Origin of the sequence: Micrococcus lylae NBRC 15355, from assembly GCF_001570885.1 — a bacterium.
GTDB classification, from domain to species: Bacteria; Actinomycetota; Actinomycetes; order Actinomycetales; family Micrococcaceae; genus Micrococcus; species Micrococcus lylae.
This window is the reverse complement of the sequence record NZ_BCSN01000022.1, coordinates 1-41,625: the sequence shown is the minus strand read 5'-3', so window position 1 is coordinate 41,625 and position 41,625 is coordinate 1. Positions and strand designations below refer to the sequence as shown.

Annotated in this window: 30 protein-coding genes and 2 tRNA genes; 11 read left to right on the top strand and 21 right to left on the bottom strand. The window is 72.7% G+C overall.

The features are described from left to right. Positions 1-2,554, bottom strand: a 2,554-nt coding sequence (locus MLY01S_RS06300) for a S8 family peptidase (protein ID WP_067190364.1), incomplete at its 3' end; no start/stop codon positions are given. 181 nt (positions 2,555-2,735) lie between these two features. On the opposite strand from MLY01S_RS06300, the gene MLY01S_RS06295 reads away from it, so the two are divergent. After that, a complete protein-coding gene (locus MLY01S_RS06295) occupies positions 2,736-3,710 on the top strand; it encodes a helix-turn-helix transcriptional regulator (RefSeq protein WP_245232157.1) in 975 nt (324 codons plus the stop codon). 61 nt (positions 3,711-3,771) lie between these two features. On the opposite strand, the gene MLY01S_RS06290 is transcribed toward MLY01S_RS06295, so the two are convergent. The 6 genes from MLY01S_RS06290 to MLY01S_RS06265 all read right to left on the bottom strand — a co-directional run bounded on the left by MLY01S_RS06290 (position 3,772) and on the right by MLY01S_RS06265 (position 10,459). After that, entirely contained in the window at positions 3,772-4,539 is a 768-nt protein-coding gene (locus MLY01S_RS06290; protein ID WP_070638078.1) for a glutamine amidotransferase, read from the bottom strand. A gap of 252 nt (positions 4,540-4,791) precedes the next feature. Continuing rightward, positions 4,792-6,249, bottom strand: a complete 1,458-nt coding sequence (locus MLY01S_RS06285; protein WP_067190360.1) for a glycerate kinase family protein — start codon at positions 6,247-6,249, stop codon at positions 4,792-4,794. A gap of 195 nt (positions 6,250-6,444) precedes the next feature. Further along, positions 6,445-7,461, bottom strand: coding sequence for a DUF559 domain-containing protein (locus MLY01S_RS12080; RefSeq protein ID WP_082739790.1), 1,017 nt, complete (start codon positions 7,459-7,461; stop codon positions 6,445-6,447). Positions 7,462-7,780: 319 nt separating this feature from the next. Then, positions 7,781-8,668 (bottom strand): DUF6707 family protein, encoded by an 888-nt coding sequence (locus tag MLY01S_RS06275; RefSeq protein ID WP_067190356.1) that lies wholly within the window; start codon positions 8,666-8,668, stop codon positions 7,781-7,783. A 1-nt stretch (position 8,669) separates the two neighbouring features. Further along, positions 8,670-9,212: an NUDIX hydrolase family protein gene (locus MLY01S_RS06270; RefSeq protein WP_067190354.1), complete on the bottom strand. Its 543-nt coding sequence runs from the start codon at positions 9,210-9,212 to the stop codon at positions 8,670-8,672. A 134-nt stretch (positions 9,213-9,346) separates the two neighbouring features. Beyond that, complete coding sequence (locus tag MLY01S_RS06265; RefSeq protein ID WP_067190352.1) at positions 9,347-10,459, bottom strand: NADH:flavin oxidoreductase/NADH oxidase; 1,113 nt, start codon at positions 10,457-10,459, stop codon at positions 9,347-9,349. Positions 10,460-10,526: 67 nt separating this feature from the next. On the opposite strand from MLY01S_RS06265, the gene MLY01S_RS06260 reads away from it, so the two are divergent. After that, positions 10,527-10,835, top strand: coding sequence for a hypothetical protein (locus MLY01S_RS06260; RefSeq protein ID WP_067190350.1), 309 nt, complete (start codon positions 10,527-10,529; stop codon positions 10,833-10,835). 126 nt (positions 10,836-10,961) lie between these two features. Here MLY01S_RS06260 and MLY01S_RS06255 read toward each other — a convergent pair whose 3' ends face one another. The 6 genes from MLY01S_RS06255 to MLY01S_RS06230 form a co-directional block, all read right to left on the bottom strand. Beyond that, positions 10,962-14,009, bottom strand: a complete 3,048-nt coding sequence (locus tag MLY01S_RS06255; protein ID WP_067190348.1) for a TspO-related membrane protein — start codon at positions 14,007-14,009, stop codon at positions 10,962-10,964. A 2-nt stretch (positions 14,010-14,011) separates the two neighbouring features. Then, a complete protein-coding gene (locus tag MLY01S_RS06250; protein WP_067190346.1) occupies positions 14,012-14,608 on the bottom strand; it encodes a DedA family protein in 597 nt (198 codons plus the stop codon). Continuing rightward, the gene (locus MLY01S_RS06245; protein WP_067190344.1) at positions 14,605-15,714 is read right to left on the bottom strand and encodes a pseudouridine synthase; all 1,110 of its coding nucleotides are present in this window, start codon (positions 15,712-15,714) and stop codon (positions 14,605-14,607) included. The genes MLY01S_RS06250 and MLY01S_RS06245 overlap by 4 nt, the downstream gene beginning before the upstream one ends. 55 nt (positions 15,715-15,769) lie before the next feature. Next, positions 15,770-16,696, bottom strand: a complete 927-nt coding sequence (locus MLY01S_RS06240) for a DNA-formamidopyrimidine glycosylase family protein (RefSeq protein ID WP_067190342.1) — start codon at positions 16,694-16,696, stop codon at positions 15,770-15,772. Positions 16,697-17,020: 324 nt separating this feature from the next. Next, entirely contained in the window at positions 17,021-22,447 is a 5,427-nt protein-coding gene (locus MLY01S_RS06235) for an Lhr family ATP-dependent helicase (RefSeq protein WP_067190340.1), read from the bottom strand. Further along, a complete protein-coding gene (locus MLY01S_RS06230; RefSeq protein WP_174520640.1) occupies positions 22,440-22,898 on the bottom strand; it encodes a 23S rRNA (pseudouridine(1915)-N(3))-methyltransferase RlmH in 459 nt (152 codons plus the stop codon). The genes MLY01S_RS06235 and MLY01S_RS06230 overlap by 8 nt, the downstream gene beginning before the upstream one ends. 92 nt (positions 22,899-22,990) lie before the next feature. Here MLY01S_RS06230 and MLY01S_RS06225 point away from each other — a divergent pair, with 92 nt between their 5' ends. Beyond that, the gene (locus tag MLY01S_RS06225) at positions 22,991-23,755 is read left to right on the top strand and encodes an enoyl-CoA hydratase/isomerase family protein (RefSeq protein WP_067190338.1); all 765 of its coding nucleotides are present in this window, start codon (positions 22,991-22,993) and stop codon (positions 23,753-23,755) included. 56 nt (positions 23,756-23,811) lie between these two features. Further along, positions 23,812-24,987, top strand: a complete 1,176-nt coding sequence (locus tag MLY01S_RS06220; protein ID WP_067190336.1) for an alpha/beta hydrolase — start codon at positions 23,812-23,814, stop codon at positions 24,985-24,987. A 62-nt stretch (positions 24,988-25,049) separates the two neighbouring features. Here MLY01S_RS06220 and MLY01S_RS06215 read toward each other — a convergent pair. Together MLY01S_RS06215 and tadA are read right to left on the bottom strand one after the other, a co-directional pair. After that, positions 25,050-25,137, bottom strand: a tRNA-Ser gene (locus MLY01S_RS06215). 67 nt (positions 25,138-25,204) lie between these two features. Next, entirely contained in the window at positions 25,205-25,708 is a 504-nt protein-coding gene (gene tadA, locus MLY01S_RS06210; RefSeq protein WP_280642907.1) for a tRNA adenosine(34) deaminase TadA, read from the bottom strand. A 72-nt stretch (positions 25,709-25,780) separates the two neighbouring features. Between tadA and upp the strand changes: the two genes are divergently transcribed. The 3 genes from upp (at position 25,781) to MLY01S_RS06195 (ending at position 28,188) form a co-directional block, all read left to right on the top strand. After that, positions 25,781-26,416, top strand: coding sequence for a uracil phosphoribosyltransferase (upp, locus tag MLY01S_RS06205; protein ID WP_067190334.1), 636 nt, complete (start codon positions 25,781-25,783; stop codon positions 26,414-26,416). Between the two features lie 400 nt (positions 26,417-26,816). Further along, entirely contained in the window at positions 26,817-27,587 is a 771-nt protein-coding gene (locus tag MLY01S_RS06200; RefSeq protein ID WP_067190333.1) for a winged helix-turn-helix domain-containing protein, read from the top strand. Between the two features lie 82 nt (positions 27,588-27,669). Beyond that, positions 27,670-28,188: a SixA phosphatase family protein gene (locus MLY01S_RS06195; protein WP_067190331.1), complete on the top strand. Its 519-nt coding sequence runs from the start codon at positions 27,670-27,672 to the stop codon at positions 28,186-28,188. Between the two features lie 115 nt (positions 28,189-28,303). Here the strand turns inward: MLY01S_RS06195 and MLY01S_RS06190 are convergent. Continuing rightward, a tRNA-Arg gene (locus MLY01S_RS06190) sits at positions 28,304-28,380 on the bottom strand. 234 nt (positions 28,381-28,614) lie between these two features. Between MLY01S_RS06190 and MLY01S_RS06185 the strand changes: the two genes are divergently transcribed. Then, complete coding sequence (locus tag MLY01S_RS06185) at positions 28,615-30,456, top strand: phosphoenolpyruvate carboxykinase (GTP) (RefSeq protein WP_067190329.1); 1,842 nt, start codon at positions 28,615-28,617, stop codon at positions 30,454-30,456. 153 nt (positions 30,457-30,609) lie between these two features. On the opposite strand, the gene MLY01S_RS06180 is transcribed toward MLY01S_RS06185, so the two are convergent. Both MLY01S_RS06180 and MLY01S_RS06175 read right to left on the bottom strand, forming a co-directional pair. Further along, positions 30,610-31,803, bottom strand: a complete 1,194-nt coding sequence (locus MLY01S_RS06180; protein WP_067190327.1) for a globin domain-containing protein — start codon at positions 31,801-31,803, stop codon at positions 30,610-30,612. Positions 31,804-31,961: 158 nt separating this feature from the next. After that, a complete protein-coding gene (locus tag MLY01S_RS06175; RefSeq protein ID WP_067190325.1) occupies positions 31,962-32,408 on the bottom strand; it encodes an RrF2 family transcriptional regulator in 447 nt (148 codons plus the stop codon). Positions 32,409-32,519: 111 nt separating this feature from the next. Here MLY01S_RS06175 and MLY01S_RS06170 point away from each other — a divergent pair, with 111 nt between their 5' ends. Then, positions 32,520-34,679 (top strand): RecQ family ATP-dependent DNA helicase, encoded by a 2,160-nt coding sequence (locus MLY01S_RS06170; RefSeq protein ID WP_067190323.1) that lies wholly within the window; start codon positions 32,520-32,522, stop codon positions 34,677-34,679. 84 nt (positions 34,680-34,763) lie between these two features. Here the strand turns inward: MLY01S_RS06170 and MLY01S_RS06165 are convergent, their stop codons facing one another. Further along, positions 34,764-36,182: a phosphomannomutase/phosphoglucomutase gene (locus tag MLY01S_RS06165; protein WP_067190321.1), complete on the bottom strand. Its 1,419-nt coding sequence runs from the start codon at positions 36,180-36,182 to the stop codon at positions 34,764-34,766. A gap of 41 nt (positions 36,183-36,223) precedes the next feature. Here MLY01S_RS06165 and MLY01S_RS06160 point away from each other — a divergent pair, with 41 nt between their 5' ends. Continuing rightward, a complete protein-coding gene (locus MLY01S_RS06160; protein WP_082739787.1) occupies positions 36,224-37,456 on the top strand; it encodes an MFS transporter in 1,233 nt (410 codons plus the stop codon). 2 nt (positions 37,457-37,458) lie between these two features. On the opposite strand, the gene MLY01S_RS06155 is transcribed toward MLY01S_RS06160, so the two are convergent. Then, positions 37,459-38,817 (bottom strand): polysaccharide deacetylase family protein, encoded by a 1,359-nt coding sequence (locus MLY01S_RS06155; RefSeq protein ID WP_067190319.1) that lies wholly within the window; start codon positions 38,815-38,817, stop codon positions 37,459-37,461. 229 nt (positions 38,818-39,046) lie between these two features. Continuing rightward, entirely contained in the window at positions 39,047-40,528 is a 1,482-nt protein-coding gene (locus MLY01S_RS06150) for a polysaccharide deacetylase family protein (protein ID WP_067190317.1), read from the bottom strand. Positions 40,529-40,727: 199 nt separating this feature from the next. Here MLY01S_RS06150 and MLY01S_RS06145 point away from each other — a divergent pair, with 199 nt between their 5' ends. After that, a complete protein-coding gene (locus MLY01S_RS06145; RefSeq protein ID WP_067190315.1) occupies positions 40,728-41,591 on the top strand; it encodes a hypothetical protein in 864 nt (287 codons plus the stop codon). The last annotated feature ends 34 nt before the right edge of the window (positions 41,592-41,625 follow it).

Sequence of the window (41,625 nt, the reverse complement as noted above, 5' to 3'; positions counted from 1 at the left end):
CGTGGGCGTCGAACAGGGCCTGCTCAGGTGCCTCGCCGGTGCTCTCGTCCACGCGGACCAGGCCGCGCACGCGGGTCTCGAGGGTACCGTTGACGCCGGAGAGGACCGGCAGGTCCAGGGTCTCGTCGGTGGTGTGGCCCTCGATGAGGTCCGGTGCGTCGGCGACGCCCGGCTGCGCGACGACCGGCATGCGTACGGTCTGGCCGTCCGAGCTGGTCCACACGATGCGGGCGGCGGCCCACTTGCCGGGGGCGGCGGAGCCGGCGGCGACGGTGACCTGTACGTCCTGCGCTTGGGCGTTGGCCACGGTGAAGGAGGCCGGGGACACGGACACGTCCAGGCCGGAGGCGCCCTCGACGCTCGCGGTCCAGGTGCCGCCGCCGTCGACGGCGGTCAGGGTGCGCTTGACCGTCTGGGTGCCGAAGAGTTCACCGATGGCAAGGGACGGGACGTTCAGGTCCGAGGCGTCGATCGGGGTGTCGGAGACCGGGTTGCCGGTGTCTGAGTAGACGACGCCCTGGCCGGCCAGGAAGTCGTACCAGTCGCCGCGGTCTGAGTCGAAGGTCAGGCCCGGGTTCATCATGCGGGTCGGATCCACGAAGCCGGCGCCCTCGGCGAACGGCGAGGTCTCCTCAGCGTGGTCGCCCGCGGTTGTCATCATCGCGGACTTGATCTGCATGGGGCTGAAGTCTGGCCGCCCCTGCTTCACCAGCGCGGCGAGGCCGGCGATGTGCGGGGAGGACATGGAGGTGCCGGAGGAGTAGGCGAAGTCCTCGCCGCCCCGGTTCGGGGAGTACGCGGCGAGCACGTCCACGCCCGGAGCGGAGATGTCCGGCTTCAGCAGATCTGACTCGGCTGCCAGAGACGGGCCGCGCGAGGAGAAGGCGGCGACCAGCGGGGTCTGGGTGGCGGAGCCGGTGTTGGTGCCCAGGATCCTGCCGGTGGCGCCCTCGGAAGAGGCGTAGGCCACCACGGCCTCGCGATCGGAGGACGGCAGGTGAACGGTCGGGATGGCGTGGACGTCCGCGTTCAGGCCCTCGGCCTCGGAGACGTTCACCAGCACCATGCCGACGCCGCCGGCGGCCTCGACCACGAAGGACTTCTCGGCGCGGCCGCTCTCGCCGCGGTCACAGACCACGAGCTTGCCCTCGGTCTTGGCGGGGTCCAGGGTGTCCGCGATGCAGAGCGCAGCCTTGGCCGGGTCGGCGCCGGCGGCGACGAGGTCCCGGGCGTACGCCATGGGGGTCTCCTCTTCCAGCGGACGCATGATCGAGGCGCCGATGTAGCGCTCGCCGTCGCCGGTGACGAGGGTCTGCTCGTAGACGGCGTGGGTGGAGGCGGCCACGGTGGTGATCCACGGCGAGGCGTGGGCGGTGGTGGACGCGGTCGGTCCGGAGTTGCCGGAGGAGGCCGCCACGAAGACACCGGCGGAGGCGGCGTTCAAGAAGGCGAGCTCGACCGGGTCCATGATCTCGGTGCGGGAGCCGGAGATGGAGTAGTTGATGACGTCCACGCCGTCGGCCACGGCCGCGTCGATGGCGGCGACGGTGTCGATGGTGGAGCAGCCGCCGGAAGTCAGGCCCTCCCAGCAGGCCTTGTAGGCGGCCACGTGGGCGCCCGGGGCCATGCCGGAGATCTCGCCGCGTTCGATGCCGTCGACCGTGGCGGTCACGCCGTGGTTGCCGGCGGCGGTGGAGGCGGTGTGGGTGCCGTGTCCGCCCGCGTCGTACGGAGAGAGCGACTCGTCGTCCGCCAGGCGGGTGGAACCGAAGCCGTTGACGAAGTACTTCGCGCCGATGAGCTTGTCGTTGCAGCTGTCCGCTGGGAACATCTCCGCGTCGGCGGTCTGGCAGGAGCCCTTCCAGTCGGCGGGCGGGGCCTGGTGGCCAGCGTCGGTGAAGGACGGGCTGTCCGGGATGATGCCGGAGTCGACGATGCCGACCACGACGCCCTTGCCGATCTCGGCCGGGTCGCCGTCAGCGCCGACGAGGCCCTCCCAGACGCCGCCCGGGCCGCGCAGGCCCAGGACGTCCGGGGAGGAGACGGTGTCCAACTGGCGGATCTCGTTCGGCACCACGGCCAGCACGTTCGGGTCGGTGGCGAGTGCGGCCGCCTCGCGGCCGGTGAAGGTGCCGGCGAAGCCGTTGAGCGCTGTGGTGTAGCGGGTGTGGACCTTGCTGGTCGGCAGGCCGGCACGCTGCATGGTGGAGTTCTGGGCCGCGGTCAGGTGCTGGGCGTACTTCTTGGCGGCTGGGCTGGCGGCGTCCAGCTTCTGGGCGGAGCCCGCGGCCGGCTTGGTGGCTGCGAGGCCCGGCAGGCCGCCGGTGTAGGAGGCGACCGGGTCCTGGGCCAGGACGACGATGTATGCGCCGTCCTCGAAGGAGGCGGGCGTGGTGCGCTCGGCGGGGGTGCCGGTCACGTGGTGGACCGCCTGCTCGGTGGCCGAGGGGGCGTTGCCGGGGGCGGCGCCTGCCGCGGTGGCGCCGGACAGGGCGAGCGCGACCGCGGTGGTCACGCCGAGCAGCCTGCGGCGACGTTGCATGGGGTGGGACATGGAATTCCTTCATCGAACGGTGCGAGGCGGCGTCCGGACACCGTGGGGTGACACGGGCGGAGGCGCCGTGACACCCACTTCAGCATGTTGTGACGATCACCACATAGGATTCACGGTGACGCGATGGCGTCATGGCATGCATGCGCCAGACAGGGCGCCGAGCACGAGAGGAACTGAAGACGTGACAGAGCCGCAGGCGCACCACCAGTTGGACGGGCCCGTCCCGGACCTGTCCGCTCTCGGGCTCGAGACGTGGGACGTGGTCGCCTACCGCCGTCTGCTCGCCGAGTCGTCCGTGCCGGTGGAGGAGCACGACGACGGCACTCTCGTCCGCCTGATCGACGCCGGCCTCGTCCGGGTCAGGGAGGGGCGGGTGCATCCGCTCTCGCCGCGCCATCCGCTGCAGGCCGAGGCCGGCCGCCGTCAGCGTGAGGTGGATCGGCTGCGTGCGGCCGCCGAGATGCTGGTCTCCGAGTACCGGGACAGGCCGGGCGCGACCGCAGAGTCCCTGCAGGTGCTCGTGGGGGCGGCCGAAGTCACCCGGGCCGCGGTGGCCCTGGTCGGGGAGGCACAACGGGTGGTGCGGGGCTTGGACCGGGGGCCGTACTTCAGCGCCGGTCCGCTTCCGGAGTCTGCCCAGCACCGTTCGGAGGGGCGCGGTGTGCTCTGGCGTGTGATCTACGAGGGCGAATCCGTGCGCCGTGACGAGACGGGGCGGCCGGACATCGGCGAATCGCCGGGGGAGGAGTCGCGCATGCTTCCGCGGCTGCCGTTCAAGATGATCGTGATCGACGACCTCGCTGCGCTGATCGCCCTGCCGCCGGACGGCATGGCACTCGGACCGGAGACGGATGTGCGGTCCGGCGGCGAGGGGCTGCTGGTGCGGGGCTCGCTGCTGGTGGGCGCGCTGATCCGGCTGTTCGAGCAGCAGTGGAACCTCGCCGTGCCGGTGGGGCAGGGTGCTGCGGAGCTCGACCAGGCCGACCGCCGCCTGCTCGCCCTGCTGTCTGTGGGGCTGACGGACGAGGCGATGGCCCGGCACATCGGGCTGTCCCGCCGCACGGTGCAGCGGCGTCTGGCGGAGCTGTCCAAGTCCGTGGGTGCGGAGAGCCGCTTCCAGCTGGGGGTGGAGGCCTCTCGCCGCGGCTGGGTGTGAGGCGTGGCGCCCCGGCCCGGCCGGGCAGTCATATGAGTGGGTCGGAGGGCGCGAGCCCGGCTCAGCCGTAGATGCGGCGGAAGTTCGCCAGGATCCGCGGGGGCAACGGGGCCTGCTGGGCGCGGATGCGCGCGAACACGTCCTCGGCCTCGTGGGGCTCCATGTAGCCGTGGTGCGCGTAGATCCTCAGGCGCTCGAGCAGCCCGTCCTGGTCCAGTTCAGGGTGGAACTGGGTGGCGTACTGGTGCCGGCCCAGGCGGAACATCTGAATGGGGCACCTCTGCCCGGTCGCCAGGACCACGGCGCCCTCCGGGGGGACGGTCAGGCCCTCCTTGTGGCCTACGTAGGCGAAGAACTGCTCCGGCAGGCCCTCGAGCAGCGGGTCGGCGGCGCCTGCCTCGGTCAGGGTGACGGTGACGGGGCCGGGCTTCTCCCCGTAGGCGGTGTCCACCGTGCCGCCGGCGTGCCTGCCGAGCGTGCCGACCCCGTAGCAGCAGCCCAGGAACGGGACCTCGTCACGGCGCAGCACCTCGAGCATCCGCACCAGCTCCGTCTCCACACGGTGCTGCAGCTCGGACTTGGACTCCTCCGGGTCCGAGGTGGTGAAGGGGCTGCCGGAGAGGATCACCCCTGCGTGCTCGGCGAGCAGGGACTCCCAGTCCACGGGCTGCTCGGGGTGCACGGTGACGTGCTCCTCGAGGCGGAACGCGGTGAGGGTGTCCTCCGTGTAGCCGCCGAGACGGCGGACGGAAGCGGCCTCGGCCGCGGAGGCGTCGTCTTCGGGCCGTGTCTGGATCAGCAGGAACGGCCGTGCCGCAGGAGGAAACACCCCCACAGACTACTGGGGGCGTGGGCGCAGCACGTGCTCGCCGCTGTCCTTCCCACTCACTGAGAAGAGGTCAGCTTCCGGTGTCCCTGTCCGAGGTGAATTCGCTGCCCGACCTGGTCCACAGCGGGCCGGCCGACTTGTGATGCCTACTGGTGAGGACACACCCTCATCGCTCCCGAAAAGCGCGAGCCAGAGGGCATGTCCTCACCACTTCGTGAACACGGGGCGCCGTCCGTCGCCCGTCGTGAGCGGTCAGCGGTCAGCTGCCCTTCCCGACGACGGCCGGTCCGGTCCTCGCGCCGGGTCGCCTCCCAGCTCGTGCCCCAGCTGACGGCCCAGGTCTTCAAGCAGCTCAGCGGCCCGGGCGATGCTGTCCTCGTCCGAGGCGGCGCGCTCGCGGAGGGTGAGGACGCGGTCGATGCCGGCCGCGGTGAGGTCCTCTGAGCGAAGGTCGGCCCGCCCGGCGACGGCCAGGACGGTGCGGAAGCGGTGCTGCGTCGGCTCGGAGCCCGAGACCGACGACCCCTTCCTCTGTGGCGAGGCGCACTGTGCCCAGACCGAGCGGGCGCGAGCCGCGGCGACGGCGGGGGCCTTGCCCTGCAGGGACTGTGCGTCCAGGGACCCCTCGCCCACGATCACCACGTCCGCCTCGGCCGCGGCGGCGTCGAAGTCGGCCATGCCCAGGAGGACCTCGGCGCCGGAGCGGGTCTGAGCACCGAGCAGCATCAGGGCGAACCCCGTGCCGCCGGCGGCCCCTGCGCCGGCGGATGCGGTCGGGTCGCCGGAGACGTCGGTGGTGTCCGCCTTGCCGGTGACGGTAGGGACCGGGCTAGGGCCGGAGCGCATCGGGCCAGGGCCGGAGGGTTCGGAGCCGGCGAGGGCGTCGCGCCGGGGGCCGCGGCGTGGGTCCGTGACGGTGCCGCGCAGGAGCACGGCGGCGGCGTGGCCGAGGTCCTCGTCGAGCTGTCCGAGAGAGTCCTCAGGCGCTCCCTTCTGGGCGGCGAAGACGTGCGCGGCGCCGTCGGGGCCGGTGAGGGGCGCGGTCACGTCGGAGGCGATGGTCAGGGTGACCCCCGCGAGCGCAGCACGGGCACCCGAGATGTCGGCGGAGACGAGCGAGTGCAGAGCCGCCGATCCCTCGGGAAGGGGGCGGCCGTCGTCGTCCCTCCGGTCTGCGCCGAGGGCGGCGAGCATCCCGAGGCCCAGGTCCGTGGAGGCGCTGCCGCCGATGCCGACCACCACCTCGCGGGCGCCGTCGGCGACTGCCGCGGCGATGGCCTCGCCGAGGCCACGGGTGCTCGCGCGGGCATGGGTCTCGGGGCCGGGCGCGTCCACGTGCACCAGGCCGCAGCACTCGGCGAGCTCGACCACGGCCACGCCGTCCCGCCGGGCGATGCGCACGGTGCGGGGCTCGCCGAGCGGCCCGGCAACCTCCACCGCGAGCGGGACGAAGCCGGCGGCGAGGGCGGCGTCCACGGTGCCGTCGCCGCCGTCGGCCACGGGCACGGTGAGCACGCGCAGGCCGGTGCCGGAGGAGAACGGAGCCTCGGATGCGCCCGGGGCCTCGGCAGCCCGGGCGGCCTGTGTTCCGCGGGCAGCACTGTCGAGCCCCCGGGCGGCACTGTCGAGCCCGCGGGCGAGCGCGGCGCAGGCGTCGGCGGCGGTGAGGGAGCCCTTGAACTTGTCCAGGGCGAGCAGCACGGTCCTCATGTGGCGCATCCTGCCAGGACCTCTCGCCAACTGGTGAGGACTCACCCTCTGGGCTCGCCAACTGGTGAGGACTCACCGTCTGGGCTCGCCAACTGGTGAGGACTCACCCTCTCGTGCGGCGCTGACGGGGAGGATGACGGTGTGTCCTCACCAGTAGGCAACGGGGTCGGCCGACGAAGCCACATCCGGGGCGGCTCAGGACATCTCGGCGACCCGTGCCCGGATGACGGGGAGGACGTTCTCGAGCCCGTTCCTCAGGTCGGCCGCCGTCACCTTCACCACCCGCCAGCCATGGAGCTCGCACCAGCGGTCCCGAGCGACGTCGCGCTCCTGCTGTTCCTTCGTGCGGTGGTGCTTGCCCTCGTACTGGATGACGATCTTCCACCGCCGGTAGGCCAGGTCCACGGTCGGTCCGGCGCGGCCGTGGTCGTCCTTGAGCACGACCGCCACCTCCGGCGCCGGGAGTCCCGCGTCCACCAGTGCAAGTCTGGTCCGCGTCTCCTGGGGTGAGCCGACGGCCTCACGCATCAGCTCCACCACCTCCCGGGCCCGACGGATTCCGCGGAAGCGACCGATCTGCTCCAAGACCGCGATCAGGTCACGCCTTTCGACCCGGACCTCAGCAAGGCCGAACCCCTCGACCCACTCCTGCGGCATGAGCGAGTCGGCGATCACCACCAGGTCTTCCAGGGACAGGCCCGACGTCGGAACGCAGAGGTCCCACAGCGTGCGGATGGGGGAGGTGCAGCGCAGGCCGTGCCGGATCACGAGGTGGGAGGGGTCCACCGTGCGGCGGCGGGTGACCACTCCGGGCCGATCGACCCGATGCGCCAGCGAAGTCGTGAGGTGCAGGTCCGTCGACTGCTCGGCCCACCGTGGCAGGGGCAGCCCATGCAGCTGAGCGGCGGATAGGTCCGTGACCACCACGTCGAGGCGATCTCGTTGCAGGGCCGCGGCGACATCCCGGTCCCAGGGGAGTATGGGACCGGTCGTGCGTTCTGCCGCGAGCGGGTCGTGAGCGGCGTCATCTCCGGTGAGGTCGCGGGGGTCCGAACCGTTCGGTCGGTGTCGGTACAGGGCCCGACCGAGTCGCTCGATGTCCGATGCCCGTACCCTGTGTCGGGCCCGATCACCGAAGACGTCGGCGAGCTCGTCCATGGTGAAGACGGCTCCGTCCAGGTGCGGAGGCAGTGGGCGCGGCGGTGTGGGCATGGCTTCACCCTGCCGGTCGGTCCGCCGGCGTGGAGGCGGCACGAGGAATCTGTGGACAACGCCTGCCGGCGCGCGGTGCGACAACGTCCTCCCCGCACACCCGCGTCATGCCGGACCGTGACCTCCGACGGACGGCCAACTGGTGAGGACACGCCGTCATTCGACGTCGAAGTCGGGGGCGAGCCGGTGTGTCCTCACCAGTAAGCGAGCAGGCTGGCCCGCCCCGACCAGTAAGCGAGCAGGCCGGCCCGCCCCGACCAGTAAGCGAGCAGGCCGGCCCGCCCCGACCAGTAAGCGAGCAGGCCGGCCCGCCCCGAGCTCAGCCCTTCCGGCGCTCGGCGGCCCGGGCGAGCTCGCGCACGGTGCCGACCTCGCGGGCGATGCGCGACTGCAGGTCCGTCTCGGTCAGCGTCTCGGATCCGCCGCGGGCACGCAGGTAGAGCAGGGTGGTCCAGCGGGCGCGACGCCACTTCAGCTCGGCGGCCGGGTCGTTCGTCTGCAGGGCGCGGGCGATTTCACGGTCGTAGAGCTGGGGCTCGTTGAGCTGGCGCTGCCGCACCTCGAGGACCTTGGCCGCGCGGCCGGGCTCGTTGGGGACCTCGTCGGCCTCGAGCAGACGCTTGCCGAGGTTGGCGGCGGTGATGTGGTCGCCCTCCTCACGCAGGATCTGGGAGGCCAGGCCCAGGCCTGCCTGGATGGACTTCCAGCGGCCCACGGCGCCGTCCCAGGGCAGGTTGGTCAGCAGGCCGAGGGCCTGCAGGGCGCCCTCGTTGTCCTCGTGCAGCAGGTAGAGGCGCTCGGCCACGCCGAGGACGTCCTCGAGGTGCGCGCCGGAGCGCAGGTTCAGCCCGTGGGACAGCCGGGCGCAGGTGGCGGTGAGCTCCACGTCGTCCAGGTGGCGCTGGCCCACCCCGACGATCCGGGCCTCCGGCGTCCCCGCGTCCGTGGCGGAGAAGCTGGTGTCCAGCTGCGGCTGCTGGTCCGCGCGGTCGGTGCGCACGCGGATGACGGAACCGTAGGCGATCTTCACCTCGCGGCCGTCCTCGAGCGTGGCCACCACCAGGGCCGGGGTGCCGAAGTCGTCCCGCATGGTGCGCAGGGACGCCACGGGCGGCGCGGTCTGCCCGCGGCGGGTGAGGAACATGTCGCCAGGGCTGACGTCCTGGGCCTTGAGATGACGCAGATAGGCGCCGGCGGTGGTGGCCATGTCAGCGGCCCCATCCCACGTGGGCGAGCGCCTGGCGGACCAGGTTCTCGCGGCCGCCGATGAACTCGGACTGGATCTCGTCGCTGAGCGCCTCCTCCGGTGTGAGCCAGGTCAGTTCGAGCGCGTCCTGCCGGGGGTCGCACTCACCGGTCACGGGCACCACGTACACCAGGGAGACGGCGTGCTGGCGGTCGTCCGTCAGGCCGGTCTCGGACGGGGCGGGGAAGTATTCGGCCACGGCGCACGGCTGCAGGGACGGCGGCAGCTGCGGCAGTGCCATGGGGCCGAGGTCCTTCTCCAGATGGCGCATCAGGGCGCCGCGCACGGTCTCCCGGTACATGACCCGGCCGGAGACGAACGTGCGCTCGAACTGTCCGGTCTCGTCGGCCACGTACAGCAGGCCGATCTCCGTGACGTAGCCGAGGGCGTCCAGGCGCACCGGGATGGCCTCGACGTAGACCATGGGCAGGCGACGGCGGGCCTCGTACAGGTCCTCCTCGTTCAGCCAGCCCGGATTCGGGTCAGGGGTGCGCACGGTGCTCATGCCACTGTTCTACCCGAACCGCCGGACACGGTCACCTCCGCAGTATCCGAATCCGCGTCCGGCGAACCGTCCTCCACAGGCGCTTCCCGACGACGCTGCCCCACCTCCGGCGGGGACGTCGCCTCCGTCGCGGCTCACCACTTGGCGCGGAAGTACTGCCGGGCCATCGGCACCTGCTCCTCGGGGACGTCCAGCTCGAGGGCGGCGGCGGTCGGCCAGTTCGGGTTCGCCAGGGCGGCGCGCCCCACGCAGACGGCGTCGGCGCGGCCGGCGGTCACCACGTCCGCCACCTCCTGCGCGCCGGTGAGCGAGCCGACGGCGGAGACGACGATCCCCTCGGTGCCCTCCTTCACAGCCGTGGCCAGCGGCACCTGGTAGCCGGGTCCCTTGGGGCCCTCGTAGGTGTCGCCGATGCCGGCCGAGGACAGGTCGAACCAGTGGACCTGTCCCTGCAGCTCCTGGGCGAGGCGGACGGTCTCCTCGATGCTCCAGCCGTCCTCGCGCCAGTCCGATCCGGAGATGCGGATGCCGAGGATCTTGTCCGCCGGCCAGACCTCGCGCACGGCGGCCACGATCTCCTTGAGGAAGCGGGTGCGGCCCTCGTAGTCCCCGCCGTACTCGTCGGTGCGGGTGTTGGTCAGCGGGGAGAGGAACTGGTGGATCAGGTAGCCGTGGGCGGCATGCAGCTGCACGGCACCGAACCCGGCGCGGTCGGCGCGCTCGGCGGCGTCGGCGAAGGCCTGGACGGTCTCGCGGATCTCGTCCACCTGCATCGCGTGGGTGCGGATCTCCATCGAGTTCGTGGGCACACCGGAGGGGGAGAGGGTCTCCCAGGAGTCGGGGCCCTCGAGGATCGGCTGTCCGGCCGGGACGCCCGGGTGCATGGGGACGGTGGAGGCCTTCGCCCCGGCGTGGCCGAGCTGGATGGCCGGCACGGCGCCGAGCTCGGCGATCTCGTCGCAGATCGGGGCCCAGGCCTGCGCCTGCTCGTCGTTCCAGAGGCCGGTGTCCCACGGGGAGATGCGGCCCTCCGGTGTCACGGCGGTCGCCTCGGCCACCACCATGCCGAAGCCGCCGGCCGCCCGTGCGGCGAGGTGCTGGAACTGCCAGCCGTGGGGGACGCCGTCGCGGGCCTCGCAGGAGTACTGGCACATCGGCGGCAGGATCAGGCGGTTGCGCAGGCGCACCCCGTTGATCTCGATCGGCTCGAACAGGGTGGGCGGGGTGACGGTGTCCTCAGCGGTCATGGGACTCACACTACGGCGGGGCGGCTGCGCGCCGGGAGGCTGTTCGCTGCCCGCCTACCCTGGTGTCATGCCCTCCTACCGCTGTCGCCTGCAGATCGGAGACCTCCTGCCCGGCCACCGGCCCGAAGAGGTCATGGACGTCGCGGAGGCGGCGCTGTCCGCCACACACCAGGTGGCGGCGAAGGACATCGAGGTGGTGTCCCGGGTGCCGCGCATCGTCCTGCGGATCACCGTGCCGGCCTCCCATCGGCGCGCCGAGGACGCCGAGGCCCGCCAGGCCGCCGTCACCATGGCGGAGGCGGTCGCAGGGGTGGCCGTCACGGGCCGGCTGGACGTGTTCCGCCGGGACGGCGGGCGCTGGATTCCGGTGGGCTGACGCCCGCTTCATTCCGGTGGGCTGACGCCCGATTCCCGACGACGGCCGCCCGTCTCGGATGGCCGGCCGCCGTCGTCATGCGGTCGCCTCCGTGGAGGTGGCCTGCGGCGTCAGGGCGCCGAGCCGTCAGCGGCGGCGCAGTTCCTTCTCGGCCTGGGTGATGCGGTAGCGGCGGGCGCCGGCGGCCATGATCACCAGGAACGCCGCGAAGATCGCGGGCAGGCCGATCAGCTCGGTCTGCTGGGCGCCCAGCGGTGCCGGGAGCAGCCGGGGTATCGCCAGCCACCCCATGGAGGCGGCGAACAGCAGGGCCACGGACATGCGGCCACGCTCGGTCAGCGCCAGGCGCAGCGCGGCGGCCACGGCCACCAGCAGGCCCGCCAGGCCCCACACCGACGGTGGGACGCCGGGGACGAACACGCCCCAGGCGTGCAGGGACAGGGCGACCATGGTGGGGGCGTACCCCACCAGGAAGCCGGCCAAGGCTCCCACGGTGCCGTCCGTGAAGAACCGCTCCCCTGCGGTGCGGGCGGTGGCGAGGTTGCACCCGCGCAGCGCGGCGGCCACGAACACGAGGGCTCCGAACCAGGCCACCACGGAGATCCCGGCGGGCATCAGGATGGTCAGGGGGAACCAAGCGGCCAGGCACAGCAGGGCGAGACCCACGAGCCAGCCGGTGCCGCGCTGGCGTGCGGCGTAGCCCTGACGTGGGCCCCACTGGTGCAGGGCGTACAGGCCGACCAGCGCGAACAGCAGCGGCCACGTCAGCACGTGGAGGAACAGCGGGGAGAGCACGGTGGTGCGCATGCCGTACAGGCCGTCATGGGCGGTCAGGTAGCCGCCGGAGCCGGGCAGATCGATGCCGAGCCGGCCGAGCAGCCCGATGCCCCAGGCCCCGGCCAGCATGAACACGGCCGCTGCTGCGGTCACGAACAGCTGGCGAGCGCGGTCCCCGCCATGGGCGCGGCCCTTCGGCTCCCGCACCGGCAGGTTGTACGGCGCGATGTAGGGGGCACGCTCGCCGTCCTGCTCGGGGTCCGGACGTCGGGCGGAGGCGGCCTCGACGGCACGGGCCTTGTTGGCCAGCCGGTCGCGGCGGCGCCACTCGGGCAGCACGGCCATCGCGCGCTCGACGAGCTCGTCGTCCGAGACGCGCTCGCCCACGTCCGCGAGCATCGGACGCGCCTCCGGGCCGGGGACGGACAGGGAACCGTCCAGCCGGTGCGCGGCGAGATGCAGGGCGCGGGTCTCGCGCTCCTGGTGCAGGCGGAGGCGCTCGGCCTCTTCGGCCTCGAGGCGGGCCTCCTCGGCGATCAGCCGGTCCTCCCAGCCGCGGGCGCGGGCCAGGGACGCGGCGGCGTAGGCACCCGCCCAGCGGCGGGCGCGGGCCCTCTCGGCGGCCAGCGCCTCGGCGGCCGCACGGGCCGCGGCCTCGCGCTCCTTGCGGCGGCGCTCGGCCTCCTCCGCGGCGAGACGGCGGCGCTCGGCCTCCTCGGCCTCACGTCTTCTGTCCCGCTCACGCTCCCACTCCTCTTCGCGGGCGCGGCGCTCGGCCTGGATGCGGGCTCGCTCGGCGGCTGCGGCGGCCTCGCGCTCGCGGCGGGCCGCCTCCTCGTTCTTGCGGCGCTCGGCCTCCGCGGCGGCGGCCGCCTTCTGGTCCTTCTTGGCGCGCCTGCGACGCTCTGCCTCCGCCTCCCGGCGGCGCTTGAGCTCGGCCTTGCGCTGCTCGGCCACGGCGGCGGCACGGCGCCGGCGGGCGGTCTCCTCGAGCCACTCCTGGGAGGCCTGGCGGCGGCGCTCCTCCTCCTGCGCGGCGGCGAGAGCGGCTGCGGCCTCCGTCTCGGCCTGACGCCGGCGGGCGTCCTCGATCGCGGAGGCGCGGGCCTCGGCCTCGGTCTGGACCGACTGCTGCTCCGCGGCACGGCGGGCCTGCTCGGCCTCCCAACGGGCCTGGCGGCGCTGCTCGGAGGCCGTCTGGCGCTCGCGCAGGGCGGCCAGGCGGTTCGCCTCCTCCTCGTCCTCGCGGGCGCGGGCGGCGGCCTCAAGCCGGGTCCACTCCTCGGCGCGGCGGCGTGCGGTCTCTGCGGCGTCGGCACGCCGACGCGCGGCCTCCTGGTGGCGCCTCTCCTCGGCCGCACGGCGCTTCTGCTCGGCTTGGGCGAGCTTCTCCGGGTCGGTCCCCTGCGGGATCAGGCGGCTGACCGGCGCGGCCAGCGGGGCGGTGAACCGCTCGATCGGCAGAGTCGGGCTGCCCAGGGAGTCGAGCACCTCGGACAGGCCCCGACGCTCGCGGGGCTCACGCTCGGCCCGCGGCGTGCTCTCGGCAAGGACCGCGTCGATCTCCGCCTGGCGCTGCCGCTCGAGCGCGGCCTGGCGCAGCCGCTCGATGTCCAGCGCGCGCTGGCGGGTCTGCTCCATCAGCTGGGCGCGCCGCTCGTCGTCCGCGGCGCGGCGCTCCTCCAGGCGGCGCTCCTCCGCCGCACGCAGGGCCTCCGCCTCGGTCTCGCGGCGGTGGCGCTCCTGGAGGTCCCGGCGTTCGGCCGCCTCCTCGACGGCGGCGAGCTCTTCGGCCCGGCGCGCTGCGGCGGCACGCGCCTGCTCGCGACGGGCGGCGGCCTGGGCCTCGGCCTTCTCGGCAGCAGCACGACGCCGGGCCTCGGCGGCCTTGGTCTTCTCCGGGTCCTGGACGGCCGGGAACAGGCGCGCCGCTGCGGCGTCCAGAGGCTTCGCCAGGCGGTTCAGGCGCGGGCTGCCGAGGGAGTCGAGGACGTCCGAGACGTCCCGACGGCGGCGCTCGCGGCGGGCCTTCGTCTCCGTGGTGTCCGTGGGCATCACCTCGCCGGAGAGGTACCGGCGGTGCTGCCTGAGCTCTTTCCGGGAGAGGCCTCCGGGGGCCGCCAGGGCCCGACGGGGACGGGCGCGGCGCGGCTGCTGAGGTGCCGGCGTCTCCTCGTCCGGGCTGTCCTGACCGTCCTGCGGGCGCAGGGCGTCGTCGGCGACGGACGCGGACGAGGCGACGGAGCCGTCGTCGGGAAGACGGAGCGGAGCGGACTCCGGGGAAGCCTCGGAGGGCTCCTGCGTGGCGCTCTCTGCCGCGGGGCGCGACGAGGTGCGGCGGCGGGCGCGCAGACGCTCCAGGGCGGCAGAGGACTCGGACTGGCGGTTCGGGTCCACGCTCACCCCTTCCCGGACCTGCGGCGGAGCGCCACGATCCCTGCGATCAGTGCTCCAGCAAGGGTACCCAACAGCATGCCGACCAGCGCCGACGCCCACCACGGCAGACCCGTCGCCGTCCCGGTGATCCAGCCCAGGCCCACCATGTAGACCGACCAGACCAACGCACCGAGACCCGAGAACCACAGGAACACGCGCCAGCGGATGCCGCCGATGCCGGCCGCGGCCACCGAGGCGGTGCGGCCGCCGGAGACGAAGCGGAGCACGAACAGCCCGGTCAGTGAGGTCTCCGGGCCGGCCTTCACCAGGAGTCGGCGGATGCCCTGGTGCACGGCACGTCCCCAGCGCCAGCGGTCCAGCAGGTCCGTCAGGCGGTAGCGGAACAGGGCATAGAGGCCGAGGTCGCCGGCCCAGCACCCCAGCCAGGCCGCCAGCACCGAGAGCACCGGGGACAGGGAACCGGCCGAGGCCAGGGCGCCGGAGCCGATCACGAACAGCTCTGAGGGCGTCGGAGGGAAGGGGGCGTCCACGGCGACCAGCAGGGCGGTCACCGGGTGGAACCACCAGCCGAGGGCGTCGAGCAGCTCCTGCGCGCTCACGCGGGACGCTCCTGCAGCTCGAACTCGGAGGTGAAGACACGGTCCCGGCCGGTCACCGGGTCCGTGAAGCGCAGTTCGCGGGCCAGCAGCTGCAGCGGTCGGGCGACGTCGTCCGGCGCGGCGTCCAGCAGGTCCGGGTAGAAGGGGTCGAACGCGATGCCCAGGCCCAGGGCGGCCAGGTGGATGCGCAGCTGGTGGGTGCGGCCCGTGCGCGGATGCAGGCGGAAGTGCGCCACCTCGGCGCCGGCCAGCGTCCCGGCCGAGCGGCCCGTGGCCAGCAGCTCCACGTGGGTCTCCGCGTTGGCGCCGGCATGGGAGAGGTTCGACTTCTTCGTCCTCACCTCGGCACCGGCAGCCCGGCCGGAGGCAGAGACGGGGACGTCCTCCACCACGGAGCGCAGGATGCCCTTGTCTTTGCGGATGCGGGAGCGGACGGTCAGGGGGAACCGGTCCAGCACGGGGGCGCCGACGCCGTCCTGCCGCGGTGCGGCCCCGCCGGAGGCGAGGGTCGAGGCCGAGGGGAGGGGGCCGTCGTCGGGAAGGCGGTCCAGGGTGCCGGGCGGCAGCGCGGACACGGCCTCGTAGACCTTGCGGGCGCGGCGGCGCTCGAAGAGCAGGTGGTAGGCGCCGCGGGTGGCGGGGTTCGCGGAGAACATGACCACGCCGGCGGTGGCGCGGTCCAGGCGGTGCAGGGGGACCAGGTCGTCCAGGCCGAGCTCGTTGCGCAGGCGCACCAGGGCGGTCTCCTGGATGAAGCGGCCACCGGGGGTGGTGGGCAGAAAGTGCGGCTTGTCGATCACCACGAGGTGTTCGTCCCGGTGCAGGAGCCGGTGCCGCACCGGCAGCGGCTCCTCCTGCGGCAGGTCCCGGTAGTACCAGATGAACTCGTGGACGCCGAGGGGCGTGGCGGCGGTCAGCGCTGTGCCGTCCGCGGCCACCACCTCGCCGCGGGCGAAGCGGCCGCGGATGCCGTCCGGGTCCACGTGGCCGAAGCGGGAGACCAGATGCTCCTGCACGGTGCCGGCCGCCTCCGGGCCCGTCATGGGCAGGCGCAGGCGCGTGGCGTTGACGCCCTGGCGGACGGGCAGCGGAGAGGGAAGGGGCACGGTGTCCATCCTCCCAGACCCCGGCCGTGGGTGGGGCTACATCTGCGCCCGCACTTCATCGCTGGCAGGTGCGGCACCAGAACAGGCGGCGGGAGTCGTCCTCCGGGGAGCCGAACTCCTCCCGGGCGACCGGTCCGCGGCAGCGCAGGCACCCCTGCCGCTCGCGCCCGTAGACCCAGTAGTTGGGGGTGCGCGGCGCTGGCGGGGAGCCCAGGAGCACCTCCACTCCGAAGGGGGCGGCCGGGTTCGGCCTGACCCCGGTGGTCCGCCGAGGGCGTGACGACGACGGTGCGTACGGCGGGCAGTTCGCCTGCAGCAGTCTGCGGTTCAGTTCGATCAGTCCTGGCACGTCCTGGACCTCGCCGATCGGGCGGTGCGGGTCGATCCTGGCCAGCAGCAGCGACTCGCATCGGTAGATGTTGCCGATGCCGGAGACCAGGCGCTGGTCCAGCAGCGCCAGCCCCACGGGCCGGGCGGGGTCCGCGGTGAGGCGGGCGACGGACTCGGTGAGGAGGAGGTCGGCGGGGCGCAGGCCGTCCGGGCCGGGTGGGACGTCCCAGGCCGGGTCCAGCAGGTCCGGGCCGAGGAAGCCGAGGCGCTGCTGCTCGTCTGCGGTGCGGATCAGCTCCAGCAGGCCCAGCTGGGCCCCGACGAACCGGTGCTCGGCCGTCTCCAGGAGTGCGCGGATCTGCCAGCCGGGAGCGGGCCAGCGGTCGGTCAGGGCGGTGGCGATCCAGCGTCCCTCCATCTTCAGGTGGCTCAGGAGGGTGAGCGGCTCGGCGGCCTCGGCGGCGCGGTCGGCCGGCGGGGTGAGGCGGATCAGCAGGTACTTCGCGCGGGGCTCCACGGCGGCGACCGTCCACCCGGTCAGGTCCGCGGTGGCGTGGGCGGGCACGCGCAGCTCGGCGCGGGTGAGCGCGCGGCCGGCCAGCAGCGGCCGCAGCCGGTGCGCCAGGCGGAAGAGGGAATCGCCTTCGGGCATGGGGCCGAGGCTACCGCTGCGATGAACCCCTCGTTCCGACCCAGAGCCTGCCGGATGTACCCCTCGTTCCGATCCAGAGCCTGCCAGGAGCGCTCTGTTTCGGATCGAGGGTGTCCGGGAGTGGGGCGTCCCGGCGCCTACGCCTTCGTTCCGATCCAGAGCCTGCCAGGAGCGCTCTGTTTCGGATCGAGGGTGTCCGGGAGTGCTCTGTTTCGGATCGAGGGTGTCCGGGAGTGGGGCGTTCCGGCGCCTACGCCTTCGTTCCGATCTAGAGCCTGCCAGGAGTGCTCTGTTTCGGATCGAAGGCTTCCGCATGGGGCAGGCTCACCCCCGGTACCGCAGCCCCGACGGGCTCGAGTAGAACCCGGCGGCCAGCATCGCCTCGGCCAGCGGGGTGCCCAGCAGCGGCCCGCCGTTGAGCTTCTCCAGCGCCAGCTTCTCGGTCTTTGCCTGCCGCAGCGCGTGCACGAGCGCCCCCGCGGCCGCCTGCAACGCCGCCCGATCATCCGAGAAAGCCAGCAGCGTCCGTCCGCCGCGCTCCACGTAGAGCGCCAGCGCGCCCTCGACGAGCACCACGATCGCCCCCGCCTTGCGTCCCGGCCGCTGTCCGGTGGGCGGCACCCCGTCCGGCCCGGCGGGCACGGCCGGCCAGTCCAGGGCCGCACCGTAGGGGTTGGCCGGGTCGGTCGCCGCCAGCGCCCACGCGGCCGGGCCACGCTCCTGCGTCCTGCGCCCGCTTCCCGACGACGGCCCCGCACCCGCCGCGGCCCGCGACGGTCCCAGCGGGCTCACCTCGCCCGCACCCCAGGAGCCTGCCCAGGTATCGGCACCGGCGTCACCGAGCTGCGACACCTCGCCTGAGGCGACGTCGTCCGACGCGGGGGAGGGGCCGTCGCCGTCCTTCTGGAACTGACGGAGCCGGTCCACCACCGCGCCGGTGGAGAACTGGGCGCCGCCGAGGCGGTCCACGAAGTGGCCACGCCGCACCTGCGCGGCCTCCTCCATGCGGGTGAGCAGCCGGTACTGACCGGCGAAGCCGCCGGGGACCTCCTCGGCCACCACGGAACCGCAGGTGATCACGCCGTAGCGGTCCAGCAGCAGCTCGGCGGTGGCGTGGGCGCGCAGGGTCGGGTCCGGCTCCGGGGCCATGAGCAGGGACCAGCGGCCGGCCGCCCGCGCGGTCTGGGCCGCGGACATCCCCGCCAGCCCGGGGGAGAGGTCCTCGGACCGTCCGCGGACGCCGGCGAGCCCCGCGTACCGGCCACGCCCGCGCACCCCGGCCAGGCGTCCGGACAGCCTGCGGCCGCCCGTGCCGGTGGGACCGAGGCCCCCGCCGAGGCGGGCGGTGCGGGCCCGGGGCGTCTGCCGACCGGTGCGGTGCGCCGTCTTGCCCGCCGACAGCAGGCCGCGGACGGGCGCGAAGGTGTCGTTGCCGACCTTCCCGGACCAGACGAGCTGCCAGAGGGCGTCGAGGACGTCGGGGCCGTTCGCGGCCGGGCGGGCGGCGCGCACGCGCTCGACGAGCGGGCCGAAGAACCAGGCGCCGCCGCCGGAGAGGACCTCGAGGACGGCGGCCTGCAGGGCGGTGTGCTCGGGCGCTGCCGCAGGCGTCTCTCCGGTGGACCGGACACCGCCGCCGGAGCCGTCCGCGGGCCCGCCTGCGCCCACGGCCCCGTCCTCCGGCTCGGGCAGGCGCAGGGTCAGGTCCGCGGCGTCGGCGGGGTGCAGGGCGACCCAGCCGTCGTTGCCGGTGCCGGGGGCCACCCCGGACCACACGTATTCGCCGGTGGAGAGCAGCTCGTCCAGCATGCTCGGCGTGTAGTCGCGGACGCGGGCCGGCAGCACGTGGGACTCCCAGGCGCTCGCCGGCAGGGGCATGCCGGCCAGCTGGTCCAGCACCACGGCCACCCCGTCCACGCCCTCGAGGGTGGCGGTGCCGGCCCGGCCGGGCCTGGCCCGCAGGTGCTGCCAGTCCGCGAGGAACCGGGCGTATGCGGCCTGGTCCACCGGCTCGACCTCGGCGCGCAGCGCGGCGAGGGAACGCCTGCGGATCCGCCGCAGCACCTCGGCGTCGCACCACTCGGCGTCCGGGCCGGCGGCCCCGGGGGTGCCCTCCGGCCGGAAGGCGCCCTGGGCCACACGGCGCTCGGAGGCCAGTCGCTGCAGCACCGGCACCACCACAGCCGCCCCGAGGCCAAGCGCGAACGCCGCCTCGTCCGCCGTGAACGGGCCATGCGTGCGGGCGTACCGGGAGACGAGGTCCCCGAGCGGGTCCTCCACCGGGTCCAGGAACGCCACCGGCACGCCCATCGGCAGGGGCACGCCCAGGGCGTCGCGCAGGCGGGCGGCGTCCTCCACCGCGGCGAAGCGCTCCACCCCGCCGTGCCGGAACCGGAACGCGCGCCCGGTGCGGGTCAGCTCGTCCAGGTGGGCCAGAGCGGTCTCCGGGGAGGCCGCTCCACGGCCGTCCTCCGACCTGGCCCCCGCCTCCGGCGAGGCGGCGGGCTCGGGTGGGCGCCCGTCGTCGTGGCCCTCCTCCGGCGCCGAGACGGCCTCCTCACCCTCCGGCGCCGAGGCGGCCTCCTCACCCTCCGATGGGGCGGGCTCCTCTCCCTCCGGCCGCAGCCGCGCGGCGGCCTCGGCCGGGCTCAGCGGGCCGACCAGCCGCAGCAGGTCCGCCACGCCCTCGAGCCCGCGCACGCGCCTGTCCGGGGAGAGCCGCTGCAGGTCCCGCTCCACGGCGTCGATGACGTCCGCGTCCAGCAGCTCGCGCAGCTGGGCGGTGCCGAGCAGCTCGTTGAGCAGGGCCGGGTCCAGGGACAGGGCGGCGGCCCGCCGCTCGGCCAGGGGCGAGTCGCCCTCGTAGATGAACTGCGCCACGTAGCCGAACAGCAGGGACTGCGCGAACGGAGACGGGCTCGGCGTGGTCACCTCCACCAAGCGCACCGAGCGGTCGGCGATCCGACCGGCCACGTCCTTCAGCGCCGGCAGGTCGTAGACGTCCTGCAGCACCTCGCGAACGGTCTCCAGGATCACCGGGAAGTCCGGGTGCTTGCGGGCCACGTCCAGCAGCTGCGCCGACCGCTGCCGCTGCTGCCACAGCGGGGTCCGTTTGCCGGGGTTCTGGCGCGGCAGCAGCAGGGCGCGGGCGGCGTTCTCCCGGAACCGCGCGGCGAACAGCGCCGAGCCGCCGACCTCTGCGGTGACGATCTCCTCCAGCTCCTCTGCCGTGAACTCGAACAGCTCCGCGCCGGGCGGGTCCCCGTCCATGAGCGGCAGGCGCAGCACGATCCCGTCGTCCGCGGCCATGGCGGCGCCGGAGCTCGTCTCGATCCCGAACCGCTGGTGCAGGCGTGCGCCCACCGCCAGTGCCCAGGGGGCGTGCACGGCCATGCCGAAGGGGGAGTGGAGCACGATCCGCCAGTCGCCCAGCTCGTCCGTGAACCGCTCCACCGCCAGTGTCTTCTCCGTGGGCAGCTGTCCGGTGGCCTCGCGCTGCTCACGCAGGTAGGTCAGCAGGTTCTCCTGCGCCCAGTCGTCCAGACCGGCCTCGGCCAGGCGCGTCCCGGCGGTCTCCGGGTCCGCGTCCACGGCACGGCGGAAGGCGCCCACCGCCTCGCCGAGCTCGGCCGGACGCCCGGCGGCGTCGCCGCGCCAGAACGGCAGCCGCCCGGGCTCGCCGTAGGCCGGCAGCACGAGCACCCGGTCCGCGGTGATGTCCACGATCCGCCAGCTGGTCGCCCCCAGCAGGATCACGTCCCCCACACGGGACTCGTAGACCATCTCCTCGTCGAGCTCGCCCACGCGCCGCCCGCCGGAGCGGGCGGAACCGGCGTCACCGCGGCCGGAAGCGGACTCGCCGGTGTCCCCGTCGGCCGCGCCGGGGGCCCCGGACTCGGACCCGCCGTCCGAGGCCAGGAACACCCCGAACAGGCCGCGGTCCGGGATGGTGCCGCCGGAGGTCACGGCCAGCCGCTGCGCCCCCGGGCGGGCGGTCAGCGTGCCGGCCTCCCGGTCCCACAGGATGCGCGGGCGCAGCTCGGCGAACTCGTCCGAGGGGTACTTGCCGGCCAGCAGGTCCAGCACGGAGGCGAACGCCGCGTGCGGCAGTGTGGCGAACGGTGCGGCCCGGCGCACCAGGTCGAACCACTCCTCGGCCTCCAGGTCCTGCACCGCCACGGCGGACACGGTGTGCTGGGCCAGGATGTCCAGCGGGTTCGCCGGGATCCGCAGCGCCTCGATCCGCCCGGCCCGCATCCGCTCCGTCACCACCGCGGTGTCCACCAGGTCCCCGCGGTGCTTGGGGAAGAACACGCCGCGGGAGACCTCGCCCACCTGGTGTCCGGCACGGCCCACGCGCTGCAGCCCAGAGGCCACGGACGGCGGCGACTCCACCTGGATCACCTGGTCCACCGCGCCCATGTCGATGCCCAGCTCCAGCGAGCTGGTGGCCACCACGCACCGGATCCGTCCGGTCTTCAGCGCCTCCTCCACGATCGCCCGCTGCTCCTTGGACACCGAGCCGTGGTGCGCACGGGCGAAGTCCGAGACCGTCCCGGAGTCCGCGCCGGCGCCGCCCATCAGCTGCGCGGGTGCGGGCCTCGTGGTCGCCGGGCCCAGCCCGGTCGCCTCGGTCAGGACGTCCCCGAGGCGGACGGGGGCGCGGTCGGCGGGCCGGGGTGAGGGGCCGTCGTCGTCCCCCTCATCCCCGACGACGGCACCCGCCTCCGCCTGGGTCCTGGCCGCCTCCTGGCGTGCTTCCCAGATCTCGTTGAGCCGTCCGGTGAGGCGCTCGGCCAGGCGGCGGGAGTTCGCGAAGACCAGGGTGGAGCGCCGCCGGGACACCAGATCCACGATCCGCTCCTCCACATGCGGCCAGATCGAGCCGCCGAGGGGCTCGGGGGCCCCCGCTCCGGCAGTGCCGGCCGGCCCGCCGAGCGCATCCGGGGCGCCCGCCGCCCCTCCCGGGGCGGTGCCCGGCTGCGGCGGCAGGGACAGGTCCGTCATGTCCGGCACCGGCACGGTCACGGTGAGGTCCCAGCGCTTCTCGGAGACCGGACGCACCACGTCCACCGGCTGGACGCCGCCGAGAAACCGGGCGACCTCGGAGGCCGGTTCCACCGTGGCGGACAGGCCGATGCGCTGGACGGGCTTGTCCAGCATCGCGTCCAGGCGCTCGAGGGACAGGGCCAGGTGGGCGCCGCGCTTGGTGCCGGCCACCGCGTGGACCTCGTCCACGATCACCGTGCGCACCCCCGCCAGCGCCGAGCGGGCACGCGAGGTGAGCATCAGATACAACGACTCCGGGGTGGTGATGAGGATCTCCGGCGGGTCCTGCACCAGGCGTCGACGCTCGGCGGCCGGGGTGTCCCCGGAGCGCACGCCCACCCGGATGTCCGGAACCTCCTGACCGGCGTTGCGGGCGGTCTGCGTGATGCCGATCAGCGGGGCGCGCAGATTCCGCTCCACGTCCACGCCGAGCGCCTTCAGCGGAGAGATGTAGAGGACCTTGGTGGGCGCCGCGTCCCCCTCCGCCACGGGCTCGCGGAGGAAGCCGTCCAGGGCCCAGAGGAAGGCGGAGAGGGTCTTGCCGGAGCCGGTCGGGGCGATCACCAGGGCGTTGCGGCCGGAGGACACCGCCTCCCAGGCGCCGAGCTGCGCGGCGGTGGGGGCGGCGAAGGCGCCGGTGAACCAGGTGCGGGTGTGGGCGGTGAACCGGCCGAGGACGGCCTCGGCCTGGGGCTCAGACATGGTGGTACGGCCGTCCTGCGGAGATCTCCTGGGCGCGGTAGACCTGCTCGGCGAGGATCAGACGGACCAGCTGGTGGGGAAAGACCAGGCCGGACAGGGACCACACGCGGTTCGCGCGGGCGTGGACCGTCTCGTCCACCCCGTAGGCGCCCCCGATGACCACCGTGACCGGCCTGCCCACGTCGAACTGCTGCTGCAGGTGCGCGGCCAGGCCGGGGGAGTCGAAGCCCTTGCCGCGCTCGTCCAGCAGCACCACGTGCTCGGCCGGGGTGATCTTCGCCAGGATGCGCTCGGACTCCTCGGTGCGGGCGGACTCGTCCTGCCGGGAGGAGTGGGGCAGCAGCTGCCACGTGAGGTCGTAGGGCTTCTTCAGACGCCTCTCATACCGGGTGATCCCCTCGGACACCCAGGACTCGTGCTTCTTGCCGACGGCCAACACCTTCACGGACATGCGTCCCATCATGGCACCCGCCCCGGACGGGGTGGCAGGTCCCCGTGGGGCTGCGTCGACACGGACGCCCGGCACCTGGTGGAATCGGGGCCATGGAGAGCATCGTCCGCACCGAGCAGCACGGCCCGGCCGCCGTGGTGACCATCGACCTTGCCGAGGCGCACAACGCCCTGGACCGCCACGCCATGGCGGAGCTGGCGGAGGCGGTCCGGTCCGCGGCCCGTTCGCCGCAGGTCCGGGCCGTGATCCTCACCGGCGCCGGCGGCCGTGCCTTCTGCGCCGGGTTCCGTCTCGGCACGATGGACGAGGAGGCGGAACGGGACCCGGAAGGCACCGTCATGGCGGCGGTCGCCGGGATGATCCGCGCGGTCCTCGAAGCCCCGGTCCCCGTCATCGCCGCGGTGGAGGGCGCCGCCGCCGGTGTGGGTGCCTCGCTGGCCGTGGCCGCCGACCTGGTGGTGGCGGGCGAGTCCGCGTACCTGCTGCTGCCCTTCGGGAAGGTCGGCCTGGTGCCGGACGGAGGCATCGTGCAGACGCTCGCCGAGAGCCTGGGCCGTCACCGGGCCATGGACCTGATGCTGCGGCAGCGTCGACTGCCTGCCGGCGAGGCCGCGCAGGCCGGGCTGGTGTCGGAGGTCGTCCCGGACGGATCCGCCGTGGCCACGGCAGTGACCTGGGCCGAGGCCCTCGCGCAGACCCCGCGGCAGGCGCTCGTCGAGACGAAGGCGGCCGTCAATCGCCGCACCGTGGATCTGGTGGAGGAGACCCTTGCGGCGGAGAGCCGCGTCCAGGCGGAGCTGCTGAGGACGCAGGAGCACCGTGCCCGGGTCGCCGCGTTCCTCGGACGCGGTCGCTGAGGGGAGCCGCCATGGAGGACAGGGGCAGGACGCCTGCGCAGGAAGAGGACACGGCCATGGGTCCCTCGGGGGCTCACGGCCGTGCCGTGGGTTCCCGACGACGGCGGCGCGCCGCCGGCGGGGACGTCGCCCGCCGCCGTGTGCTGGGGTGGGGGATCGGCGCCGTGGTGGCCGCCGTCCTCGCCTGGGTGGGTGTGCTCGTGCACCGCTGGTTCCAACGGGAGGTGGTGGGCGTCGGCCCACGCGCGATCGCCTCCCGCGAGGACATGACGATCTTCAGCGGTTTCCGCTATGCCCAGCAGGCCGGCCAGGGCGGCGTGATGGACGTGTACGTCCCGCGCGGCGAGGGGCCCTTCCCCGTGCTGATGTGGACCTACGGCTCCGGCTGGACCTCGGACCGCGGCAACGTCGGCGGCGAACGCATCGCCGAGGCACTGATCCCGCACGGCTACGCGGTGGCGGCGTTCTCCGTCCGCAACTCCGGGCAGGGCCGCTTCCCCTCCCACGTGCATGACGCCAAGGCCGCCGTCCGCTGGCTGCGGGCCTATGCCGCGGACCTGAAGCTGGACCGCGAGCGCATCGCCATGGGCGGCAACTCCTCCGGCGGCTGGATCGCCATGATGACCGGCGTGACGGCGGGCCTGCCGCGCTTCGAGGGTCAGGTCGGCGGGGTCTGGGACCGTCCGTCCGACGTGCAGGCGGTGGTCAACTTCTTCGCGCCCATCGACTTCCTCACCATGGACGGCCAGATGCTGCCCGGTGCCTGCAAGTCCTTCAACAAGGGGCTCGGCATCACCGAGTGCCACTCGGACGCCGAGGGCTTCGAGTCCCGCATGCTCGGCGTCCCCGTGAAGGAGAACCCGCAGCTCGTCCACGAGGCCAGCCCGCGCACCTACATCGGCTCCCGCACCCCGCCGACGCTGATCGTGCACGGCACCCGTGACACCGTGGTGCCGCACCAGCAGAGCCGAGACCTCTACGACGACCTCGTGCGCGCGGACGTGCCCAGCGTCTTCTATGAGGTCCACGGCGCCGGTCACGTGGTGGACCTGGCCAGGGACACCGCCGTCACCACCTCCACGGTGCACCAGCACCGCGTGCCGCTGGCCGGGCGGCGGGAGCACTTCTCCTGGGACGCGGTCGCCGCCTTCCTGGACGTCCAGATGCCGGTCGCGGCAGCGCCAGGGCAGACGGGCCCGCAGCGGGTGGGGCCGTCGTCGCGAAGCCGCTGAGGCGAAGGCCCGGGCATGACGAAGGCCCCGCCTCCCAGAGGAGGCGGGGCCTTCGTTCGGCGCGGTGACGGTGGGATTTGAACCCACGGTACGGGGTTACCGTACACAGCATTTCGAGTGCTGCACCTTCGGCCGCTCGGACACGTCACCAGACTGGTGCAGACTACCCGAGACCCTCTGCCGACCCCAAACCGGGCGGCGGGGGCTGGGGCGGCGTTCAGCCCCTGCGGGCGGCGAAGAAGTCGCGGAGCAGGCGGGTGCACTCGTCCTCCCGGACGCCGGCGCGCACCTCGGCCTGGTGGTTGAACCGGGGGTCCCGCAGCACGTCCACCACGGAGCCGCAGGCGCCGGCCTTCGCGTCCCAGGCGCCGAACACCACGCGGGGGATCCTGGCGAGCAGCACGGCGCCGGCGCACATGGGGCAGGGCTCGAGGGTGACCACCAGAGTGCAGTCCTCCAGTCGCCAGCCGTCCGCACTCCCGTCGGCCTGCCGAACGGCCACGGCACGGCGCAGGGCGAGCACCTCGGCGTGGGCGGTGGGGTCGTGGACCTGCTCGCGCTCGTTGCCGGCGGAGGCGATCACCTCGCCGTCCGGCCCTACGACGACGGCCCCGATCGGCACGTCTCCGGCCTCACCGGCCGCGCGGGCCGCCTCGAGGGCGACGCCCATCCAGGCGTGTTCGGCCGGGCGCTCGTCGAGGGGGAGAGGGGAGTCGGTCACCGCTCCAGCCTACGGTCCGGTCGGGCGGTCCGGAGCCCGCCACCGGGACGGAGGCCCCGGTAGATTGGAGGCATGCGCGTACATGTCGTCGACCACCCGCTGGTGGCCCACAAGCTCACGATCCTCCGGGACAAGAACACCCCGTCGATGATCTTCCGTCAGCTCACCGAGGAGCTCGTCATGCTGCTCGGCTACGAGGCCACCCGTGGCGTGGCTGTGGAGCCGCGGGAGATCGAGACCCCGGTGTCGAGGATGACCGGCACCCAGCTGAAGCGGCCGCGTCCGCTGATCGTCCCGATCCTCCGTGCCGGTCTCGGCATGCTCGAGGGCATGGTCAAGATGGCCCCCTCCGCCGAGGTGGGCTTCCTGGGCATGGCCCGCAACGAGGAGACGCTGGACATCGTCACCTACGCCGAGCGCCTGCCGAACGACCTGACGGGCCGTCACGTGATCGTGCTGGATCCGATGCTCGCCACCGGCGGCACCCTGGTCGAGGCCATCCGCTTCCTGTACGAGCGGGGCGCCGAGCGCGTCACCTGCGTGTGCCTGCTGGCCGCGCCGGAGGGCATCGAGCGCCTGGAGAAGGGCATCGAGGGCCTCGAGGTGGACCTCTACCTGGCTGCGATCGATGAGCGGCTGAACGAGAAGTCCTACATCGTCCCGGGCCTCGGCGACGCCGGCGACAGGCTCTACGGCCTCGCGGAGTGAGAGCAGTGTGAGGTGGTCCGCTCTGTAACACTCCGGGCGAATGTTTCATCCATCAGGCGGACCGGAGCGGCTTCCGGAAGGGCCCGGCACCCATTGGGTGCCGGGCCCTTCTGCATGTGCGTGCATAGTTCTTCGGTGCCGCAGAGTGGCAACGGGTGCCGTTCTTCGGAAAACGCCCGGTCAGCGAGTTCTCGGCCGGAAAGTCGCCTGGAAGGTTATGCAGGCGCCTCAATAGTGAGCTTGGCCACGATCAGCCGCCAAGCGTCTCGTCAGGTGAGACGAGCGGCCTTGTGTTACTTGCCGGATCCTTGTGTGACGACACATTCTTGTCATGTGACACGGCGCCGGACTCCACGCCGGCGACCGCACCACCACCCGTCTCGTCAGGAAGAGCAGTCCCATGGGCGACACCGCAGGCTACGTTCACATCTCGGTCCGGAATGCGCAGCGTCGAGCTGCCATGCACTCCCACGCGCCGAACCTGCGGCTGGCGTCCGCCCATGAGGACCATCCGACGACCCATCCGGCGGCGGTGTTGGCCCCCCGCGGCGGCGGCCCCCAGCCGGTCTCCCGGGAGAACGAGGCCCGGGGCTTCGTCCTCTACGTGGGCATGGACGAGCTGTCCGCCTCCGCAGCCGGAACCTCTCTGACCCGCCTGGCCAACGAGCTGCGCCACTATGTGGAGTCGCTCGTCCCCGGCGCCGAGTCCCACGCCGCCGTGGCCATCGCCCCGGCCGGCGCGGAGGGGTCGGATCTCGAGGTCGTCCGCCAGGTGCTCGGCGACCCGACCATCCAGTCGGCCGTCCGCCCCGAGCTCGCGCAGGCCCCGGCGCCCGTCTCCACCCGTCAGCCGGGCATCCTCATCGACCTGTCCCGTCGCGAGGTGCAGCTGGACGGGGAGGCGCTGAACCTTACCTTCAAGGAGTTCGAACTCCTCAACTACCTCGTGGAGAACGACCAGCGCACGGTCGGTCGCGAGGAGCTGCTCGAGGCTCTCTGGAAGAACTCGGACGAGACCCCGAACGAGCGCACCATCGACGTCCACATCCGCCGGCTGCGCGCTAAGCTCGGCCGCCTCTCCAGCACCGTCCGCACGGTGCGCGGCCAGGGCTACCGCTTCTACCGCCATCCCGAGGTCGTCGTCTGGGCTGCCCCGGAGTACAGCATCTGACCTGCCCGCCGCCACGTGGCGGCCCTTGGCGACGACGGCCCCTCGCCCTGCGCGGGCGAGGGCCGTCTCGTACTGTGGGGCCATGGCCCGCCATGACGTGAAGACCCTGCTCGTGATGCGCCACGCGACCGCCGCCTGGGCGGCCGACGGCGTCGACCACCACCGGCCGCTGACCGGCCACGGCCACGGGGAGGCGGCGGCGACGGGCCGTTGGATGACGGAGCGCGGCTGGATCCCGGATCAGATCGTCTGCTCGGACGCGCTGCGGACGCGGCAGACCTGCGTGTGGATCGGCGAGGCGCTGGGTGAGAAGGCGCCCACCCCGTACCTGGATCCCCGCCTCTACGGAGCGGACGCGACCGGCGCACTGTCGATCGTCAACGAGACCGAGGAGAGCACCCGGAGCCTGCTCGTGATCGGCCACATGCCGTGGGTGCAGGGGCTCGGAATGCGGTTGATGTCCGCTGACTCGGACGAGGACGCCGCCCTCGACATGGCCCAGGACTACCCGCCGGCAGGGCTGCAGGTCTTCGAGGTCGAGAAGCCGTGGGCGGAGCTCGACGGCCGAGACGCCCGTCTGGTGTCCTTCATCACACCCTGAGCCGAGGTGGAGGCGACGCTGCTGCGCGGGGCGAGCGCCGTCGTCGGGAAGCGGCTGGAAGCGCTGGACCCAGGCAGGACAAAAGGCCCCGCACCGTGGTGCGGGGCCTTTTCTCTGGCGCGCCCTAAGGGATTCGAACCCCTGACCTTCTGTTCCGTAGACAGACGCTCTATCCAGCTGAGCTAAGGGCGCTCGTTCTCAGCTCGTCGCTGCGAACTTGTAGAACACTACACGACGATCTCGGGCGATGCAAAGTCGGGGTCCTGGTGCCGTGACGTGACCTGCCCCACGCTTCGCCTCGCGCGCGCTCGGGTAGGATGGGGCCACTCGGAGAGCCACAAGGATGTGGTGCCGCGCTATGGGCGTGTGCCGTGTTCGTGGTGACTCTGACCGGCCCCGGATCGTCTATGGGAGGAAATCCCCATCATGGCTGACAACGCCACCACCGAGTTCGCCCAGCGCGCCACCGAGAACGCGCCCACCTCGTACGCCCAGCTGCTCCAGTGGGTCGGTGAGATCGCCGAGCTGACCCAGCCGGATGAGGTGCACTGGGTGGACGGCTCCCAGGAGGAGTACGACCGCCTCGCCGCCGAGCTCGTGGAGGCCGGCACCCTCACCAAGCTGGCCGAGGACAAGTTCCCCAACTCCTATGCGGCCTTCTCCGACCCGGCCGACGTCGCCCGCGTCGAGGACCGCACCTTCATCTGCTCTGAGAAGGAGGAGGACGCCGGCTTCACCAACAACTGGATGGAGCCCGCGAAGATGCGCGGCATCCTGGAGGACGCCTTCCGCGGCGCCATGAAGGGCCGCACCATGTACGTGATCCCGTTCGTCATGGGCCACCTGGACGCCGAGGACCCGAAGTACGGCGTGGAGATCACCGACTCCGCCTACGTCGTCATGTCCATGCGCATCATGGCTCGCATCGGCACCGACGTGCTGAAGAGGATGGAGGAGACCGAGGCGTTCTACGTCCCGGCCGTCCACTCCGTGGGCGCCCCGCTCGAGCCGGGTCAGGAGGACGTCGCCTGGCCGTGCAACGAGACCAAGTGGATCGTGCACTTCCCGGAGGAGCGCTCCATCTGGTCCTTCGGCTCCGGCTACGGCGGCAACGCCCTGCTCGGCAAGAAGTGCTACGCGCTGCGCATCGCCTCCGTGATGGCCCGCGACGAGGGCTGGCTGGCCGAGCACATGCTGATCCTCAAGCTGACCAACCCGGAGGGCCGGTCCTACCACATCACCGGCGCCTTCCCGTCCGCCTGCGGCAAGACCAACCTCGCCCTGATCGACCCGACCGTCGAGGGCTGGAAGGCCGAGACCCTCGGCGACGACATCACCTGGATCCGCCCGGGCCACGAGGGCGAGTTCCGTGTGGTCAACCCGGAGGCCGGCTACTTCGGCGTCGCCCCGGGCACCGGCTGGTCCACCAACCCGAACGCCATGCGGGCGATCGCCAAGGGCAACTCCCTGTTCACCAACGTCGCCCTCACCGACGACGGCGGCGTGTGGTGGGAGGGCATGACCGACGAGACCCCGGCCCACCTGACCGACTGGCGCGGCAACGACTGGACCCCGGACTCCGACACCCCGGCGGCCCACCCGAACTCGCGCTTCTGCACCCCGATCGACCAGACCGACATGCTGGCGGACGAGTACCACCAGCCGAACGGCGTGAAGCTGGACGCCATCCTCTTCGGCGGCCGTCGCAAGACCACCGTCCCGCTGGTGACCGAGTCCTTCGACTGGGAAGACGGCGTGCTCAAGGGCGCCACCCTCTCCTCGGAGACCACCGCCGCCGCCGTGGGCGCCGTGGGCGTGGTGCGTCGCGACCCGATGGCCATGCTGCCGTTCATCGGCTACGACGCGGGCGACTACCTGAACCACTGGGACAAGGTCTCCGGCGAGGCGGACGCGGACAAGCTGCCGCGCATCTACCTGGTGAACTGGTTCCGCCGCAACCGCGACGGCGGCTTCGCCTGGCCGGGCTTCGGCGAGAACTCCCGCGTCCTGAAGTGGGTCGTGGAGCGCCTCGAGGGCAAGGCTGACGCCACCGAGACCCCCATCGGCTTCGTCCCGACCCCCGAGTCCCTGGACCTCACCGGCCTGGACGTCAAGCCCGAGGACCTCGAGGACGCCCTCAAGGTCGACGCCGACGAGTGGGCCAAGGAGAACGAGCTCATCGAGGAGTGGCTCGGCAAGTTCGGCGAGTCCCTGCCGGCGGCCGTGCGTGAGAAGTTCGAGGCCCAGAAGGCTCGCTTCAACGGCTGACCTGGTCCCGGCCCGGCGGCCGGTGACACCACGACGACGGCCCCCTCGCCTTCACGGTGAGGGGGCCGTCGCGTGTCCGGGGCCGGGGGCGGCGCGGGCCGGTGGGGGCGTGGGGCCGCCGAGGCCTGGAGTCGCCGGCCGGGCAGGCTCGGCTCAGGCGGCGAGCCAGAGGTCCGGGCCGAAGACCTCGTAGTGGATCTGCGTGGCAGGAACACCGGCCTCGATCAGGGCCGAGCGGACGGCCTGCATGAACGGCAGCGGGCCGCAGAGGACCACGTCCGCGTCCTGCGGGACCCGGGCCTGCGCGATGTCCATGCGGCCCTCGCGGGCGCCGAGGCCCTCCGGGGCGTCCGCGGTGGAGCCCAGCCACAGGTGCAGCTCGCCCCGCGGCAGCGCGTCCACGGCGGCGCGGACCTCGTCCGCCAGGGTCAGGGCCGCGGCGGAGCGGTCGGCGTGCAGGGCGATCACGCGGCGCTGCGAGCCGCGGGCGGCCAGGTCCTGCAGGATCGCGGCGGCCGGGGTGATGCCGATGCCGGCGGTGGCCAGCACGAGCGGGCGCTCCTCGTCCGCGGACACGGTGGACAGGGTGAGGTCGCCGTAGGGGTTGGAGACCTCGAGGACGTCGCCGACCTGCACCGAGTCGTGCAAGACCGGGGAGACTTCGCCGCCGTCGTCCCGCTTGACGGTGATGACGCGGACGTCCGCGGAGGCGGCGTCCGAGGAGAGCGAGTACTGGCGGGCCTGCAGCAGGCCGTCGGCCACGGGCAGGCGCACGGACACGTACTGGCCGGGCTCGCCGACGGTGGCTGGGGTGTCGTCGGCCGGGACCAGGCGGAACGTGAACGCGGAGGCGCCGGCGGGCTCCTTGGACTCCACGCGCCACGGGGTCCACATCTTCGTGTTGGCCTGCTTGGCGTAGAGGCCCTTCTCCAGCTTGATCAGGGCGTCGGCCATGAGCCAGTAGACCTCGGTCCAGGCCTCGGCGACCTCGTCGGTGACGGCCTCGCCGAGGGTGTCCGCGATGGCCCAGAACAGGTTCTCGTAGACGATCTGGTACTGGTCCTCGGTGATGCCGAGCGAAGTGTGCTTGTGGGCGATGCGGGAGAGCACGGCCTCCGGCAGGGAGTTCGGGTGCTCGAGCAGGTGCACCGCGAAGCGGACGATCGAGCCGGACAGGGCCTTCGGCTGCTCGCCGTTGCGCTGGTTGGCGCGCGAGAACACGCCATTGAGAAGCTCCGGGTGGGCCTCGAACATGTGGGCGTAGAACTTCGGGGTGATCTCGTCCATGTGGGCGGCGACGACGTCGGCGGTGGCCTCGATGACGGGGCGGGACTTCTCGGAGAGCACGGCTTCCTCCTGGGTGGTGTAAATGTTGCCTGGCGGAGACAAGATTACTCCCGTGGGCGGGGAGTGCAAGGCGAGGGGAGCCGACGGTGACCGAGGTCTCGGAAGGCGAGGGGCCGTCGTCGGGAAGGTTGGGGCGGCAGGCGGTGGGGCCGGGGCGCTCAGCTGGGCGGCAGGGCCGGCAGGCCGAGGGCGACCGGGATGCCGGTGGCCACCAGGGAGCGGACGGTGACCGGCTCGAGCTCAGCGAGGAACGCCTCGCGGGCGCGGTGCAGGGCGGTGCGCAGGCGGCAGGCCCCGGCCAGGGGGCACGGGGTGCCGGACTCGTGGCCCGCGCAGTCGATCACCTCGTCTCGGGAGGCGAGGTCCCGTACCAGGGAGCCGACGCTGAGGTCCAGGCCGGCCGGCGTGATCTGCGCTCCGCCGTAGCGGCCGCGGGTCACGTCCACCGCGCCGCGGCGGCGCAGCTCGACGATCGCCTTGCTCACGTGGTTGTAGGGGACCGCGATCTCCTCGGCGATCCTCTGGCCGGTGGCGCGCTCGTCCGGACGGCGGGCGAGGTCCATGAGGACCCGCAGGCAGACGTCCGTGAACGCGTTGAGCTTCATGGGGCGATTATCCCGCCTCCGGGAGGCGGACTTCCAGTGGGCGACGGTCCTGTCCTCCACAGTCCCGCCGGAGGCCGTCAGAGTGTCCGCTCCGGCTGGCAGACTGGCCGCATGAGCACCGCAGAGCAGACCCCGCCGGCCGACGACTCCCTCCACGCTGAGGCACTGCAGGTGCTGCGCAGCCTCGTGGGGGACGGCCAGGCGCAGTTCAAGGACGGCCAGTACGAGGCCGTCGAGGCGCTCGTGCGGCACCGCCGGCGTGCGCTGGTGGTCCAGCGCACCGGCTGGGGCAAGTCCGCCGTGTACTTCGTCTCCTCGCTGCTGCTGCGGGCGCGGGGGGCGGGGCCCACGCTGATCGTCTCCCCGCTGCTGGCGCTGATGCGGGACCAGGTGGAGGTCGCCTCCCGTGCCGGAGTGCGCGCGGTGACCATGAGCTCGGCGAACGCCACCGAGTGGGACGAGGTCCGGGCACGTCTGGCGGAGGACTCCGTGGACGTGCTGCTGATCTCCCCGGAGCGCCTCAACAACCCCCGCTTCCGTGAGGAGCAGTTGCCGGATCTCGTGGCGCGCATGGGCCTGCTGGTGGTGGACGAGGCCCACTGCATCTCGGACTGGGGCCACGACTTCCGTCCGGACTACCGGCGCATCCGCGACCTCATCGGACGCCTGCCGGCCGTGGGGGAACGGGCGGTGCCGGTGCTCGCCACCACCGCGACCGCCAACGAGCGCGTGGTGCAGGACGTGGTGGAGCAGCTCGGCGTGCAGTCCGCGCAGGAGGTCTTCGTGCTCCGCGGCCCGCTGGCCCGCGCCTCCCTGCAGCTGGGCGTGCTGCGCATGCCGAACCCGGCCTCCCGGCTGGCCTGGCTGATCTCCCACCTGAAGGATCTGCCGGGCTCGGGCATCGTCTACGCGCTCACGGTCTCCTCCGCCGAGGACACGGCGCGGGCCCTCGCCGAGGCCGGATACCCGGTGGTGGCCTACACCGGACGGACGGACCCGGAGCAGCGGGCGCAGATCGAGCAGGACCTCAAGGCCAACCGGGTGAAGGCCGTGGTGGCCACCTCCGCGCTCGGCATGGGCTTCGACAAGCCGGACCTCGGGTTCGTGGTGCACCTGGGGGCTCCGAGCTCCCCGGTGGCGTACTACCAGCAGGTCGGCCGAGCCGGCCGCGGCACCGACCACGCCGAGGTGCTCCTGCTGCCCGGCCCCGAGGACCGGGACATCTGGCGCTACTTCGCCACCGCGTCCATGCCGGACGAGCGCGAGGCACTGGCAGTCCTCGAGGCACTCGAGGCCAACGGCACCATGTCCGTGCCGCAGCTGGAGACCGCCGTGTCCATGAAGCGCACGGCCCTCGAACTGCTGCTCAAGGTCCTGGCCGTGGACGGGGCAGTGGTCCGCGTGGGCGGCGGCTGGCAGCGCACCGGGCAGCCCTGGAGCTACGACTCCGAGCGGTATCAGCGGGTGGCCGAGGCCCGGCTGGCGGAGGAGCGGCTCATGCTGGACTACGAGAACACCGACGGCTGCCGCATGGAGTTCCTCGCCCGCACCCTGGACGACCTCACCGCGGCCCCCTGCGGCCGCTGCGACACCTGCGCCGGCCCCTGGTACCCGACCGGCTCGGACACCGAGGCCCGCGCCGCCGCCGAGCGTTCCCTGGGGCGGGTGGGCGTGCCCCTGGAGCCGCGGAAGTCCTGGCCGTCCGGCATGGACCGGCTCGGCGTGCCCGTGAAGGGCCGCATCCCCGTGGAGCTGCAGGCCGACGAAGGCCGTGCCCTGGCCCGCCTCTCCGACGTCGGCTGGGGCACCCGCCTGCGCGAGCTCCTGCACGGCGAGGACGCCCCGGTGCCGCAGCAGGTCCTGGACGGGGCCGTGAAGGTCCTCTCCGCCTGGAACTGGGAGCAGCGGCCCATCGCCGTCGTGGCCATGCCCTCCCGTGGCCGCCCGCAGCTGGTCGGCTCCTTCGCCGAGGGGATCGCACGGATCGGACAGCTGCCGCACCTCGGCACCCTCGAACCGGTGCACGGCGGTCCCACCGCCGGGCCCGGCGGCAACAGCGCCTACCGTCTCGGCTCGGTCTACGGGCGCTTCGGCGTCCCGGTGCAGCTGGCCGAGATGCTCGCCTCCGCCCCGGACGCCGGTCGCCACGGCCCCGTGCTGCTCGTGGACGACCTCGCCGACTCCCGCTGGTCCATCACCGAGGGCGCGCGCGTGCTCCGGGAGAACGGTGCCCAGGGCGTGCTCCCGTTCGTGCTGGCGCTGTCCGCCTGACGCGACGAGGCGGCCCCCTGCTCAGATGGGCAGGAGGGCCGCCTCGTCTGCGCCGGGCGTCCCCGGCGGACTCTGCGCCGTCCCTCAGCGCTCGGCGCGGACCACGGCGAGCACGCGGTCGCGGACGGCGGCCATGGTGGGCTCGTCCTTCGCCTCGCCGTTGTAGCGCAGGAAGGGCTCGGTGTTGGACGGGCGGAGGTTGAACCACCAGGAGCCGTCCTTTGCGGAGACCGTGGTGCCGTCCATGCGGGAGACGTCGATGTCCTCGCCCTCGTGGTCGGCCAGCACGGCGGCGACGGCGGCGTCCTTGTCCTCCACCTCGGAGTTGATCTCACCGGAGGCCACGTAGGGCTCGTACTCGTCCGCCAGCTCGGACAGCGGGGCGTCCTGGCCGCCCAGCGCCGCCAGCACATGCATGGCGGCCAGCATGCCGGTGTCCGCGTTGAAGAAGTCGCGGAAGTAGTAGTGCGCGGAGTGCTCGCCGCCGAAAACGGCGCCCTCGGAGGCCATCACGGCCTTGATGAAGGAGTGGCCCACGCGGGTCACCACGGCGCGGCCGCCGTCGGCGGCCACCAGCTCCGGCACCGCCTTCGAGGTGATCAGGTTGTGGATGATCACCGGGGTGTCCTCGCCGGCGGCCTTGGCGCGGGCGATCTCGCGGCGGGCCACCAGGGCGGTGATTGCGGACGGGGACACCGGGGCGCCCTTCTCGTCGATCACGAAGCAGCGGTCCGCGTCGCCGTCGAAGGCCAGGCCGATGTCCGCGCCGTGCTCCACCACGGCCTTCTGCAGGTCCACCAGGTTCTCCGGCTCCAGCGGGTTCGCCGGATGGTTCGGGAAGGTGCCGTCCAGCTCGAAGTACAGGTCCACGATCTCCAGCGGCAGCGCCTCGAGCACGTCTCCGCCCAGGACCGCGGGGGTGGTCTTGCCGGCCATGCCGTTGCCGGCGTCCACCACGACCTTCAGCGGGCGGATGCCCCTGAGGTCCACGAGGGAGCGCAGGTACTCGGCGTAGCCGGCCAGGATGTCGCGTTCCTCCACGGTGCCGACCGTCTCGGCCGTCGGGACCTGTCCGGCGTCCAGGTAGCCCTGGGCCACGTCGCGGATCTCGAAGAGGCCGGTGTCCGAGGACACCGGGACGGCGCCGGCCTTGGCCATCTTCATGCCGTTGTAGGCGGCCGGGTTGTGGGAGGCGGTGAACATCACGCCGGCCGCGTCCAGCACGCCTGCGGCGTAGTAGAGCATGTCCGTGGAGATGGTGCCGATCATCAGCACGTTGCCGCCGCGGGCGGTGGCGCCGGCGGCGAAGGCGTCCTTGAACTCGGGGGAGGAGGGGCGCATGTCCCCGCCCACCAGCACGGTCTTGCCGGCCAGGTCCAGCACGTCCACGAACGCGGCACCCACGGCGCGCACGGACTCGGCCGTGATGGTCTCGCCCACGATCCCGCGGACGTCGTAGGCCTTGAACGAGTCGGTCAGTTTGATGTCACCCTGTGTAGTCACGTGGTCGATGGTAGTGGACCCTTCGTGCTAGAAGTGGTCGCATGGACCCCTCCCGTGACGGCTCTCACCAGGACGCCGAGGGCACGGGGCGGTGGGCCCCCGGGCAGGCCGGCTACCGCCGACTGCTCTTCGGTCTCTTCCTCGCGGGCGTCGCCACCTTCGCCCAGCTCTACTCCCCGCAGGGTCTGCTGCCGCTGGTGGCGGCAGACCTGCAGGTGACCTCCCACGAGGCTGCGCTCCTGGTCTCTGCGGCCACCGCAGGCCTGGCACTGTCCGTGATCCCGTGGGCCTTCGCCTCGGACCGCTGGGGCCGTCGGCGGGCGATCGCCGTGTCCATGGTCTCCGCCTGCGTCTTCGCCGTGGCCGGAGGCCTGGCGACCTCCTTCCCGCTGCTGCTGGCCCTGCGCTTCGCCGAGGGTCTGGCCCACGGCGGCGTCGCCGCGCTCGCGGTGGCGCTGATCGTGGAGGAGGTCGAGTCCTTCGCCGTGACCCTCGCGGCCGGCACCTACATCGCGGGCACCACGCTCGGCGGACTGTCCGGACGTCTGATCGCCGCACCGATCGGCGAGGCGGCGGGCTGGCATGCCGGCATGCTGACCGTGACGGGCGTGGGCGTGCTCTGCGTCCTCGGCTTCCTGCTGGTCACCCCGCAGGCGAGGCACTTCGTCCGGCGCCCCACCCCGCTGTCCGGTGTGGTCTCGGCCGCCGTGGAGAACCTGCGATCGCCGGTGCTCTGTGCCGTCTACCTGCAGGGTGCCCTGCTCATGGGCGGCTTCGTGGCGCTCTACAACTACGTCGGGTTCGCCGTGACCGCCGAGCCGCTGTCCTGGCCGCTGTCTGTGGTGGCCCTGCTGTTCCTGGCCTATCTCGCGGGCACCTGGACCTCACCGTGGGCGGGCTCCCTCGCGCTGCGCTTCGGCCGCTACCGGGTCCTGGCGGGGGCGTCGCTGGTGATGGCGGCCGGGGCGCTGCTCACCATCGTGCAGAGCCCGTTCACCCTGATCCCAGGCCTGCTGCTGTTCACCGGTGCCTTCTTCGCCGCACACTCGGTGGCGTCCAGCTGGGCGGGCCTGGCCGCACGCGGCGGCCGCGCCCAGTCCACCTCGCTGTACAACCTCGGCTACTACGGGGGATCGTCCCTGTTCGGGTGGCTCGCCGGCGTGGTCTTCGAGGCCGCCGGCTGGGCGGCCACCGTCCTCGGCATCGTCGGCCTGGTCCTGTGTGCCATCGCCGTGGCGGCCCTGGTGCTGCGCCGGGCCGCCCACGCGGACTGAGCTCAGCCGCGGACCTCGGCCAGGTCATCGCCGACGGCCGAGTAGCCCTGCTCGCGCCAGGCCTCGAGCACGTCCGGGTCCTGCAGCTCCAGCCAGTCGATCATCGTCTGGTAGGTGACGCAGTAGGTGCCCTCCTGCGGGCAGAACTCCTTCATGGTCTCGGCCAGCGCCGGGTTGTAGGCGTCTCCGCCATAGGTGTTGAAGTGGTTCCCGAACACGATCGGCGCACGGTTGGAGCTGGAGACCGAGTCGTACACGTACCGGTAGGTGTCCAGGTAGATCTCTGACAGCTTCTCGGTGTCGTTCTCTCCGACGCCCAGGCGCTGCGAGGAGACCCAGAAGTTGTAGTCCATGGTCATGATGTACGGGTTCTCTGCGCCCATGGACGCGGCCATCGGCGAGTAGAACAGCGGCATCTCGAACTCCCAGATCCCGTCCTCCTGGTAGGGCCAGGCCACACCGCGCTGCTGGGAGCCGCGCGAGGTGTCATAGGTGTGGCCGAACTCCTTCCACACCGGGACGAGCTGGTCCCACCGGCCGTCCAGGCAGGGCAGGCGGTGGCCCTGGATCGCCTCGGCGGGCACCTCGAGCTCCGGGAAGTCCGGATCGTCGTATCCGTTGATGCCGGCCGGGTCCGCGAGGATCTCGTAGAACTGCCGGTGCTCCTCGCGCCAGTCGTCGGTGTCCCACTTGTCACCGCCGTACTTCTCCACGAAGCACAGGTGGCCCATGTAGTGGGTGCCGATCTCGTGGCCGGCGGCGTATGCGGCGTTGACGGCCCGGATGCGCTCGGCGATCTCCTCCTTGGGGCCGCCGAGGTCCTTCGCCACGTGGCCGGGCTCATTGCCCGGGGCCTGGTACCAGGTGCGGTTCTCCGGCTGGAGCAGGTGGATGCCGGACAGGTAGACGGTGAACTTCGCGTCCACCTCCTCGGCGACGTCCATGAAGTACTCGTAGCGGTCGGACTCCAGGCCGCCGTCGAAGGAGTAGAGCAGGAACTGCGGCGGGGTCTCCTCCGCGGAGAAGGCGCGCATCGGCACTCCCTGGTCGTTCGTCTCGCCGTCCGGCGTCCCGGCGCTCTCAGAGTCCCCGGAGCCCTCAGAATCCCCGGCGCCTTCAGAGTCCTGGGAGGCGCCGGCGGTCTCGGACCCGTCGGCGTCGTCGCCCGGCCCGCCGTCGTCCTCGGACGCCTCCGAGGAGCCCTCGGACGTCTTCCCCGCGTCGGTGGTGGCGGTCGACGAGGGCCGCGCGTCCGAGCGGTCCCCGTGTTCCGCCGGATCGGCCTGGCACCCGGCGAGGGTGAGGGCGAGGGCGGCGGTGAGGGCGGCGGCGGACCGACGGGCGGTGAGGACTGCAGGCATGCGGGGCCCCTTCTATCACTGCAGGGAAAGATCGAGCGGCCTTACAGTCTCATGGCTGTTTCACAGCTGACAACCGGCACAGCGGGAGTTCCATGGAAGTTCACCTGTGTCCTTGGTCTCACCTGTGTCCACAAGGGGCCCTCCACCACGACGGCGGCGCCTCACCCTGCCAGGGTGAGGCGCCGCCGTCGGGGTCGCCGGGGCCGTCAGACCGCGCGCGGAGGGAAGGTCACCAGGTGATGTCCTCCAGGTCGTCGCCCTTGGCGGAGGCCTCCGCGGACTGCCACTGCTTCACACGCTCCGGGTCCTGCAGCGAGAGCCACTGGATCACGTCGCGGTGGGTGGTGCAGTAGGTGTCCGGCTCGCCGCAGACCTCGGACATGAACTGCTCCACGGCCGGGTTGAACGCGTTGTCGTTCCAGCCGTTGAAGTGGTTGCCGAGCACCAGCGGGGCGCGGTTGCCCGCATAGGCGGAGGCGTACATGTACCGGTAGGTCTCCAGGGCGGCGTCGTGCATGACATCGCGTTTCTCCGGCTCGTTCTTGGCGCCGTTGATCTTGGCCCAGAAGTTGTAGTCCATCGCGGTCACGATCGGGGAGTCGTCGCCCTCCTTGGCCGGGCTCTCCGGGCCGTCGAAGGCCGGCGAGTACACGACCGGCACCTCGAACTGCCAGAGACCGTCCTGCGAGTACGGCCAGTGCACGCCCGTGCCGAGCGTGGAGGAGCGGGAGGTGTCATAGGTGATCCCGTGCTCCTTCCACGCCGGGACCAGGTCGCTCCACGTGCCGTCCAGGCAGGGCAGGCGGCCGCCGCGGATCGAGTCGGGCTGCACCTCGAGGGTCGGGAAGTCGGCCCCGTAGCCGTTGTTCTCCCGGTAGTTCGTGATGAAGTCGAAGAACTGGTCCAGCTCGGACTGCCAGTCCTCCGTGCTCCAGGTGTCCGCGCCGTTCTTCGAGCTGGCGCAGAAGTGGCCGTTGTAGTGGGTGCCGATCTCGTGGCCGCGGGAGTTCGCCTGGTTCAGGTCGTCGACCAGCTGGGCGATCGACTCTTCGTCAGGGTAGAAGGACACCGCCGCGGCTCCCGGCTCCTGCTTCGGGCCCTGGTAGATCTCGCTGTTGGCCTTCTCCACCAGGTAGATGCCGGTCAGGAACACCGTGAAGCGCGCATCGTGCTCCTGGGCCGTCTCCATGAAGGTCTGCCAGCGGTCGTGCCAGCCGCCGCCGTCGAAGGAGACGAGCACGAACTGCGGGGGCTTCTCGCCCTCCTCGAGCTTCTTCATCGGCACGTTCGAGGGGACGGTGCGCCAGGACTCCTCGTTGGGGACCTCGGGGTTCTCCGGCATGGGCTCGCGCGGGATCGGGGCGACGCCCTTCTCGGACGCCTCCTTCCACTTCTCCTCGTTCGTGCTCTCGTCCGCGCCGCCCTCGGAGTCCTCGGAGCCTTCGGCGTCCTCCGACCCGTCGGACTCGTCGGACCCGTCGGAGCCCTCGGCGTCCTCCGAGTCGCCCGAACCCTCGGCGTCCTCCGCGTCGGTGTCCCCCTCCTGGCCGCCCTCGGCCGGTGCGGAGGCGGACTGCTCCTGGGACGCGCCCTCCGCGGCCTGGTCTTCCTCAGGGGCCTGGCATCCGGTCACGGTCAGGGCAAGGGCCGCCGCCAGCGCCCACCAGCGGTGACGAGACGGCGTGGGTCGTGCTGCCGCAGACAGTGACATGGATGCTCCTTCTGTTCAGGTCCACTGTGGAGGGGGCGCCGTCAGGCAGTCCTCTCACGGTCCAGTGTGCCTCCTGTGAGCATCTAGCGTCAGGTGTTGCAGTACTGCGACGTCGGCCCCGCCCGTGCCTGGACGCGCCCCCGGCGCCCTGCGCAGTGGCACCGGGGGCGCCCTGCCCAGTGACACCTAGACTGGGGACATGGAGTATCTGGTGCCGGTTCTGGCGGTGGTGGTGATCGGCGCGCTCGCCACGGGCGTGACCGTGTGGCTCGGGAAGCGCCCCAAGCCCGAATGCCACGCAGCGTCCGACGCAGGTCCCACGGGCGGAGTGTCCGCGGAGCGGGCCCGGCATGCATCCTCCCTGCTGTCCGAGGACGCCCACCGTGCCGTGTACGGCCGCATCGCCACCAACCGTCCGATGGAGGCGATCACCGAGTACCGCCGCGTGACGGGCCGCTCCCTGCGTGACTCCATGGTGGACGTGCAGTCCCTCGCCGCCTACCCGCAGGTCTACACGCTTCCGCAGGATCAGGACCCGGCCCAGGACGACGCTCCGAATGCCGCCCCCGTCGACACCCATGAGGCAGGTCCGGCCGGCAACGTGGAGGCTCCGGGGAAGACCTCCCCCGAGGCAGGGACGGACCGGCTGGACGGCACCGCACCGAGCGGGGCGGACGCGGCACGGCAGGAGGCGGAGGACACCCAGGGCGAGAGAGCGGAGCAGGACGAGCGGCCGTCGTCGCGAAGCACGGAGGACGCCCAGGCCGGCCCCGCACACGGGGACGGTCTGCCCGAACTGCCTGACGACCTCATGGTCCCGGCCGAGTGGTCCGCCGAGCCCGCCCCGGAGGACCGGCCCTTCGAGGTCGAGGTGATGCGCGGCGACGCCACCGTCCACCTCTCCTCCCGCGACCTGCCGCCGTGGCTGCGCGACCAGCTGTCCGCCATGATGCGCGATGGCAACCTCGAGACCGCCGCCGTGCAGCTGTCCACCCACACCGAGCTCTCCGTGCCCGAGGCGTTCGAGCTGCTCCGACGTATCCAGGAGTCGCGGGGGCAGTGAGGCGGCCCCGCTGCGGCTGTGTGTCCCCAGATGT

Coding starts and splice junctions, on each gene's coding strand:
- MLY01S_RS06285 (WP_067190360.1), bottom strand. CDS start 6,249: ATGAGGACCGTGCTGCTCGCCCTGGACAAGTTCAAGGGCTCCCTCACC.
- MLY01S_RS12080 (WP_082739790.1), bottom strand. CDS start 7,461: ATGCCCACACCGCCGCGCCCACTGCCTCCGCACCTGGACGGAGCCGTC.
- MLY01S_RS06275 (WP_067190356.1), bottom strand. CDS start 8,668: ATGGCCACCACCGCCGGCGCCTATCTGCGTCATCTCAAGGCCCAGGAC.
- MLY01S_RS06270 (WP_067190354.1), bottom strand. CDS start 9,212: ATGAGCACCGTGCGCACCCCTGACCCGAATCCGGGCTGGCTGAACGAG.
- MLY01S_RS06265 (WP_067190352.1), bottom strand. CDS start 10,459: ATGACCGCTGAGGACACCGTCACCCCGCCCACCCTGTTCGAGCCGATC.
- MLY01S_RS06260 (WP_067190350.1), top strand. CDS start 10,527: ATGCCCTCCTACCGCTGTCGCCTGCAGATCGGAGACCTCCTGCCCGGC.
- MLY01S_RS06240 (WP_067190342.1), bottom strand. CDS start 16,696: ATGCCCGAAGGCGATTCCCTCTTCCGCCTGGCGCACCGGCTGCGGCCG.
- MLY01S_RS06235 (WP_067190340.1), bottom strand. CDS start 22,447: ATGTCTGAGCCCCAGGCCGAGGCCGTCCTCGGCCGGTTCACCGCCCAC.
- MLY01S_RS06230 (WP_174520640.1), bottom strand. CDS start 22,898: ATGTCCGTGAAGGTGTTGGCCGTCGGCAAGAAGCACGAGTCCTGGGTG.
- MLY01S_RS06225 (WP_067190338.1), top strand. CDS start 22,991: ATGGAGAGCATCGTCCGCACCGAGCAGCACGGCCCGGCCGCCGTGGTG.
- MLY01S_RS06220 (WP_067190336.1), top strand. CDS start 23,812: ATGGGTCCCTCGGGGGCTCACGGCCGTGCCGTGGGTTCCCGACGACGG.
- upp (WP_067190334.1), top strand. CDS start 25,781: ATGCGCGTACATGTCGTCGACCACCCGCTGGTGGCCCACAAGCTCACG.
- MLY01S_RS06200 (WP_067190333.1), top strand. CDS start 26,817: ATGGGCGACACCGCAGGCTACGTTCACATCTCGGTCCGGAATGCGCAG.
- MLY01S_RS06195 (WP_067190331.1), top strand. CDS start 27,670: ATGGCCCGCCATGACGTGAAGACCCTGCTCGTGATGCGCCACGCGACC.
- MLY01S_RS06185 (WP_067190329.1), top strand. CDS start 28,615: ATGGCTGACAACGCCACCACCGAGTTCGCCCAGCGCGCCACCGAGAAC.
- MLY01S_RS06175 (WP_067190325.1), bottom strand. CDS start 32,408: ATGAAGCTCAACGCGTTCACGGACGTCTGCCTGCGGGTCCTCATGGAC.
- MLY01S_RS06170 (WP_067190323.1), top strand. CDS start 32,520: ATGAGCACCGCAGAGCAGACCCCGCCGGCCGACGACTCCCTCCACGCT.
- MLY01S_RS06160 (WP_082739787.1), top strand. CDS start 36,224: ATGGACCCCTCCCGTGACGGCTCTCACCAGGACGCCGAGGGCACGGGG.
- MLY01S_RS06155 (WP_067190319.1), bottom strand. CDS start 38,817: ATGCCTGCAGTCCTCACCGCCCGTCGGTCCGCCGCCGCCCTCACCGCC.
- MLY01S_RS06150 (WP_067190317.1), bottom strand. CDS start 40,528: ATGTCACTGTCTGCGGCAGCACGACCCACGCCGTCTCGTCACCGCTGG.
- MLY01S_RS06145 (WP_067190315.1), top strand. CDS start 40,728: ATGGAGTATCTGGTGCCGGTTCTGGCGGTGGTGGTGATCGGCGCGCTC.